45 protein-coding genes and 1 tRNA gene (1 of these 46 running past the window's edge) are annotated in these 57,671 nt (G+C 63.3%); 30 read left to right on the top strand and 16 right to left on the bottom strand.

Going from position 1 to position 57,671, the window contains the following annotated elements; translation table 11 throughout:
* Together ABLE71_RS19610 and ABLE71_RS19615 are read left to right on the top strand one after the other, a co-directional pair.
* Positions 1-1,785: AAA family ATPase (locus ABLE71_RS19610; protein ID WP_348785172.1), on the top strand; the 1,785-nt coding region annotated here is incomplete at its 5' end.
* Positions 1,782-3,050, top strand: a complete 1,269-nt coding sequence (locus tag ABLE71_RS19615) for an ATP-dependent helicase (protein ID WP_348785173.1) — start codon at positions 1,782-1,784, stop codon at positions 3,048-3,050. The genes ABLE71_RS19610 and ABLE71_RS19615, both read left to right, overlap by 4 nt.
* A gap of 158 nt (positions 3,051-3,208) precedes the next feature.
* Here the strand turns inward: ABLE71_RS19615 and ABLE71_RS19620 are convergent, their stop codons facing one another.
* Positions 3,209-7,381: a DUF3883 domain-containing protein gene (locus ABLE71_RS19620; protein ID WP_348785174.1), complete on the bottom strand. Its 4,173-nt coding sequence runs from the start codon at positions 7,379-7,381 to the stop codon at positions 3,209-3,211.
* Positions 7,382-7,953: 572 nt separating this feature from the next.
* Between ABLE71_RS19620 and ABLE71_RS19625 the strand changes: the two genes are divergently transcribed.
* From ABLE71_RS19625 to ABLE71_RS19640, 4 genes are all read left to right on the top strand, one after another.
* On the top strand, positions 7,954-8,196 hold the full coding sequence (locus tag ABLE71_RS19625) for a hypothetical protein (protein WP_348785175.1): 243 nt from the start codon (positions 7,954-7,956) through the stop codon (positions 8,194-8,196).
* A 166-nt stretch (positions 8,197-8,362) separates the two neighbouring features.
* Entirely contained in the window at positions 8,363-8,803 is a 441-nt protein-coding gene (locus tag ABLE71_RS19630; RefSeq protein WP_348785176.1) for a DUF3489 domain-containing protein, read from the top strand.
* A gap of 5 nt (positions 8,804-8,808) precedes the next feature.
* Positions 8,809-9,324 carry a DUF2924 domain-containing protein gene (locus ABLE71_RS19635; RefSeq protein WP_348785177.1) on the top strand — a complete coding sequence of 172 codons (516 nt, stop codon included), beginning with the start codon at positions 8,809-8,811 and terminating at the stop codon, positions 9,322-9,324.
* Complete coding sequence (locus ABLE71_RS19640) at positions 9,321-11,018, top strand: recombinase family protein (protein ID WP_348785178.1); 1,698 nt, start codon at positions 9,321-9,323, stop codon at positions 11,016-11,018. The genes ABLE71_RS19635 and ABLE71_RS19640 overlap by 4 nt, the downstream gene beginning before the upstream one ends.
* A gap of 693 nt (positions 11,019-11,711) precedes the next feature.
* Here the strand turns inward: ABLE71_RS19640 and ABLE71_RS19645 are convergent.
* Complete coding sequence (locus ABLE71_RS19645; RefSeq protein WP_348785179.1) at positions 11,712-12,731, bottom strand: Gfo/Idh/MocA family oxidoreductase; 1,020 nt, start codon at positions 12,729-12,731, stop codon at positions 11,712-11,714.
* Between the two features lie 137 nt (positions 12,732-12,868).
* Here ABLE71_RS19645 and ABLE71_RS19650 point away from each other — a divergent pair, with 137 nt between their 5' ends.
* The 6 genes from ABLE71_RS19650 to ABLE71_RS19675 all read left to right on the top strand — a co-directional run bounded on the left by ABLE71_RS19650 (position 12,869) and on the right by ABLE71_RS19675 (position 20,786).
* Positions 12,869-13,930, top strand: a complete 1,062-nt coding sequence (locus tag ABLE71_RS19650) for a LacI family DNA-binding transcriptional regulator (RefSeq protein ID WP_348785577.1) — start codon at positions 12,869-12,871, stop codon at positions 13,928-13,930.
* 179 nt (positions 13,931-14,109) lie between these two features.
* A complete protein-coding gene (locus tag ABLE71_RS19655; RefSeq protein WP_348785180.1) occupies positions 14,110-16,176 on the top strand; it encodes an FAD-dependent oxidoreductase in 2,067 nt (688 codons plus the stop codon).
* Between the two features lie 40 nt (positions 16,177-16,216).
* Positions 16,217-17,101, top strand: coding sequence for a sugar phosphate isomerase/epimerase (locus tag ABLE71_RS19660; protein ID WP_348785181.1), 885 nt, complete (start codon positions 16,217-16,219; stop codon positions 17,099-17,101).
* Positions 17,098-18,615: a sugar ABC transporter ATP-binding protein gene (locus ABLE71_RS19665; protein ID WP_348785182.1), complete on the top strand. Its 1,518-nt coding sequence runs from the start codon at positions 17,098-17,100 to the stop codon at positions 18,613-18,615. The genes ABLE71_RS19660 and ABLE71_RS19665 overlap by 4 nt, the downstream gene beginning before the upstream one ends.
* Before the next feature lie 81 nt (positions 18,616-18,696).
* Positions 18,697-19,683: an ABC transporter permease gene (locus ABLE71_RS19670; protein WP_348785578.1), complete on the top strand. Its 987-nt coding sequence runs from the start codon at positions 18,697-18,699 to the stop codon at positions 19,681-19,683.
* Positions 19,684-19,793: 110 nt separating this feature from the next.
* The gene (locus ABLE71_RS19675; protein WP_348785183.1) at positions 19,794-20,786 is read left to right on the top strand and encodes a sugar ABC transporter substrate-binding protein; all 993 of its coding nucleotides are present in this window, start codon (positions 19,794-19,796) and stop codon (positions 20,784-20,786) included.
* Between the two features lie 528 nt (positions 20,787-21,314).
* On the opposite strand, the gene ABLE71_RS19680 is transcribed toward ABLE71_RS19675, so the two are convergent.
* The 6 genes from ABLE71_RS19680 to ABLE71_RS19705 form a co-directional block, all read right to left on the bottom strand.
* Positions 21,315-21,390, bottom strand: a tRNA-Ile gene (locus ABLE71_RS19680).
* Between the two features lie 56 nt (positions 21,391-21,446).
* Entirely contained in the window at positions 21,447-21,611 is a 165-nt protein-coding gene (locus ABLE71_RS19685; RefSeq protein WP_348785184.1) for a hypothetical protein, read from the bottom strand.
* Positions 21,608-22,663 carry an ABC transporter ATP-binding protein gene (locus tag ABLE71_RS19690; RefSeq protein ID WP_348785185.1) on the bottom strand — a complete coding sequence of 352 codons (1,056 nt, stop codon included), beginning with the start codon at positions 22,661-22,663 and terminating at the stop codon, positions 21,608-21,610. The genes ABLE71_RS19685 and ABLE71_RS19690 overlap by 4 nt, the downstream gene beginning before the upstream one ends.
* An 18-nt stretch (positions 22,664-22,681) precedes the next feature.
* A complete protein-coding gene (locus ABLE71_RS19695; protein ID WP_348785186.1) occupies positions 22,682-23,515 on the bottom strand; it encodes a carbohydrate ABC transporter permease in 834 nt (277 codons plus the stop codon).
* Entirely contained in the window at positions 23,512-24,474 is a 963-nt protein-coding gene (locus tag ABLE71_RS19700) for a sugar ABC transporter permease (protein ID WP_348785187.1), read from the bottom strand. The genes ABLE71_RS19695 and ABLE71_RS19700 overlap by 4 nt, the downstream gene beginning before the upstream one ends.
* A 70-nt stretch (positions 24,475-24,544) precedes the next feature.
* A complete protein-coding gene (locus ABLE71_RS19705) occupies positions 24,545-25,918 on the bottom strand; it encodes a sugar ABC transporter substrate-binding protein (RefSeq protein WP_348785188.1) in 1,374 nt (457 codons plus the stop codon).
* A 189-nt stretch (positions 25,919-26,107) separates the two neighbouring features.
* On the opposite strand from ABLE71_RS19705, the gene ABLE71_RS19710 reads away from it, so the two are divergent.
* From ABLE71_RS19710 to ABLE71_RS19745, 8 genes are all read left to right on the top strand, one after another.
* The gene (locus tag ABLE71_RS19710) at positions 26,108-26,785 is read left to right on the top strand and encodes a 4-hydroxythreonine-4-phosphate dehydrogenase (protein ID WP_348785189.1); all 678 of its coding nucleotides are present in this window, start codon (positions 26,108-26,110) and stop codon (positions 26,783-26,785) included.
* A gap of 3 nt (positions 26,786-26,788) precedes the next feature.
* Positions 26,789-28,246: an FGGY family carbohydrate kinase gene (locus tag ABLE71_RS19715; protein ID WP_348785190.1), complete on the top strand. Its 1,458-nt coding sequence runs from the start codon at positions 26,789-26,791 to the stop codon at positions 28,244-28,246.
* A gap of 13 nt (positions 28,247-28,259) precedes the next feature.
* Positions 28,260-29,552, top strand: a complete 1,293-nt coding sequence (locus tag ABLE71_RS19720; RefSeq protein ID WP_348785191.1) for an iron-containing alcohol dehydrogenase — start codon at positions 28,260-28,262, stop codon at positions 29,550-29,552.
* 2 nt (positions 29,553-29,554) lie between these two features.
* Complete coding sequence (locus ABLE71_RS19725; protein ID WP_348785579.1) at positions 29,555-30,352, top strand: HAD-IIB family hydrolase; 798 nt, start codon at positions 29,555-29,557, stop codon at positions 30,350-30,352.
* Complete coding sequence (locus ABLE71_RS19730; protein WP_348785192.1) at positions 30,353-31,138, top strand: DeoR/GlpR family DNA-binding transcription regulator; 786 nt, start codon at positions 30,353-30,355, stop codon at positions 31,136-31,138. It begins immediately after the preceding gene.
* 94 nt (positions 31,139-31,232) lie between these two features.
* Entirely contained in the window at positions 31,233-32,009 is a 777-nt protein-coding gene (locus ABLE71_RS19735) for a FadR/GntR family transcriptional regulator (RefSeq protein WP_348785193.1), read from the top strand.
* Positions 32,010-32,028: 19 nt separating this feature from the next.
* Positions 32,029-33,285 carry a 3-oxo-tetronate kinase gene (gene otnK / locus ABLE71_RS19740; protein ID WP_348785194.1) on the top strand — a complete coding sequence of 419 codons (1,257 nt, stop codon included), beginning with the start codon at positions 32,029-32,031 and terminating at the stop codon, positions 33,283-33,285.
* A complete protein-coding gene (locus ABLE71_RS19745; RefSeq protein ID WP_348785195.1) occupies positions 33,282-33,917 on the top strand; it encodes an aldolase in 636 nt (211 codons plus the stop codon). The genes otnK and ABLE71_RS19745 overlap by 4 nt, the downstream gene beginning before the upstream one ends.
* 85 nt (positions 33,918-34,002) lie before the next feature.
* Here the strand turns inward: ABLE71_RS19745 and ABLE71_RS19750 are convergent, their stop codons facing one another.
* On the bottom strand, positions 34,003-37,155 hold the full coding sequence (locus ABLE71_RS19750; RefSeq protein ID WP_348785196.1) for a multidrug efflux RND transporter permease subunit: 3,153 nt from the start codon (positions 37,153-37,155) through the stop codon (positions 34,003-34,005).
* 3 nt (positions 37,156-37,158) lie between these two features.
* Positions 37,159-38,319, bottom strand: coding sequence for an efflux RND transporter periplasmic adaptor subunit (locus tag ABLE71_RS19755; protein WP_348785197.1), 1,161 nt, complete (start codon positions 38,317-38,319; stop codon positions 37,159-37,161).
* 170 nt (positions 38,320-38,489) lie between these two features.
* Here ABLE71_RS19755 and ABLE71_RS19760 point away from each other — a divergent pair, with 170 nt between their 5' ends.
* Complete coding sequence (locus tag ABLE71_RS19760) at positions 38,490-39,200, top strand: SIMPL domain-containing protein (protein ID WP_348785198.1); 711 nt, start codon at positions 38,490-38,492, stop codon at positions 39,198-39,200.
* A 104-nt stretch (positions 39,201-39,304) separates the two neighbouring features.
* Here the strand turns inward: ABLE71_RS19760 and ABLE71_RS19765 are convergent, their stop codons facing one another.
* Positions 39,305-39,676 carry a hypothetical protein gene (locus tag ABLE71_RS19765; RefSeq protein WP_348785199.1) on the bottom strand — a complete coding sequence of 124 codons (372 nt, stop codon included), beginning with the start codon at positions 39,674-39,676 and terminating at the stop codon, positions 39,305-39,307.
* 134 nt (positions 39,677-39,810) lie between these two features.
* The gene (locus ABLE71_RS19770) at positions 39,811-40,257 is read right to left on the bottom strand and encodes a YcgN family cysteine cluster protein (protein ID WP_348785580.1); all 447 of its coding nucleotides are present in this window, start codon (positions 40,255-40,257) and stop codon (positions 39,811-39,813) included.
* A 189-nt stretch (positions 40,258-40,446) separates the two neighbouring features.
* On the opposite strand from ABLE71_RS19770, the gene ABLE71_RS19775 reads away from it, so the two are divergent.
* Positions 40,447-42,243 (top strand): OmpA family protein, encoded by a 1,797-nt coding sequence (locus ABLE71_RS19775; RefSeq protein ID WP_348785200.1) that lies wholly within the window; start codon positions 40,447-40,449, stop codon positions 42,241-42,243.
* 278 nt (positions 42,244-42,521) lie between these two features.
* Here ABLE71_RS19775 and ABLE71_RS19780 read toward each other — a convergent pair whose 3' ends face one another.
* A complete protein-coding gene (locus tag ABLE71_RS19780; protein ID WP_348785201.1) occupies positions 42,522-46,742 on the bottom strand; it encodes a TIR domain-containing protein in 4,221 nt (1,406 codons plus the stop codon).
* A gap of 269 nt (positions 46,743-47,011) precedes the next feature.
* Here ABLE71_RS19780 and ABLE71_RS19785 point away from each other — a divergent pair, with 269 nt between their 5' ends.
* Positions 47,012-49,105 (top strand): DUF294 nucleotidyltransferase-like domain-containing protein, encoded by a 2,094-nt coding sequence (locus ABLE71_RS19785; protein WP_348785202.1) that lies wholly within the window; start codon positions 47,012-47,014, stop codon positions 49,103-49,105.
* 6 nt (positions 49,106-49,111) lie between these two features.
* On the opposite strand, the gene ABLE71_RS19790 is transcribed toward ABLE71_RS19785, so the two are convergent.
* Positions 49,112-49,981, bottom strand: coding sequence for an NAD(P)-dependent oxidoreductase (locus ABLE71_RS19790; RefSeq protein ID WP_348785203.1), 870 nt, complete (start codon positions 49,979-49,981; stop codon positions 49,112-49,114).
* Positions 49,982-50,136: 155 nt separating this feature from the next.
* Between ABLE71_RS19790 and ABLE71_RS19795 the strand changes: the two genes are divergently transcribed.
* From ABLE71_RS19795 to ABLE71_RS19820, 6 genes are all read left to right on the top strand, one after another.
* Positions 50,137-51,363 (top strand): SLC13 family permease, encoded by a 1,227-nt coding sequence (locus ABLE71_RS19795; protein ID WP_348785204.1) that lies wholly within the window; start codon positions 50,137-50,139, stop codon positions 51,361-51,363.
* A 61-nt stretch (positions 51,364-51,424) separates the two neighbouring features.
* A complete protein-coding gene (locus tag ABLE71_RS19800; RefSeq protein ID WP_348785205.1) occupies positions 51,425-51,862 on the top strand; it encodes a DUF3775 domain-containing protein in 438 nt (145 codons plus the stop codon).
* 61 nt (positions 51,863-51,923) lie between these two features.
* Positions 51,924-53,168, top strand: coding sequence for an extensin family protein (locus ABLE71_RS19805; protein ID WP_348785206.1), 1,245 nt, complete (start codon positions 51,924-51,926; stop codon positions 53,166-53,168).
* A 163-nt stretch (positions 53,169-53,331) separates the two neighbouring features.
* The gene (locus ABLE71_RS19810) at positions 53,332-54,210 is read left to right on the top strand and encodes an extensin family protein (protein ID WP_348785207.1); all 879 of its coding nucleotides are present in this window, start codon (positions 53,332-53,334) and stop codon (positions 54,208-54,210) included.
* A gap of 66 nt (positions 54,211-54,276) precedes the next feature.
* Entirely contained in the window at positions 54,277-55,008 is a 732-nt protein-coding gene (locus tag ABLE71_RS19815; protein WP_348785208.1) for an LssY C-terminal domain-containing protein, read from the top strand.
* A gap of 84 nt (positions 55,009-55,092) precedes the next feature.
* Positions 55,093-56,400, top strand: a complete 1,308-nt coding sequence (locus tag ABLE71_RS19820; RefSeq protein ID WP_348785209.1) for a hemolysin family protein — start codon at positions 55,093-55,095, stop codon at positions 56,398-56,400.
* 70 nt (positions 56,401-56,470) lie between these two features.
* Here the strand turns inward: ABLE71_RS19820 and ABLE71_RS19825 are convergent, their stop codons facing one another.
* Positions 56,471-57,073, bottom strand: a complete 603-nt coding sequence (locus ABLE71_RS19825) for an NADPH-dependent FMN reductase (RefSeq protein WP_348785210.1) — start codon at positions 57,071-57,073, stop codon at positions 56,471-56,473.
* An 85-nt stretch (positions 57,074-57,158) separates the two neighbouring features.
* Between ABLE71_RS19825 and ABLE71_RS19830 the strand changes: the two genes are divergently transcribed.
* The gene (locus tag ABLE71_RS19830; protein WP_348785211.1) at positions 57,159-57,542 is read left to right on the top strand and encodes a helix-turn-helix domain-containing protein; all 384 of its coding nucleotides are present in this window, start codon (positions 57,159-57,161) and stop codon (positions 57,540-57,542) included.
* Between the two features lie 3 nt (positions 57,543-57,545).
* Here the strand turns inward: ABLE71_RS19830 and ABLE71_RS19835 are convergent, their stop codons facing one another.
* Positions 57,546-57,671, bottom strand: partial view of an acyl-CoA thioesterase gene (locus tag ABLE71_RS19835; RefSeq protein ID WP_348785212.1) — the final stretch only. 273 nt of this gene lie beyond the right edge of the window; the window shows 126 of its 399 coding nt (coding positions 274-399); the start codon falls outside the window, past its right edge — the gene reads right to left on this strand; its stop codon occupies positions 57,546-57,548.

Raw genomic sequence — 57,671 nt, forward strand, 5'->3', positions numbered from 1 at the left:
AAAGACAATCCAGCTCCGACGCTTGCAGCACCGCAAGCTCGCCGCTTAACATCAATCCAAAATCGAGGCCAACACTCCGCTAAATCAAGCAGCCATCAGCGCCAAATGTTCAGACGACGGACAATCCGCCAACTGACCGAGCATGACTTCTACGGCAGCGATCCCCAGCCAGCGGACCGCATTCGCCTTGTCGCGACGGTGATCGGCTTTGATGGCGACGATCCGGCTCAGCATATGGACTGGTTTAGGGACGATCGAGGGATCGTCAAATGGTGGAATCCGGTCGATGGCACGGTGATGCCGGCGCGCGCAGACCAATCGTGGAAGCTTGCTTGCCAGGTCGCTTTCGCCGCTCGATTTCACAGGCCGTCACTCGAAGTGGAGACGCTCCGGTACTTCCATGATGACGATGCGGTGGGCGATGTCTTTGCCGATGAAAGCGCCACCGCCTTTTCCGCTCGTCTGATCCGCGACATCGGCTTCTTCCTCGTGCCGGCCGCTCGTACATGGGACCGGACGGTGTCGTTCGGGTCGGAGTTGTTTCGCAGGGTCATTGCGGCTGGCGAAGGCCAGCCCTCGGAGTCCGTCCTTAGCGAGCGGGACAGATTGCGCGCGCCGGAAGCCCGACTTGAGGAGGACGAGCGCCTGGCGCCGATCGTCAGCCGCCTGAATCAGGAACTGCGCGGCTTTTTCCGGACGGCGCCCACGCTCCATTTGCGCGTGACCGCTACCGACAGCGACGGCCTGCTCGAATCCGTCGTCTCGCACTATGCACACGAGGGAGGCGGTCTTCCCTTGCCAGCGAGGCGACATGGGAGCGGCCTTCTTTCCCTGCAGCATCTGCTTCTGCTGTTGCAGTTCGGCCGGATGCGCGCTGAGGCCCATGAAGGCTTTTGGATGGCCCTTGAGGAGCCAGAGCTTCACGTGCCGCCGGCCCTGCAGCGCCGACTGGTTCATAGAATCCAGGCTCTTTCCCGACAGACATTCGTCTCGACGCACTCGCCGATGGTGGCGGCGCTCGCAGACCCGAAGGGTGTGGCGGTTCTCCGTAATGACGGCGGAGTGCTGACAGCAGTTCCTTTGCTGACGTCCACGCTGCCTGCTGAGACGCCGAACAGTGTGCGGAAGCTGTTTCAGGTCAACCGCGTTGAGACGATCGCCGCCGTTATGCACGAGTTTGTCTTGGTCCCCGAAGGCCGCACGGACTACGAGTGGCTCGGGCTGCTGGTTCGTGCTGTCGATCTGCATCAAAGCTGGGCGGCGGCCGATGAGTGCCGGTTCGATGCTTTTGTCGGCGTGATCCCAACGCATGATGGTGCGGTCGTCAGGACGGTTGAGACCATGGCGCCGTTGCACCCGCGCATCGTAGCAATGGTCGACGGGGATGCGGAGGGCGTCGGATACGCCGGGGCGCTTGTGGCGGCCGGATCTCCGAACTCGGGCGTGATCCTTCGGTGGGCGAATGGCGAGATGCTGGAGGACATCATTGGCTGGATCATCGATGCGGATGCGAACGCCTGTCTTCCGGCGATCCAGATCGACCAACCGGCAACCACAGTGGCAGAGCTGGTCGCGCGCCTGAAGAGCGACAATCGCGCTGCCGGAGGGCTGAAGAAGGACACGTCCACCTACGAGATCATCGCGGGCGCGATTGGTGCTAGTGAAGCCTGCTGCGCGCGAGCGCGGTCGCTGCTCAACGCGATCACCGATGTGGTGAAGGGAGAGAACAACCCGCTGTTTGCCGCGGATGCGGCCAATCCGGCGATCAGGGTGTTTCAACCGTGAACGTTCGGGCGGTCGAGGGAGTTGCCGGATGCGGAAAGACGTATCGTCTCATGGAGATGCTCTCTGAGACGCTTGCTGGCCATCCTTTGATCGAAGGGCAGCGCGTCCTTGCGCTGACCTTCATGCATGGAGCCAGGCGCCGCTTGTCGGACCGGCTTCGGACCGTTGCCGGTCTCATGGGCCGGGTGGAATGCTGCACGGTCGACGCCTTCGCATGGCGCATCTACCGGCGCTGGCGCGGCCTTGCGGCGGCGCTCGGCATCGCGCCTGCCGCGGAAGGCGAGTTCGATGCGGTCTGCGATGCTGCTGGACTGCTTCTTGAGCAGCCGCAGGTCCGGGCCTGGACGGCCGCGAGCTTCCCGATCGTGCTGGTGGATGAGGGACAGGATCTGAGGCCGCAGCGACTGCGGATGTTGGTCGCGCTTTCTGGCGCCACCAACGCATTGATCGCGGCAGATGAGTTTCAATGTCTCGACCAAGCGCTGCGTCCAAATCCGCTGGTGACTTGGTTACAGGGTGCGGCAGAGCCCGAAACGCTGGTCCAGGTACGTCGGACGAATATTGGGGGCCTTCTGGCGGCCGCGACGGCGATCCGGAACGGCCAGGCGCCGGTGAATGGACAGGGCTTCCGCATTTTGCAACCGGGCGTAAGCGTTCCTCTGGCCGCGACTTTGCTCGCCAACGCCATCGCGTGGCGCCAAGGGGGCAATGTCGCGGTGATCACGCCGGCGCTGCAAGGCGGATTTGTACAGTCTGTCGTAACGCGTGTTGGGGAAGGCCCCTGCGGACAGCAGCAAAATGGACCGTATTCGATCCAGTGGGAGGGCACTGATCGAGACGAGACGCAGGTCATCCTCGGGGGGCTTTTACTCCCTGCCAACGCGACCGCCGTGGGGACATGCGCCGCGCTGCGCTCGCTGCCGCCGTCGGGGCCTGTGCGCGCTGCAATCCTGTGGGTGGAAAATCAAATCCATGCTATCGGGCGGACGGAATTTACCCGTGTGGAGATCGAGGCCGTGATCGCTCGAAACGTGGCGTTGCGGAGGCAGTACGGCTGTGGCGCAGCGCATCTCTTCACCGCGATGACGGTGCAACAGGCCAAGAACCGCGAGTTCGACGGCGTCGTGGTCATATGGCCGTATCAGGTCGGCGGCGATGTCGAGCACAAACGCAGGCTGCTCTACAACGCCGTGACGCGGGCCAGGCGTTGGTGCAATATCATCGTCCAGGGCCAGAACATCCTCGCCGCGGCGCCGTTCGTATAGATTGCTAAAGCGGGGGCGCGGCAGTATAGCCGCGGCACCTGTTGCGAGCGGAAACTGGAAACACATCGATCCTCAATCGCCCAATTCGGAAAATGCTCCGGGGCAGCGCCACTTGCGTCTAGGCTCACGTGTGGAACGCGAATTGCAAAATGTGGCGCTCAGCCGATATCCTCGATCTTGGCGCGCAGCAAACCGAGCTCGAGCAATATCTGACGCGCCCCCAACATCTTTGCCGGATTGGGAAAGCACTTCGCCACCGGCATCTTATCCGCCACGCGATAGACGCGCCACAACTCGTATCGGTCGCGCTCGCGAAACGCTTTCTCGAATTCTTTACGCGGCCAGTCGAATCGGCCATCGCTCCCCGTGGTGGCCTTGACCTCGAGCCATCGTGGGCGCCCCTCTGCATCGATCGAGCGAATATCATGATCCGCGCCGGGCTCATCGCGCGACGTCCAGATGACATAGCGCTCCGGCTCCTCGTAGCCTAGCTCACTGACCCTTTTCAGCTCCATGCGGTAGATCAGTTCCTCGCCGCGCTGGCCGAGCAGTCCGGCGCGCTCGACCTCCGCCAGCGTTGGCGGCAGCCATGTGCCAGAACCGCCGCCGCCGCCCGACGATTGCTGCGGCTCGATCTGGAGTCCCTTGGCAGCCGCGACCGTCAGATCGACATCATCGATGTTGGGAAGCTTGAACGGTGATGGCGCGGGCGGTGGCGTAGGTGGCGGTGGGGGATTAGGGGGTGGCGGCGGCGCGGGCTCGACCGGTGGCGGCTCGGAGTCGCTCCTGTCCCGGTCGGTGTCGAGATTGTCGAAAACCTGGCGGAGCGCGATCTCCTCCGCGTCCTCGTCACCATCCTCCTCCTCCCCGAGATCGCTATCGACATCGTCATCCAATTCCCATTCCCGCCCGCGCGGGATTCCCATGCGATCGAGATAGTCGGTAAGCTCTTCGAACGTCGCTGCGAGGACCAGTGGAAGGAAGGCATTGGCGAGGCTGCGCATCGTCCCCACGCTAGTCGCGCCTGCAATCTCAGCTAGTGCCTCGGCCAGCAACAGCTGGAAGCTGCCCTTGGTTTTTGGCGCCACAAGATCGATATGCTGCTCGCTGACGGCAACTTGTGCTGGCACCAGCACGCTGGCGCCGCCGACCGAATAGCGTCGTCCCATCGACTGAAAGAACGCAATCTCGGTGATCGCCGCCAAGCGCGTGGCGATCGCGCTGCGGCTTGCCGGAACGAACCCCGCATGCCCGTGGCGATTGCGGAACGCGACCTCATAGAGCGCACGGGCAAACAGCGGCCGATGCAACATCGCAAGGACGCGCTCGCTATGCTTTGGCTTGTACCAGAGATACGGTCGTCCGGGTGCCCCAAGCTCTGGCTGGCCAGTTCCGGCAATGGCCGACAGCGGTCGAATACCGAGTGCGGTAAAGAAAACTCGCGATCGCTCCGAGCGCTCGATGATGCCGATCTTGCTGTCGGTCGCGCGCAATTCCTGTTCGAGCGCCACAAAGTCGGGCTCGACCAACTGCCCCGCTCGGAGCTGGGCGAGCGAGAACAGGCGAGAACGATCGTCGAGCAAACAGCTGAAGTTCTCCAAGCCGGCCGGCAATCCCAGCGGACCGCGAAGGTTATATGCTTCGAGCAATATGCGACGTTGGCGCTGTTCGACCGGTCCCTCGATGCCCCACTCGATATCGACGAATTGAAAGAAGCGCGTCCAATGCTCGTCCGTTGGCGACGCCGGCGCGCCGAGCGCCTGATAGGCCTGTGCGACATCGTCGGCGTGCCGAAAGACCGGGATCGCTTCGGCCAACAGCGCGGGGATCCGCAGACCGACCAGGATGTCCGACGGGGCGTGATAGTCGTCCTGTACCCAGCAGATGCTTTGGTCCGCGAATTCGGCCTTTGCGCGTCGCTCGCGTCCGATCGCTGCGACAAGGGCAGAATAAACGAGGTCCGGCCGCGGCAGCGGCTCGGTCCGGTCGCGATGCGCCTCGATGATCTCGAGCAGCGTGTCGCTGTCCGGCGCGGCTTTCAGCTTGAGCTTGTGATGAAGAAGCTCGTTCGTGCCCGCGACGATCAAGTCATCGTCGCCAATGCAGAGCCGGTTGGTCGCGGTATCGAGGTGGAGAGTCTCTGGTGCGGCGAGTCGTCCGGACTTGGTCCTAAGCCAGGTAATCTCGCGCAGTTCTTCGACGACCGCGGTGCTCAGCAGTTTGAGATTGTCGGTGAGCAGTTTCTCGAAGCGCTCGGCGGTCTTAGGCTGGTCCTCGACAAGGCGGGCAAAGCGAACGAGATCGGTACTGCTCAGGTTCTCACGGATCCGCAGGCGCGCTATCAGGTTCGGCGCTGCAAGCAAGTCTATGGACGGTCCGTCGATTGCAGGATCGAGGAAACGGGCGAGCGCCTTCTTAAGATTGACCATCTCCACCGGGGCGACCCAGTCGCCACGCTGGTTCTTCACCACGGGGTTGCTGCGCAATGCCGACAGGGCAGCTCGGCTGATCGGCGCTTCACGTGCGAGAAGCTTTCGGTAGAGCGTCTCGCGCTCCCGGTCGTCCGGCGCCGCATCTGCAGCGCGCTTCGCGGCGTCGATTAGCCATTGCTCTTCGTCGAAGACGCGGCAGTGCCCGGAAATCGCCTTGAACGGCACAAGGTCGGGGTGAAGTCGGTTCGCTTCCGGTTCTGGGCAATCAGCCCAAAGGTCCGGGTCGACGATCATCAGCTCAATGGCTGGTCTCAGGTCGCCCGTTGCGCTGAGCGTCGAGGCCGTGTTGCCGAGATCGGATCGCATCTGCTTTGAGAGCCGTCGCGGGAATGCCGAAAGCGCCGATGCTTGGCGCTTTTGCATGTCCAGCCCGCGCGTCGACTCGTCATAGCTGGTGAAATAATATTTCGCCGCAGCTTCGACCGTGGTTTTCAGGCTCTTCTCATCTTCACCCGCGCAGCGTAGCCGAACGAGCGATGCGACGGTAAACGGCTTCGCCCCGCATTTTTCCGCAAGCTCGCGCAGATTCTCGTCAGCGCTGAGCGCGGGATCGAGATAGCGGGCGTCGCCAAGAAAGCCGCCGTAGAGATCGTCGCTCGGCAGCACGATCGCATCCGCTTTAGCAAATCGCTTGTCGCCCCTTGCGAGCGTTGGCCAACATGCATCTCCTCTGAGCCGTTCCGCCAACCTCGTCGCGAACCGGTCGGGTGTGGCGACGCCGTCACCCGCGAGCGTCGTGAAGGCATCGGCGCCGTATCGCACGAACCAGTCGGAAACGAGCAGGTCCATCACGAGTTCGACCGCCTGATCGATCAGCCAGTCGTTCCACTGGAGATCATTGAGGCCACTACGATCCTGGTTGAGTTCGAACGGAGCACTCACGCTCACCGGGCAACCGGTTCGCGAGGCTGGCGCCTTCAAGGGATAATAAAAACGGCCGTTCTGGCCGAGATCGATCTTGCGTCGCGCGATCGGCACCGAGACCGCGATCTTCACCCTGCCGCCGGCGGCCCTATAGTAAGAGGGGAACCGCCGAGCCGAATACTCCGCCGGCAATTCGACAATTCGCGAGAACTCCTCTTCCTGGAAGGAGACGACGCGCGCGTCGCCGTCACTCATCCGGCCGCGCCGGGAGGTCATCGATACACCGGACATCCGACAGCGAGCTGGTGACGCCTCTTGTCGCCAGCGCAGTATGCGCCCGGTTCGAATCGAGCGAACGTTGACCTCGCGAAGGCCTGACTTCTTCCCGCCATGCGCGAGCTTGAGCAGTGTGTCGGGCATGCTCGCCGCCATCAGTTCCAGCGCGTGCGCTTCGCGCTCGACAGTGAACGCCTCCAGGGTTTCGGTCGATCGCGTGCGATAGGGCACGAACAGGCGGACACCCTTCGCGCCCCGAGATTGCGGATCGGGCGCGCGACCGGTCTCCTGCGTCTGAAGGTCGAGGAGCGCCACCTGCCCGGCGGATCGGACGTGGATTTCGTCCCCGAAGCGGAAGAGCGACCGCAGCCCGAAATTCTTCGAACCGATCCCATTCTCCTTCGGCGCGACGACTTCGGCGCCGCGAGTGCCCATGACATTGCCGGTGCCGACGATCACCGAGAGCCGCTCCCAGCCGCTGCGCTCGATATTGCGACCCGAACCGATCACCTCGACCGATTTGCTGCCGAACGTCAGCGCGAGCTTATCACCACCGCCGTCGTACTCGTTCTGAACGAGCTCGCGTAGGACGTCGCCGGCATCGTGACCGGCCACGAATTGTTCGATGACGCTCGAACCAATGCGCGTGCGCCGGCTGGCACCATAATCGGGCGGCACATAGTCGGGTTCGTCAATCACGACATCCGGCGAAGATGTAACCCTAGCTGTTCTCTCCGACGGAGAGGCTGTGCCGCTCGCGATCTTCGACGCCGAACTTGCCAGTTCTTCCCTCCTGGTCGCCACGATTTAGCCCCGTATTGCTCGCCATGCTCCATGCGTCGAGCGAACGTAGTTGGTCACTGTAGGCCAAGCAATATTCTATCCAAACCAGAGCGGCTTGTTCGCTAAAGCTTCATACGACGATGATCTCACAGTCATTTTTCTCGATACGAGGGCGACGTTATCGCTGGCGGCGGCTTCGGTACTGCGCTTGCTCGCCCATATCCGGCTGCGCTAGGCCACCTCAGATTGGAATCGGACGAGCCGCAAGGGGCCCAACCCACACCATCTCGCTTATGCAGAGAGGGTCGGTGGTTGAACGTCCGCTTTTGCAGTTGCGCCTCCTAAGAGCTGTCGGGCAGCAATCGGCCCCATCTCGGTCGTTCAATGATACGCATTGCGACGGCTGCTTCTGGCGCAAATTCGCCTTTGCACATTCCACTCGACTTCCTCTGCAAAGGAAGCGTTGGTGCTCCAAAAGGAGCATGGCTATGGCGAAGGGGCAGGTAGCGGCTGACCGAATGACGGTGGGCTCGGCGCTTGGCGCACTGGACGAGATGGAGTCGGATCTGCGCCATCTCATTGGCCTGATAGCTGCCTTCCGGATTCTCGGTGAGGCCGACGACTCCATAGAGCCGGTTGCGGTTTCCTCGCTTGCGCGATGCGCGCACGAGACGCTGGAGGAACTTGAGCGAAACTGGCGCACGGCCATCGGCGCGTTGCGAGAACGCTGATCGTGGCAACCCGGTGCGACTTTCGACTGGACTTCACCTGCGAAGGAAGCGTTGCTGTTTGTCAGAAACCAGACCGCGACTGAACAGGCTGCACTAAGACAGCCGATGTCAAGCCAACCTCTCCGCCCGCCCCCTTGCGCGGGCTTCGGTCAGTACAGGCGCCCCGATGTTGCGGCGCCTGCAACCGACGGAGAGAACGATGGCACAGACGAACGAAACTTCCACCAATGAGGCCGATGCAGTTGCTGGCGGAGCGGCACCCGCCGCCAATAAAAAAAACGGGCCCGACCGCAAGGGCAAGTCGGAGACGAAGCGCGCTCTGAAAACGACGGATGGCGCGGGCAAAGCTGCCGAAGGCAAAATCAAACCCAAGACGAAACTGGTCGCAACTGCCGAGACAAAGGCATCGGTGGTGTTGAAGAAGCTGAAGTCGCCGAAAGGTGTGACGATCGAGGCTCTCAAGGAGGCGACCGGCTGGCAAGCCCATTCAGTGCGCGGCTTTCTCTCGGCGGTGGTGAAGAAAAAACTCGGGCTCAACCTCGTCAATGAGGTCGGCAAGGACGGCGTGCGCCGCTACCGCATCGAAGACGCCGCCAAGGCGAAGTGACGATCATGACCTCGCTGGATGAGCGTATCGAGCAGGAGGTCGCCGCTCTCGGCGACCTCACTCGTGAAGAGCTGGCCGCCCGCTGGGCGAAGGCTTATGGGTGCCCTCCGCCAAAGGGCGTAAAGCGAGGCCTGCTCGAACGTGCGGCTGCCTGGCATCTGCAGACACGGCACTTCGGCGGGCTGTCTCCTGCGACACGGAAAGCAATCCGTGATGCGGTGAAGCTTGGCCGAGGCGCCAACCCCGGAACCGGTCATCCTTCCTACGCTGCTGGCGCTGCGCAGACCGATCGAGACACCAATACGCAGCGCCGCGTTGCCCGGCGCAGCTTGCCTGTGGTTCCTGCCCAGATCCTCAGGTCTGGCACGCGGCTGGTGCGTGAGTGGAATGGTAGAACCCATGTCGTTGATGTGAGTGAGGATGGCTTTGTCTTCGACGGCCGGACCTATGGCTCGCTTTCGGCCATCGCCAAACGCATCACTGGCGCGCACTGGTCTGGTCCGAGGTTCTTCGGCCTATGAGCACCTCCTCTCGCCTGCGCTGCGCGATCTACACCCGCAAGTCCACCGAGGAAGGGCTGGACCAAGAATTCAACTCACTCGATGCCCAGCGCGAAGCCTGCACTGCCTTCGTTGCTTCGCAGGTCGGGCTTGGCTGGAAGCTCGCGTCAGACCGGTATGATGATCCCGGCTTCTCGGGCGGCAGCATGGAGCGTCCTGCCCTGCAGCGGCTGTTGCAAGATATTCGTGAGAAGAAAATCGACGTGGTCGTCGTCTACAAGATCGACAGGCTGACACGATCGCTGACCGACTTCTCCAGGATCGTCGAGGTGTTCGATCAAGCGGGTGTTTCCTTCGTCTCCGTTACGCAGCAGTTCAACACCACGACATCGATGGGCAGGCTGACGTTGAACGTGCTTCTCTCCTTTGCCCAGTTCGAACGAGAAGTCACAGCCGAGCGTATTCGCGACAAGATCGCCGCCTCGAAGAAGAAGGGCATGTGGATGGGCGGTGTCGTGCCGCTCGGCTATCGGGTGGAGAACCGGAAGCTCGTCGTGCACCCGGAGGAAGCCAAGATCGTCCGCTGGCTGTTTGAACAATATCTCGACTTGAAGTCGGTCCGCGCTCTCGTCGAGGAGGCAGCATCACATGGTCATTCGGGACGAACGACCTTGAGGAAGGACGGATCGAGGGTGACGACGCGACCCTTCGGCCGCGGCAATCTATATCATCTGCTGTCGAACCAGATCTATATCGGCAGCATCCGTCACAAGGACAGGATCTATGACGGCGAGCATCAGCCCATCATCGATCGCGAAATATTCGAAGAAGTGCAGCGCCTGCTGAAGGACCAGACGCCCATTCGAAAGAGTTCCTCCAACCAAAACGACGGCCATCTGCTGACCGGCATTCTCTATGACGAGGCCGGAGAGAAGCTCAGAGCCGTCCACGCCAACAAAAAGGGTGTGCGCTATCGCTACTACGTGTCCAGGCAACTCGTGGAGGGCCGAAAGAAGGATACCGACGGCTGGCGCTTGCCGGCAAATGAAGTTGATTCACTTGTCGAGCATCGGCTGACTCAAATCCTTCACGATCGAACCCAACTCTCTAATTGGATTCAGAAGTCTCACCCGACGGCAAATCTCGCTGCGGCACTTGAGCGGAGCACAACGCTGAACAGCAACTTGAATGACACCGCGACCGAAGGCAGACGGGAACTTGTTCGTGGACTTGTCCGTCGTGTCACCTTGACGCCGGGTTCGCTCACAATCGAGATCGACCGAGCAGCGGTCGTCGCCGCGCTGCTTCCTAACCTGTCACGATCTGACCTGGAGCATGACGGTGCAGCCGTCAGAGTCGAATGTCCCATCTCGCTGAGGCGCCGTGGTGTCGAAATGCGGATGGTCGTAACCAACTCCGCCGAACGGCATCGCGAGCCCGATGCCGGCCTCGTTCTGCTCATCATGAGGGCTCATCAATATCTCGTCCTGCTCGTCGAGGGTCAGGGCAGGAAACTCTCGGACATCGCAGTAACCGAGAGGGTCGAGCTGTCGGAAGTGAGTCGTGTCCTCCCCCTTGCCTTTCTCTCACCATCGATTGTCGACAGCATCTTCGCCGGCACCCAGCCCGTCAGCCTGACAGCGCAGCGACTGTCTCGACTTGCCGACCTTCCGGCATCGTGGCGGCAACAGTCAGAGCTGCTAGCCCGCGCCTGAGCGCATCAGCCGACCATCGCAGCGATGCACCCACCCAAACGTTTGGAAACGAAAACAGGCCGGTAGAGACCGACGCCCAAAAACGCGTCTCAGCGGCGGAAATCAGAGACTTTCTGCCAAGTGTTGCGGGCGTCGGCCTCGTAAGCCTCGGAAAAGACAACGCTTTCTAGAGACGGTCAGAGAACCCGGGAAATGCCTGGACTGAATGGTGGTTCCCAAGGGACTCGAACTGGCAACCAAACGGCAAAACTAAGCCTCGGAAATGTCGACACTATTCGGGCCGGTTTTCACGAAAGTCGCGGACAGAGACATTTCGGGCGAAAATTGCAGACGTTTGGACAGAGACGACTTCGCTGCATCGAGGTGCATCCCAGCGATCATGTGGTGATGCAAGCAACAAAAATCTCTACTAAGTCATTGATATTGCAGACTGTTTGGTGGTTCCCAAGGGACTCGAACTGGCAACCAAATGGCAAAACTAAGCCTCGGAAATGTCGACGCTATTCCGGCCCATTTTCAGGAAAGTCGCAGACAGAGACGTTTGGGGCGACAACAGTAAACATTTGTACAGAGACGATTTTGCTGCATCGATTTGCATTCCAGCGATCATTTGATGCTTCAGGCGGCAAGTCAGAAATTGTGCCCTTCGATCTGCTTGATCAAGATTGCGAGAATCTCCTTGACGCCGCGCTCTCAGCCCGTAAGCGCAGCAACAGTGTTGGATCTGGCTGATCGGGCAAAGGCATCGAGGACCCGCATATTCTTGACCGAATCCTCAATCGGTGGGATGGCCGAGAGGTCCCCGCGAACGGCGTCTGCGAAAGCCTCAATCATCAACTGATAGTGATCCACCGCAGGCAATTCTTCCTGGCGTCGGCGGCCGTTCTCGTCAACGACGATCACTAATGTCTCGGAGATGCGCGATCCCAGCCCTGGAATGATGCCGCGCGGCACCTCGATCTGGCCGCGCCTCCCGATCACCCGATAGAAGCCCTGAGCGTTGCCCATGAAGGAGCAACTCACCATTGCGACGCGGCCCGCCGAAAATTCGAGGACGGCGGCGCACGCAACGTCGACCCCGTATCGATCGTCGATTGACCAGCGCCCCAAAACGCTGAGCGGCTCCTCTGCGAATATGCTGCGGGCGATGTGGACGACATAACAGCCCATGTCGAGGAGGGCCCCACCGCCGAGTTTCTTGTCAAATCGCACATTTGCCGGGTCCACTGGGCTCATGAGATCCACCGAAAGATGAGCGTGGACTTCGACGACTTCGCCGATCTCCCCCGACGCGATGATATCCCGCACGCGGTCATGTTGCGGATGGAAGCGATACATGAAGCCCTCCATCAGCAGCACCTTGTAGTCGGCACAGGCTCGCACCACAGTCTCGGCCGCGGCGGCGTTCATCGCGATAGGCTTCTCGCAGAGGATCGCCTTGCCAGCATGAGCAGCGGCGACTGCCCAGTGCGCGTGCTCGGAATTGGGTAGAGGTATGTAGACTGCCTCGACATCCGGATCGGCCAGCAGCTCCTCGTAGGAGCCAAGCACGCGCTCTATGCCAGCCTCCCGAGCCCAGTCTGAAGCAACCTCAGGGCGTCGGGTCGCGACTGCGACAACCCTGGCATTGCGGGCTTTGGTGATGGCAGGCACCACCGCTGTCTTGGCTATTCCGGCAGCGCCCAGCACGCCGAATCTCACTGGATTTTGCATGGTGCCTGAGTCCGATCTTTATTGCTTTGGGCCACAACATCGTTGAACCTTCAAAATGAAGAAGGTAAACGATTACGTCAACAGATTCGACACGCGTTCGTTGGTTGTTTAGTCCTTTGGACTTCAAGGAATGGTGCATGGCTAACATTCGAGATGTGGCGAGCCGCGCGGGGGTATCTGTGGCGACGGTGTCGCATGTCATCAACGAGTCGCGTTTTGTTGCGGATGAAACCAAAGCGCGCGTGCTCTCAGCCATATCCGAGCTCAACTATCGCCGTGACGGCATAGCTCGCAGTCTGAGGCGCAGCCACACCGGAACCATCGGAGCGATTATCTCGGACGTCACCAACCCGTTCTTCTCCGACCTGGTGAAGGGGATCGACAATGTCGTCCACAACCTTCCTAACCGGGTGAACGTCATGCTGTGCAATACTGAGGAGGATCCGGCCAAAGAAAGGGCCTATCTCGACGTGCTGATGGAAAAGCGCGTCGACGGCCTCATCGTGGCGCCCGCTGGCGACAACAGGGCATACTTCCAGTCGCTCATCGAGCAGTCGTTTCCGCTAGTCTTCGTCGACCGCACGCTTTCGGGCATCGACGTCGAGTCGGTTGAGGTCGACAACCTCGCCGCATCCGCTAGCGTTATCCGGCATCTGATCGATCAGGGGCATCGACGCATCGCAGTGCTCAAGGCTACGCTACAAGCCAATTCCATAGGCAACCGGTTGAGCGGCTATGAGCAGGAGATGGCAGTCGCAGGCTTGTCGACTTCGCGGGAACTGGTGGTCGAATGCGCCTCCGATATTGTGTCGGCGCAAGTGGGAGGCAGCAGGCTTCTTGATCTAGATCCGCTTCCGGACGCAGTGTTCTGCACAAACAATTTCATGACGCTCGGCATGGTGCGCGCAATCAACGCGCGGGGCTTGCGCTGTCCAGAGGATATCGCCATTGCCGGTTTCGACGACTTTCTATGGGCGGACGCCTTTCGGCCACGCATCACTGCTGTGGCGCAGCCGAGCATAGAAATGGGCGAGGAGGCGGCGCGGCTCCTAATGTCGCGCATCGCCAAGACGCGCAGCGGTCAGCCCGTCCATCGGCTTCTCGACACCTCGCTTATCGTTCGCGAATCGTCAGGTCCAAGGCAGCTTTCGCGATCTTTGACGAGTGCGCCCGGCACCGGCGATCGCGCGCCCGCCTGAGAGAGCGCAAGTAGTTCCCATTTAGACGCAGCGGTTGCCCCAGCATCGTGCCGCTTGGCGGAACGGCGGTCCTGGATCAGTTCGGCCCGCCACTTCCACAAAAACAGCCACAGTTGACGACTGATATGTAATCGTTTACGTAATCGATTACGTCATTGATTTCTGCGTGTGGTGATCCAATGAAGGCCGACACATCGCACTATCCGCATCTGCTGAGCAGTTTTGCTCTGCGGGGCGTCGCGCTGAGAAACCGCTTGGTGTTCCAGCCGCACTTCACTGCGCTCGGCCATCTCGACGGCATGCCCTCGGACGATCTTCGCGCGTATCATGAGGAACGGGCCCGCGGCGGTGTCGGCCTCATCATACTCGAGAGCCAGGCGGTCCATCCGACCGGCAAGATGTCGCGTCGTTTCATCAACGCCTGGGACCCAGCGGTTGTGCCGGGCCTCGCCAAAGTGGCCGACGCGGTGCACTGCCATGGCGCGAAGATTTTCGGCCAGCTAACCCATGGCGGACACACGTCGCTCGAACACCCGCCGCATATCATGTGGGCGCCAACCCAGATGCCAGAACCTTCGAGCCACCACTCGACCAAGGCGATGGATGACGACGACATTCGCGCGGTGGTCGAAGGCTTCGCCCTAAGCGCCCGGAACCTGATTGACGCCGGCATCGACGGCATCGAGATCAAGATCGCACATGACGGGCTGTTGCGTTCCTTCGCCTCGCCCTACTTCAACCGCCGGACTGATGCCTATGGCGGCAATTTCGAGAACCGCATGCGGCTCTCCTGCGAGGTGCTGGTTGCGATCCGCGACGCTATCGGCAACGCGCCGCTTGGTATTCGGTTATGCGTGAACGAGTTCACCCCGTTCGGCTACGACACGGAATACGGACTGGAGATGGCGGCCGCGCTAGAGAGCACCGGCGCCGTCGACTACTTCAATTCAGACGCCGGCTCATTCTCCAGCTACTGGATGGAGATTCCGCCGGCAGCCGTTGCCCGCGACGACTTCCGCAAAATCAACGCGGCCCTGAAGGCCGCCACCAAGCTGCCCGTCGTAGCCTTCGGCCGCATCACTCCGCAGGCCGGCGAAGCGCTGGTTCGCGACGGCGAAGCCGACCTCGTTGGCATGGCGCGCCAGTTGATCGCAGATCCGGAAACGGCAAACAAGCTTAAGGCAGGCCGCGGCGACCTCGTGCGCATGTGTATCTCATGCAACGACGCCTGCATTTACCAAGTTGGCCAGGAGAAGGGTGTGCGCTGCGTCCACAATCCGGGCGCCGGGCGCGAGCTGACGCACAGCGAGCGCTTCGTCTCCGTCGCGCCGAAACGGTTGCGCGTGGTCGTAGCGGGCGGCGGTCCAGCCGGGCTGAAGACGGCGGAGCTCGCATTACGTCGAGGTCACAGTGTAACATTGTTCGAGCGCGATAAGCGGCTCGGCGGCCTCGTCAACCTGGCCGCCACGCAGCCCGAACATGCCGCAATTGGCGAGGTGACATCCTATCTGGAAGCCGCCGTGCGCGAGCACGCCGTCACCGTTCGGCTTGGCGAGGAGGCGACGCTCGACAACATCAAAGCCTGCAATCCCGACATCGTCGTCGTGGCGACCGGCTCGGATCCCAACTTGCCCGACAAGACGGACACCGACTCCGTCCTGTCGAGGCAGCTTGGACGACAAATTCTGCCCGAAATTGCCGGGCTCGACGGCGACAATGTTGTCTCCCCGGACAAGGTCTTGTCAGGAGAGGCTCGCCTTTCGGGGCACGTCGTGGTGATCGACAACAACGGCCACTGGGAAGCCGCCGGCACCGCTGAATTCTTGGCTGACAACGGCTGTCGGGTGACGATTGTCGCCGGACACACCTTGGTCGGCGAGGACATCGAATCGGGAAATCGCACTCTCTTCTACCGGCGCGCTGCCATCAAAGGTATCTCCATGCGGACCGCCACGCACGTTACCGCGATCGAGACAGGAAAAGTGCGCATCTCGGCCGTTTTTAGTGCCTCCGACGCCATCGGCTGGGCGAAATACATCCTGATGCCGGGCGATGAAGAAACCATCGACGGGGTCGACTGGGTAGTGCCGGTTATAGGTAGGCGGTCGCGCGAGGATCTCTACCTCAAGCTCAAAGATTCCCCGGATTTTGCCGGCGTCCGCGTTGAGCGGGTGGGCGACTGCGTTGTGCCGCGACTGATCCAGAGCACCATTTTGGAGGCGTTTGAACTCGGCCGCGAGTTGTGAGTTCCGACAGCCAGTCGACCAAGACATTTGGGAGGAGCACGTGAAGCTAGCATTCAACACCTGGGTCTATTCCAGCTTTCCGGTCTGGGTCCCTTCATATCCGCTGACCGACACGATCGAGCGCATCGCCCGCATCGGCTACGAGGGCATTGAGATCGGCGCGGCCAGCCCGCATGCCTATCCCGACTACTTGGACGTGGCGCAGCGGCGCGATATCAAGGCATGCCTTGATGCCAATGGGCTGGCATTGGCAAGCATGCTGCCGGCACCTGGCGGCGGCCCGGGTTTCAATGCCGCTTCGCCGCTCGAGGCGGAGCGCGCAAACACGCTCGACCAGTATCGCAAAGTCATCGACCTCTGCGCCGATCTCGGCGGCAAACAGGTGCTTTATGTCGCCGGCTGGCAGATATTCGGCACCCAGCGCGAGCAGGCGTGGGAATGGAGCCGTTCGGCTCTTGCTGAACTCGCCGGACATGCCGCCACTCGCGACGTATCGATGATCATCGAGCCGACGTCGGCCGACAGCAATCTCGTGGATTCCTGTGACGACGCCATGCGCATGAAGCGTGAGGTCGGTGCAAGCAATGTCGGGCTAATGTTCGACACCTACCACACGATCTACCGCAACGAAGTCGCTACCGACTACGTGCTGCGCATGGGCAAGGATCTGCGACACATCCACCTCGCTGATGCCAACCGCGCCGCGCCCAGCGACGCGGGCCGCGCGGACTACCGGGGTCTAGTTGCCGCGCTGGCCGAGCAGGGTTTTGGCGGCTACGTCACCATGGAGATCGGCTTCGACCGTCGCGCTGTCGAGCCCGACCGCATCGCCCGCGAAGCCTACACCTATGTCAAATCGCTGGTCGACGGACTGCCAAAGGCCAGCGCCCGCGAGGCTGCAAGCAGGTTGGGGGAAAGTTCATGAGCGCCGTTCCATCCGCTGCGCTGCCAATGCCCAGGCAGGGCGAAACCCTGCTGATCGCCGACAACGTCTCCAAGACGTTTCCCGGCGTCATCGCGCTTGACGAGGTGACCTTCGAGGTGCGCGCCGGCGAGGTAAACGCGCTGGTCGGCGAGAACGGTGCAGGAAAGTCGACCCTGATAAAGATCATGTCGGGAAACTACGCGCCAGACGGCGGCGAGGTCCGCGTCGAGGGAAGCCGGCTGGAGGCGACACCGGCTGCGGCGCACCGTGCTCGCGTCGCGACGATCCACCAGGACAGCCATCTCGTCCCCAACATGACCGTCGCAGAGAACATCATGCTCGGTCACTGGCCGGTCCGCTTCGGCTTCATCTCGCGTCGCGAGCAGTATCGCCGTGCGCAGCAGGCCATTTCCCTAGTGGCCCCGTCGCTCTCCCCCAACATGCTCGCGCATCGCCTGTCGCCCGCCGAGGGACAACTGGTCGAGATCGCGCGTGCCATTTCGGAGAATTCGCGCGTGCTCATAATGGATGAGCCGACAACATCGCTCTCCGGTCGCGAGATCGACCAGCTGTTCCGCGTCGTCGACGGGCTCAAGGCCCAGGGTATGGGCATTGTCTTCGTCTCGCATTGGCTGGAGGAAGTCTTCCGCATCGCTGACCGTGTAACAGTGCTGCGCGACGGACGCCTGGTTGGCACCCAGCCGGCCGACACGCTCGATGCCGATGGTGTCATCCGCATGATGGTCGGCCGCGACGTAGCACATGTCACGGCGCAGCCGCGCCCGATCGGCGACACGGTGCTGAGAGTCCGCAATTTGACGCGCGTCGGCGTTGTCGACGACATTTCGTTCGAAGTGCGCGCCGGTGAGATCGTGACACTCGCCGGCTTGGTGGGAGCCGGCCGCACGGAGCTGGCAAGTTGCATCTTCGGCGCTGACCCCTATGAGAGCGGCAGCGTCGAACTGGGAGGACAGACTGTGTCCCCAGGCAGCCCACATCCCGCAATCCAGGCAGGAATCGGCTTGGTCCCCGAAGACCGTCGCCATCAGGGGTTGGTCGCGAATCTCAGCGTCTCAACCAACGCAACGCTGGCCGTGCTCGACCGCATTGCGCCGAACGGATTCCTTTCAAGGCGGCTCGAGGACGAGGCGGTGGCTACCGCCACCCGTTCCGTCGCAGTCAAGATGGCGTCGACAAGCGTCCCCATATCAACGCTGTCCGGCGGCAACCAGCAGAAGGTTATAATCGGCCGGTGGCTGGCGCGACAGCCGAAGCTGCTCATTCTCGACGAGCCCACGAAGGGCATCGACGTCGGCTCCAAAGCAGAGATCAGCGAGCTCATCATTCGACTTGCCACGGCCGGCACGGCGATCCTGTTGATCAGCTCCGAAATGCCTGAGGTGCTGTCGTTAAGCGACCGCGTCCTCGTCATGCGCTCGGGCCGTATTGTCGGCGAGCTCAATCGATCAAACCTCACTCCGGAGGCGGTGATCGCCTTGGCCACAACTGGTTGAAAGGCTAATCAGATGTCAGAAACGAATTCAGCGCCAACACTCGCCGCCCCAGTTCAGGAGAGCACGCGTCTGCTCGACTTGGTGCAGAGCCTCGGCCTCCTAATCGTGATCCTTGTTGGCGGGGTAATGCTGAGTTTTGGCTCGCCGGTATTCTTAACCCGTATCAACATAGAGAACCTCCTGTTCTCCTCTACCATCATCGCGGTGATGGCGATTGGCCAGGCCTTCGTAATCCTTGTTGCCGGCATCGACCTGTCGGTCGGCGCTGTCCTGGCGCTCTCGTCGGTGCTGGGTGTGGTGCTCGCAACCCAGTTTGGGCTTCCGGTCATTATCGCGGCGTTGCTGGCGCTCGGCGTCGGCGCCGGTATCGGGCTGCTCAACGGTCTCGCCGTCACCAAGCTAAGGCTGCCTGCCTTGATCGCAACGTTGGCGATGATGAGCGTCACCCGCGGCGTTGCCTATCTCATCTCGGACGGACGCAACATCGCGCCGGTGCCCTCGATCTATATTGAGATCCAGTCGCTGCGGATTTTCGGCATTCCCTTCGTCATTATCTTTACTGCGATGGTGGCCCTCTTGGCTCACTTCGTGCTGACGCGCACCCGGTTCGGGCGCGAGATATTTGCTACCGGCGGTAACGCAGTCGCGGCTAGACTGGCCGGTATCAAGACTGACCGGGTGGTCCTGATCGCCTACGTCATTTCTGGCGCGGCAGCGGCACTTGGTGGCCTGATGATCACTGCGCGCCTCGAGGCCGGCGCCGCTACGGCCGGCTTCGGCTACGAACTTATTGTCATCTCGGCAGTGGTCATCGGCGGCGTCAGCCTGTTCGGTGGCGAAGGGAAGATCACTGGAGTGCTGCTCGGCGTCATTCTGCTCGGCCTCGTGCAGAACGCCGTCAACCTGCTCAACGTGCCGCCGAACTACGATTACATCGTTAGTGGCGCGGTCATCGCCGCCGCGGCCGCACTCGACGTCTATCGACGCTCATATGTCGAGACGGGCTTACGCAAGCGGACCATGCTTATCCGTCGCGAAAAATCGCAGAACCGGACTGCTCGCGAGTAGACAAGCGGGCGGGCAACCGAAGCCTGTAATCGCTCACCCCATCGAAAGTCGGCCCGCAGGCTTCGTCAGACAGATAACGCGGGACAGAAAAGAAGCACAAGGAGGATAAAATGAGACTGAAAACAGTAACACGGCGAACGCTGCTTGCAGCCACTGTCGCAGCCATGGTCGGCACGTCCGCGCTGGCGCCCATGGCATTCAGCGCCGAAGGGGATGCCAAAGGCAAGACTGTCGAATACATCACCTTCGGCCTTCAGTTTGAATATCAAGTCGCGATGGTCGAAGGCATGAAAAAGCGCGCCGAAGAAGCCGGCATCGTGCTCAACGTTATCGACGGCAAGGGCGATCCGAACAACCAGGTCACGCAGGCACTCGACGCGGTCACAAAGCAGCCTGACGCTATCGTCATCAACCCGATCGACGCGACCTTGCTCGTGGCAGGCGTAAAGCGCGCTAACGAGGCCAAAATTCCCGTGTTCATCATGGAGAATGCTCCACCGGAAGGAGAGTATCTCGGCTTCGTCGATTTCGACAACGAGGCGGGCGGAGCGCTCGGCGCAGACGCTCTGGCGAAGGCGATTGGCGAGAAGGGCGTCGTGCTTGAGACCCGCGGCTCGGTAGGCTCCGCGCAGGCGCAGGCCCGCCATAAGGGCTTTACCGAGCGAATGGCCGCCAACTATCCGAACATTGAGGTGCGCTCATTGAACACTGAGTGGGCGGCTGACAACGCCAACAAGATGGTGTTGGACGCCTTTACACAAGATCCGAACATTGTTGGCGTTTTCAGTCACAATGACGAGATGGTGCGCGGCATTGTCTCAGCGCTGCGCCAGATTGGAAAGCTTGTTCCTCCCGGCGAAGCGGGACACGTCACAGTCATAGGACTTGACGGCACTCCGTTGGCGCTGGATCGCATCCGTGAGGGCACGCAGCACGCCACCGTTGCGCAGGATCCCTACGCTATGGGCGGCGGCGGCATTCTCGAGCAGGTCATCGCCTATTTCGAGGGACGTGACTACGACAAAAACATGCAGACCAAGCCTTACCTCATCGATAAGGCCAACGTCGACGACGCCCGCAACTGGGGCAATCTAAAGAAATAGCTTGGTTCGCGAACCTGGAACGGCCTCGCGAAAGCCGGGCCGTTCCAGCACTATACTCGGCGCAACCTCTTACCGAGCTTGCAGTCGGGGTGGCGCATCGTTGCGATGCTCTTTTCCAAACGTTTGGACACAAAAAGTGGCCAACAGAGACGAATGCCTTATTTCGACGGAGAGACGCCCGAAAAGAGAGACGAATCTCCTAACGTTTTCACGGCCGACCTGCTAAGCCTCGGATAACTCGGAGCTATTCGCGTGACTGCTTGAAAAGGCAAAAAGTACTGTATTATCAGATAGTTAACTGGTGGTCCCCAAGGGACTCGAACTGGCAACCAAATGGCAAAACTAAGCCTCGGAAATGTCGACGCTATTCGGGCCCATTTTCAGGAAAGTCGCAGACAGAGACGTTTCGGGGGAAAACAGCAAACGTTTGGACAGAGACGATTCTGCTGCATCAAAATGCATCACAGCGATCATGTGGTGATGCACGCAGCAAAAATCTCTGCTAAGTCATTGATATTGCAGACTGTTTGGTGGGCCCGGAGGGACTCGAACCCCCAACCAAGCGGTTATGAGCCGCCGGCTCTAACCATTGAGCTACAGGCCCCACGCCGGCTGCATTAGTGGCTTTTGGCGCGCTGCACAAGCACCGTGCCGAAGCGATCAGAACCATATCAGCCAGACGAGCTGGAGAAGGATCAGCACGATCACATCCCAGAAGATCAGCTCGCCGGTGGTGAACCAGCCGCGCGGTCTGTTGAAGCGCCAGAAGCACCCGCCGAACAGGATCGCCGCGGCGAGCGGGACGAAGAGTATCGGCCAGGTCATGTTAGCCGCGCGCCGGTGACGGCGTCGAAGGCGTGCAGCGCAGCCGGCGGGAAGCGCAGGAAGAGAGGTTCGCCATGAGCGAACGTCCGATCGTCGTTCGGCGTGCGTACGATCATGCTCGACGTGCCGCTGCGTACGAAGACCAGCACGTCAGGCTCGACCAGTTCCATCACGTCGACCTCGAAGCGGACTGCATCGGCAGCGGAAGAATCGACGATCTCGACCTGCTCCGGGCGGATACCGAGCACGACAGGTCCGTCAGGGATGCCAGGCGCCGCGCAGGCGATGTCGCCTGCCCTGAACATCCCTGCGTACAGCATGCCCTCGAATGTGTTCATCGCAGGGCGGCCCATGAACTCGGCGACGAAGCGGCTCGCCGGCCGGCGGTAGACCGTCTTCGGCTCGTCGAACTGTACGAGCCTGCCATCGCGCAGCACAGCAACCCGAGTGGCCAGCGTCATCGCCTCCTCCTGGTCGTGAGTGACGAAGACGAAGGTCTTCTTCAACTCGCGGTGCAGACGCTTCAACTCGGTGCGCATATGGAGCCTGAGCAACGCATCGAGATTGGAGAGCGGCTCATCCATCAGGCAGATGTCGGGCTGCCAAACCAGCGCACGGGCGACGGCGACGCGCTGCGCCTGCCCCCCCGACAGTTGGCTCGGCTTGCGCGCGAGATAGCGGCCGATCTGCAGGAGGTCCGCCATATTGCGGACGCTGCGGTCTATCTCTGTCCCGGCCATTTTGCGCACGCGCAGCGGATAGGCGATGTTTTCGTAGACGCTCTTGTGGCTGTAGAGCGCGTAGTTCTGAAACACCATACCCATGCCGCGAAAACGCGGCGGCAGGTCGGTGACGTCCTTGCCGTCTACCAAGATGCGGCCGCCGGTCGGGTGTTCAAGGCCAGCAAGTACGCGGCAGGCAGTCGTCTTGCCCGAGCCTGATGGCCCGAGCAGCACGATGAACTCGCCTGTGTCGAATGCGAGATCGAGACCGTGCAGCGCGGCGGTGCCGTCCGGAAAGACCTTGGATATGCCGTCGAAGACTATGCCCATGAGGTCTCCCGGTTTCCGTCAGCCCTTGACCGCGCCGAAGGTCAGCCCGCGCACCAGCTGGCGCTGGACAAGGAATGTGAAGATCAGGATCGGCAGCGTGGCGACGACGGCGACAGCTGCCACCTGCCCCCACAAAGTGCCGTGCGGCGTCACCAGCCCGGGAATGCCCACTGTCAGCGGCCGGCCCTCGAAGGCGACCAGAATGAAAGCGTAGAGGAATTCGTTCCACGACAGGATGAAACAGAGGACGGCGGTCGCGGCGATTCCGGGAGCCGCGAGCGGCGCGATGATGAAGACGAAGGCGCCGAGCCGCGAGCGCCCGTCCATAACCGCCGCCTCGTCGATCTCCTTCGGAATCTCGGCGAAGAAGCCCCGCATCATCCACACCACCAGCGACAGGTTGAACGAAGTGTGCGCAATGACCACGGCGTAGATCGTGTCGATCAGGCCAAGCGAGGTGAAGAACAGAAAGAGCGGCACGGCGATCGAAATCGGCGGCGCCATGCGCGTCGTCAGGAAAAAGAAGAAGAGGTCTTCCTTGCCGGGGAAATCCGCTCGCGCAAACACATAGGCAGCCGGCGCGCCGATCAGGATGCAGAGCGCGGTCGATGACAGCGAGATAATCAGCGAGTTGATCGCGAGCGGCCAGTATTCCTTGCCGATGAAGACGGCGGGATAGTTGGCGAAAGTCGGAGAGAACAACCATTTCGGAGCCGACGAGAACAGGTCCACGCGAGTCTTGAACGAGGCGAGCACGATCCAGAGATAGGGTGTCAGCGCGACGACCACCGCGACAAGGAGCACCGCCCAGGCGAAGGCCGTCCACGGGCGGCTGGCGGCGCGATCGATCATGGCTTCGCCCCCGCTGGCAGGCCGGACGAAGGCTTGGCCGACCAGTAGACGGCCTTGTAGAAGACCGAGCACAGGATGAGCACCACGAGATAGACCATGAAGGCCACCGCGGCGCCGTAACCGAGATCCCAGTTCCGGAAATTCACGCGGTAAGCGTAGATCGACACGAGTTCGGTGAGCGTGCCCGGCCCGCCACCGGTCATGATGAAGACCTTGTCGAATTCCTTGAAGGCGTCGATGCCACGCAGCAGGAGCACCAGCGCAATGATGGGACGCAGCAGAGGCAACATCACGTCGAGGAAGATGCGCAGCGGCCCGGCGCCGTCCATCATCGCCGCCTCGAAGGGCGAGCGCGGCAGGCTCATCAGGCCGGCGAGCATGACCAGCGTGACGAAGGGCGTCCATTGCCAGATGTCGATCGCAACGATTGCCGGAAAGACCAGATCGGGCTGCGACAGAACCGCGGCGTTCTGCGCGAGCAGACCGACCGCGCGCAGATAGTAGATGACCATGCCGAAATCGCCTTGCAGCAGCAGCCGCCAGATCAGCCCGACCGCGACGGGAGCGAGCATCATAGGGATGAGAAGCAGCGTGGTGAGCAACCGCTGCCGTACGACATATTTGAAGATCAGGAGTGCGAGTGCGAAGCCGATGACGAACTCCATCGCCACCGCGACAACGACGAATTTCAGTGTCAGCAGGAAGGAATTCCAGAACAGCGGATCGTCCCGCATCAACCTGCGGAAATTGTCGAAGCCGACGAAGGCTCCCTTGCGCGTCGCGTCCGCGAAACTGAGATCTGTCAGCGCCGTATAGACCATGTAGTAGAACGGCCCGACCAGAAAGATGACTACCAGGATCGTCGCCGGCAGCACGAGCAGCGGCCCGACGCCCCGGTCGAGCAGAAACGCTCCCCGCGTCTTGCCGCTCGTGTTGCTGGTGACAGGCAGGCTGGTCACGGGCGATCCGGCGTCCACTTCCAAGGAGGGGGACGGTCGCGCGAAGCGACCGTCACGCAGCGCTATGAGCTTACTGTGCCGGATAGCTCATCGGCGCGCAGGAACCAAGCAGAGTCGAAATTTCCTTGGCCGATGCATCGAGCGCCTCCTTGGACGATTTCTCGCCAGCTAGGGAGGATGACAGCTCGCGCACGAGTATGTCGGTCATCTCCGCCGATTGCGGCAGGGTCGCCTTCGGCTTGCCGTACTCGTTGGACGCCATCGAGGCCTTGGCATAGGGCAGCTTCTGAACATCCGCCGATTCATAGACGTCCGGACGGCCCGACGCTCCGCCGTTCAGATGCTGCTCGAGCTGGCGGTCGTAGCCCATCATCCACTGGATGAAGAGGAAAGCGGCCTGCGGGTTCTTAGAATAGGTCGGGATGAGATAGGTCCAGCCTTCGAGCTGGCCTATCTTGCCGCCCTCACCTTGCGGCACGATGTCGAAACCGACCTTGCCCACCACGGTGGAGGCGGTCTCATCGACGGCGACGGCGTAAGTGGCGTCGTTCCACATGATCAGTTCGGCAACCTTGGCCTGCTGCATCAGCGCCATCACGTCATCCCAGAAATAGTTCAGGCTGTCCGGCGGCGAGAAGGCGAGCAGGCTCTTGTAATAGTCGAGCGAAGCGATGGCTTGCGGACTGTTGACGACGACCGGCCCGCATTGGGAGCCGCTCTGCACGTCGAGCACGTCGCCGCCGAAGGAATAGAGGAAATTCAGCCACTCGTACCACAACGCCTCGTGGCGCTTGCCCTGCAGCGCGGTTCCGTAGAGCCCCTGGTCGGGGCGGTTGAACCACTCGGCTATGTCGCGATACTGGTCCCAGTTCTGCGCCGGCGCGAGATCGTAGCCGTATTTCGCCTTGAAGCCATCCTTCTCCTTGGCATCGGCGAGCAGGTCGGACCGGTACCACATGAACATGTTGAGCACGGTGAAGGGGAAGCCGTACATCTTGCCGTCGTACCAGGAGATCTCCTTCCAGGCCCCTTGATAGAGCTGCTCCTCGGGTTTGAAGCTCGGATCGCGCAGCGCCGCGTCCGCCATGAATGGCGCTATCTCGAGCAGATGGCCGTTGGTCGCGAACTTTCCCATCTCGCGATGCGGCTGGATGATGACGTCGTAGCGGCCGCGCTGGGAGTTGAGGTCGAGCTGGACCTTGTTGACGGCCTCGGAATGCTCGTACATTTCCACTTCGACCTTGATGCCGGTCGCTTGCTCGAATTGTGGCGCGAGTTTCGACAACGCTTCGAGCGGCGGTAGCGCTTCCCCCACCATCCGGATCGTCGTGCCGCTGTAGGGCTTGGCCGCCTCTTCCAGTGTCCAGGCCGCAGCATGTGCAACCTGCAACATTGCTGCGGCAATCATTCCCGCGATGAGCTGACCTCTAGTGTGCTTGAGCATCAACGTTCTCCCGATTGAAATGCGCTTTATTCCCCTGGGTCATTTTTCTGACACGGAATGTGGAGTATTGCAAACATAAATGTTGTAGCTTGCAACTTTTCGCTCGTCGATGTTATGTGGCTCGGCAGGCGAAAATTCGGAGACCGGCCATCCGCTGCGACTCCCGGTCTTGCCAAGCGAGGACATCCGATGGATTTCATCTTCATGCTGACTCGCGACGACCGCACGGTCGAGGACTGCCTCGAACTGATCGACCTGATCCGGCCCGTCGGGCTGAAGCATGTCGGATTCAAGGATGTGGGAGTATCGCCCGAGGTGCTGAAGGCATTGACAAGGGCAATTCACGCCTCAGGCGCCACCTCGTACATGGAAGTCGTCTCGACTTCGCCGGAGGCTTGTCTTGCCTCGGCTCGCGTAGCGCGCGATTTAGGCGTCGACCGGCTGCTCGGCGGCACCCAGGTGGACGAGATCATAAACATTCTCGCCGGCAGCGGCACCGAATACTACCCCTTCCCCGGCACGCCGGTCGGCCATCCGACAAAACTCGGCGGCACGCCGGCCGAGGTCGAGGCGCAGTGCAAGAACTTCGTCGCCAAGGGCTGCGCCGGTTGCGACATCCTTGCCTATCGGGCAACCGATTCCGACCCGATCGATCTCGTAAAGGCCTCAAGGCGCGGGCTCGGGCCGGACAAATACCTCATCGTCGCCGGTGCGGTAACTTCCTCCGAGCGCATCAGGGCCGTCGAGGCCGCGGGCGCCGACGCCTTCACCATCGGTACGGCCGTTTTCAACGGTTCCTACTCGCCGACCAAGGGCTCGATCCTCTCGCAGCTCCGGGATGTGCTTGCCGATTGTGAGATGGCCTAGTCCATGCCGGTCATCGGCATCGACATCGGCACGCAGAGCCTGAAGGCGGTTGTCGTGGATTCCGATCTCGTCCTGCGTGGCGAGGCAAGCGTGCCTTACCAGCCGTACTTTCCCGCGCCGGGCTGGGCCGAACAGGACCCCGCCCTGTGGCTCAGGGCGCTGAAACCAGCAATTGCCGGCGCAATAGCCGCGAGCGGCCTGGCGCCGGCCGACATCAAGGGTATCGCGGTATCCGGGCAACTCGACGGCTGCGTGCCCGTCGGCACTGACGGCAACGCGCTGGCGCCATGCGTCATCTGGATGGATCGCCGCGCCGTGACCGAGGTTGTTGGCATCGATCCGGACATGATCCGCGAGCGCACGGGCCTGGTCCTCGACGCAACGCACATGGCGGCCAAGATCCGCTGGATGCGCAGGCATGTGGTCGAGGCACAAAAGGCCGCGATCTGGCATCAGCCGGTCTCCTTCGTCGTTGCGGCGCTCTGTGGCCGCTCCGTCATGGATCATGCGCTCGCTTCCACCACCATGCTCTACGGGCTCGATGAGCGAGCATACGCTGACGACCTGCTCGCCCTGTTCGATATCGACCGCGGCAGTCTTCCCGAAATCGGCGATGCGACGGCAACCGCCGGCACGCTCGGCAGGGCGGGCGCAGACCTTACCGGCCTGCCCGCCGGTACGCCGGTCGCCGTCGGCACGGGCGACGATTTCGCCAACCCGATCGGCGCAGGCATCGTCGCTCCCGGCACGGTGGCGTGCAGCCTCGGCACCGCGGAAGTCGTCGGCGCCGTCAGCGATAGCTTGCGCATCGACGAGCAAAGCCTAGTGGAAACGCATGGCTTCCTCGGCAATCGTTTCCTAGTCAGCAATCCGGGCTGGCTGTCCGGCGGAGCGGTGACGTGGTTCCTCTCCACCTTCGGCGTCTCCACGCCGGGGGAACTCTCCGCGCTCGCGGGCCAGGTGCCGGCCGGTTGCGACGGCCTGACCTTCCTGCCGGCGCTTTCCGGCGCGATGGCGCCGCGCTGGGAACCAGGCGCGCGGGGCGCTTTCTATGGGCTGACAGCCGCCCACGGCAAGGCCGCCTGCGCTCGCGCGCTGCTTGAAGGCTGCGCCTTCGCGATGCGCGATGTCGTCGACCGAATGCAGGCTATGGACATCGACACTGGCCGAATCAGGCTCTGCGGCGGCGGGGCAAGAAGCCGCGTCTGGGCGCAGATGCGCGCCGACCTCTGCCAGCGCCCGGTGGAGATCGCGAAGGTAACCGACGCCTCGCCGCTTGGCGCGGCGCTTCTCGCCTGCGTCGCCGCACGGGCCGCCGATTCGATCGACGAGGCTGTGAGCCGCATGCCGCTCCGGGTCACGGCGATCGATCCTGATCCGGCGAAGGCGGAGAAATACGAAACCGCCTATCGCCGTTACCGCACCCTGTTCGACGCGCTCGTCCCCCTCTACGCAGGCTGACCGGAGCCAAACCATGTCAAAGGAAATGCTCGACAATCTGCTTGCGGGAAAGGTGCGCGATCCGGATGGCGGCGGGATGCTCGTCCCACCTTTGAAAGACATCGTTGTTGCGCGCCGTCTCGGCGAAGGGGCGGCTTCGCTGGTCGCGCGACTGTCCTTCGGCAAATCGCTCGCCATCATCATGGACCCGGACACGCGCGCAGCGCTGGGCGCAAAGGTAGCCGTTGCGCTTGCAGCTGCCTTCGCGGTCGAGGAGGTCGTGTTGCCGCGCCACCCGCATCCGGACATGGATGCGGTGAATGGCGTGATCGCGCGGACCACGAGTGCGGACGCACTCGTCGCGGTCGGCTCCGGCTCCATCAACGACATCACCAAATACGCGGCGCACCTGACCGGCAGGCCCTTCGCGGTCTTCGGCACAGCGCCGTCGATGAACGGCTACACGTCCATCTCCGCGGCGATTACGGAGAGCGGGCTGAAGAAATCGCTACCGGCGACGTTGCCCAAAGGCGTCTTCCTCGACCTCGACGTCATGGCGGCGGCGCCACGGCGGCTGATCGCGTCCGGGTTCGGCGATTCTCTGGCGCGCGCCACAGCGCAGACCGACTGGCTGATGGCGCATCTCCTGCTCGGCAAGCCGTACCGCGAGACGCCGTTCATGTTGCTTGCAGACGACGAGGACGCGATGATCTCATCTGCGGCGGCGCTCAGAGCCGGCGACGTGGCGGCCGTCGAGCTCCTGGTGCGCACGCTTGTCATGTCGGGGCTGGGCATGACGCTTTGCGGCGGTTCCTATCCTGCAAGTCAGGGCGAGCATCTCATTGCCCACTACATCGACATGCGCGGGCAGAACCTGCCGCAGGCCTATCATGGCGAGCATATCTCGGTGACGACGCTCACCATGGCGCGGCTGCAGGAGCGCATGCTGGCAATGCCGGTGCTGCAACTCGCGCCGACAAGGGACACCGAAGCGTCGATGATCGAGACATTCGGACCTGAAGTCGGTCGCGCATGCTGGGCGGTTTTCCGGCCCAAAGTCTTCGACAAGGGCGCGACCGATCAGCTGAATAGGAAGCTCGCACAGGAATGGCCCGAAATGCGAGGACGATTGCGCTCCGTTGCGCGACCCGAGGCGCAACTGAGTGATGCTCTGCTTGCCGTCGGCGCACCGACGGCGCCTGAGGATGTTGGACTGCCCCTGCCCTTCTACCGCGAAGCGGTTTCCAACGCGCGGTTGATCCGCGACCGCTTCACGATGCTTGACCTCGCCGCCATGTCTGCGAAGCCCATTGAGGCCGGCATCTGATGCTGCGGCCTTTGGAAGAAATGCCGGCCGAGGTCCGCCGCAACATTGCCGTCGTGCTCACCGACATAGACGACACGCTGACCGACCGCGGCCGGCTGCCCGCCAAGGCATACTCCGCGCTGGAGCGGCTGAAGCTTGCGGGCTTCATCGTCGCGCCGATCACCGGCCGGCCGGCCGGCTGGTGCGATCTCATCGCGCGGCAATGGCCGGTCGACGGCGTTGTCGGCGAGAACGGCGCGTTTTATTTCCGCCACGATGACCGGAAGCGGCAGCTATCCCGCTATTTCGCAAAAAATGTCCGCGAACGAGCCCGGGACGCCACCCGTCTGGACGCGATTCGCCGCGCGGTGATTGCCGAAGTTCCGGGCACTGCCGTAGCTGCCGACCAGAATTATCGCGAGGCCGATCTCGCCATCGATTTCTGCGAAGACGTCCCGCCGCTGCCGCGGTCCGAGGTGCTGAAGATCGTCGCCATTTTTGAACGTTTCGGTGCGACGGCCAAGATTTCCTCGATCCATGTCAACGGCTGGTTCGGCGGCTACGACAAGCTCTCCACGACGCGCCGCTTCCTGTCGGATTGTTTCTGTATAGACATCGACCGGGACCGGAGCTGCATCCTCTTTGCCGGCGACAGCCCCAACGATTCGCCGATGTTCGGCTTCTTCCCCAACAGCGTCGGCGTCGCCAACGTGCTCGATTTCAAGGAAGACCTGCCGGCGGCGCCCGCCTATGTTGCAAAGGGTCGCAATGCCGACGGATTTGTCGCGCTTGCCGATATTCTGATTGCCGCGAGGAGATAGATGGATACCGGCAAGCTCACCAAGAAGGAACGCCACGAGCTCATTCTCTCCGAGGTGCGCAAGTCCGCCGCGATCCGCATCTCGAAACTCGCCAAGCGCATCGGCGTCGCCGGCGAGACGATAAGGCGCGACCTGATCGAGCTCGGCGACGCCGGCCTGATAAACCGCACCTATGGCGGCGCGACGATCTCATTGGTCACTTCCGAGCCGGTGATCTCCGAGCGCGGGCTGACGCTGGTCGAGGAGCGCGCGCGCATCGGCAAGGGCGCGGCCGGCCTGATCGAAAACAGACAGGTGGTGATGATCGACGGTGGCTCCACCACCTACGAAGTGGCGCGCAACCTCGCGCAGCTGAAGCGCGACCTCGTCATCATCACCAACTCCACGGGCGTCGCCGCTGTCGCCGGCGGCAACCCGACATTCCGGGTGATCCTCTGCCCCGGGACCTACGACAATCGCGAGGGCAGCGTTCTTGGCGAGGATACCGTTGAGTTCATAGGCCGCTACAATGCGGATGCCGCGATCATCGGAGCTTCCGGCGTCACCGGGGACGGCCCGAACGACATGATCTCCGGCGCGGCTGCGGTGAAGCGCGCCATGATCAGCCGTTCGCTGTCGATCATCCTTGTCGTCACCCATGATAAGTTCGGCCGCGCCAGCCTTGAGCGCGTCTGCCGTCTCACCCAGATTTCCGACATCGTTACCGACCGGCAGGTCTCATCCGAATTTCGCGCCGCGGTGGAAGTCTCCGGGTCCGAACTGCATGTGTTCGAGGAGCGGGAATAGCCGTCTGAAAATCCACAATCGTGCGCAGGCGCGTGACATGAGCGGTGGGATGCGATAACTGGACTACTTAACAGTCCAGTTAGCGGTGAAATGAATGATGGTCCCACTCTCGCCGCTGCACGAAGCGATCCACAAACAGACGGCGAAGCAGATGATTCGCGACAAGATCGTCTCTCTGATCGCGTCCGGCATTCTGCAAGTCGGCGACGAGTTGCCTAGCGAACGTGAGCTTGCGACGATGTTGATGGTCAGTCGCGAGACCGTGCGGGGCGCCGTGCAGCGGCTGGCGGGCGAAGGCATCGTCCAGGTCTCGCAGGGCGCGCGTACCCGCATCACCAACGTCGATGTCGATGTCGGCACGCAGCGCATCGGCGTCACCAATCCGACCTCGATCAACGGCTATTCGCTGAATGAGGTTCATGCGGCCAGACTGCTTGTCGAAACATCGGTCGTGGCCGAAGCGGCGCGCAATCTCAGCACCGAGGACATCGGAAGGCTCGACGATTCGATCGTCGCCCAAGAGGCGGCCTGCGACGATCCTGTCCGCTTTCTGATTTGTGATCGGGAGTTCCACCTGACAATCTACTACGCATCCAACAACCGGTTGCTCGCCGACTTCGTGGTCGACCTCTACACCTACATGCTCGACCATCGCCGCATCGCCATGGGCGGGCCGGGCGCGATCCAAAAAAGCCTGGAGGACCACCGCCTCATCGTCGATGCGCTGAAGATGCGCAACCCGGAGGCCGTATCGGCGGCTTTTGCAAATCACATACTGCGCATCCACGACACGAGCCGCGCCGTCGATGCTGCCGGAGACACCTTCAGCCTGCACGTCGAAAGCGAGCTCGGCAACGCCCTGCACGCGTAGACCAACCAGAGACGACCGTATGCTTCTTGGTGCGATAGCCGACGATTTCACCGGCGCCAGCGACCTCGCCAACACGCTCGCTAAGGGCGGCATGGCGACGACGCAGTTCGTCGGCGTTCCAGCGACCGAAGCTGCCGCCGGCTGCGAGGCGGGAGTGGTCGCGCTGAAGACCCGTTCCATCGCACCTGAAGACGCGGTCACGCAGTCGCTGGAGGCCGCCGACTGGCTAAAGGCGCAGGGTTGCGAGCAGTTCCTGTTCAAATATTGCTCGACCTTCGATTCGACGCCGCAGGGCAATATCGGACCCGTGGCGGAAGCCCTGCTCGACCGGCTCGGCGCGGATCTCGCCGTCATCTGTCCGGTCTTTCCGGCGACCGGCCGGCGGCTGTTCATGGGCCACCTCTTCGTCGGCGAAAAACTGCTGTCGGAATCAGGCATGGAGAAACATCCGCTGACCCCGATGACCGACCCGAACATCCGCCGCTGGCTGCGCCTGCAGACCAGAGGCGAGGTCGGGTTGATCACCCTGGATACCGTTCGCGCCGGACCTGCGGCCCTGACCGAGGCCTTCGAGGCCGAGCGCAAGAAGGGCGTGCGCCTCGTCGTAACCGACGCGGTCGCCGACAGCGACCTGATGACCCTCGGCGTGGCAATCACTGGCCACAGGCTGGTGACCGGTGGCTCGGGCATCGCGCTCGGCCTGCCGCAAAATTTCCGCCGCGCCGGCAAGCTTGTGGGCAAATCCAATGCGAAGGCCGCCGCCAAAGGCCCGGCCGTGGTGCTCTGCGGCTCCTGCTCGACTGCCTCGCAGCGGCAGGTCGCGGCATATCTGAAGGCGCATCCGGGGCTGGCGCTCGATCCAGCGAAGCTCATGGATGGCTCGATGAGCGTGGACAAGGCGGCGGCATGGGTCGCCGCGCAGGACGGCGCGGCGCCGATCGTGTATTCGACCGCCGATCCCGTTTCCGTCGCGGGCGCGCAGCAGAGTTTCGGCCGCGAGGAGATCGCCGCCAAGGTCGAACATTTCTTCGCCGGCCTCGTGCGCCGGCTGGTGGATAGCGGCGTGCGCCGCGTCGTGGTCGGCGGCGGCGAGACCTCCGGCGCGGTCGTCGAGGCGCTCGGGATCACGAACATGAGCATCGGCGAGGAGATCGACCCCGGCGTGCCGGTTCTGGTCGCCGAACGCAACGGCCCGCTGGGTCTGGCGCTGAAGAGCGGCAATTTCGGCGCCGACGATTTTTTTGAGAAGGCGGTGGAACGGATCGGTACGGCATGAGCGAACAGGACATCCGCAACAACCTCGTGAAATGGGGCAAGTCGCTGTTCGAGCGCGGCCTGACCGCCGGCTCGTCCGGCAACATGTCGGTGAGGCTGGACGACGGCTTCCTGTTCACGCCGACCAATTCGTGCCTGGGTTTCCTGGATGCCGACCGGCTGTCCAAGCTCGACCTCGCGGGAAAGCATGTTTCGGGCGATGCGCCGACCAAAGAACTGCCGTTGCATTTCGGCTTCTACGATCAGCGCCCCGGCTCGCGCGCGGTCGTCCACCTGCACTCCACCTACGCGACGGCGCTCTCCTGCCTGCCCGACGTCGATCCGAAAGATGCCATCCCGCCGATCACGCCCTATGTGGTCATGCGCGTCGGCCAGGTACCGGTCGTGCCCTACACCCGGCCGGGCTCGGCCGAGGTCAAGCCGATGATCGATGTGCTGGCCGCGGATCACCCGGCCGTGCTCCTCGAGAACCACGGACCTGTCGTCGCCGGCGCATCGCTTGACGCGGCCGTCTTCGCCATCGAGGAACTCGAAGAGGCGGCCAAGCTCGCCATCATCCTGCGCGGCATGAAGATTCGGCATCTCGCGCCCGAGGCGATCGCTGACCTGAACCAGCACTTCAAGCTGAAATAACGTCGAATTTCGGCCGGTCTATGCCGGCAAATATTTCTCGGCGCGCAATTCGCATGTCTAACTCAGAATGATCGTATTCGGCCGGTTACGCCGAAGGATGCTCCGCTGGAGCGGCGGCTTCCATCTTGCGCCTCGGCTTGCCGAAGAGGTCTCCCATCTTCTCAAACAGGACGAACAGCGCAGGGATCAGCAGAATGCCGATCACCGTCGCCGCCAGCATGCCGCCCACAACCGTCGCGCCGATGGACACGCGGCTCGCCGCTCCGGCACCCGTGCTGAGCACAAGTGGCACGGAGCCCAGGATGAAGGCGATGGCCGTCATGAGCACGGCGCGGAAACGCATGTGGCCGCCTTCGACGGCGGCCTCTTGCAGGCTCTTTCCGGCCTCGTAGCTCTCCTTTGCGAACTCCACGATCAGAATGGCGTTTTTCGCCGCGAGGCCGATCAGCAGCACAAGGCCGATCTGGGCGTAGATGTTCAGTCCGAGCTTCACCAACTGGATGCCGAGGATCGCGCCGAGCACCGCCACGATCACCGACGTCATCACCGCGAAGGGGATCGTCCAGCTCTCATATTGAGCGACGAGGAAAAGATAACCGAAGACGATCGCCAGCGCGAAGACCACAATGGTCGAGCTGCTCGCCAGCGCCTCCTGGTAGGAGAGGCCCGACCATTCGAAGGCGTAGCCTTGCGGCAATGATGTCTGCGCCAGCTTCGTCAGGGCAGCCATGGCCTGACCGGACGATCCGCCGGCAGATGGCGTGCCATTGATCGTCGCGGCGGTGAACTGGTTGTAGCGGGCAAGCAGCGTCGGCTGCAAGTCGGTCCGGACGGTCGCAACCGCCCTCAGCGGCACCATGGCGCCTGTCGTGCTGCGCACATAGACCTTCAATATGTCGTCAGGCGTCCGGCGATATTGCTGATCCGCCTGCACGTTGACTTGGTAGACCTGGCCGAGGATCGTGAAGTTGTTGACGTAAGACGAGCCGAGCTGCGTCTGCAGGGTGCTGAAGATCGTCGAGACCGACACGTTGAGACGCTGGGCGCTCACGCGGTCGATGTCGAGAAAGAGGCCGGGCACTTCGGCGGAGAAGGTCGAATATGCCGTGCCGATCGCCGGATCGGAATTCGCCGCCACGATGAAGGAGCGCATCACTTGCGCGAGTTCGACCGGTGACTGGCCACCAAGAGCCTCCAGCCTGAAGTCGAAGCCCTCGGCATTGCCGACGCCGGGGATCGCCGGCGGCGGGAAGACGATGATGTTGGCGGCGCCGAGCGCCGCGAAGTCCTGATTCAGTTTGGCATAGATACCCCGCAGACCTGTTTGCGGCGTGGTGCGCTCGTCCCAGGGCTTCATGACGATCAGGCCAAGGCCGCTGTTGGGCTGCACGGCGCCGGTAAGCAGGCTGTAGCCGGACACGGTGACGACGTTGGCCACGCCGTCGGTCCCGCGCGCGATCTCCTCGACCTTGGAGAGCACTTGCTGCGTCCTCGGCAGGGCGGCTGCGTCCGGCAGTTGCACGTTGACGAAGAGAACGCCCTGGTCCTCGGTCGGGATGAAGGCCGTCGGCGTGCGCGTGAACTGCCAATAGGCGACGCCGGCAAATGCCAGCACGATCAGACCGGCGACGAAAGAGCGGCGAGCGAGGAACCTGTTGACGCTCGAATAGCCGTTACGCGTCTTGTCGAGACCCCGGTTGAAATAGCGGAACGGACCCCTGCCCTCGCGCGGCGGCCTGAGAAGCACCGCGCAAAGCGCGGGGCTCAGCGTCAGCGCGTTGAGCGCGGAGATCGCGACCGAAGCGGTAATGGTGATGGCGAACTGCCGGTAAAGCTGGCCGGTGATGCCGGGCAAGAACGCCACGGGCACGAACACCGCGAACAGGACCAGCGTGGTCGAGACGATCGGGCCCGTCACCTGCGCCATCGCTTTGTGCGCGGCTTCGGCCGGATGGATGCCGGGCTCTTCCTCCATGACGCGCTGGACGTTCTCGACCACGACAATCGCGTCGTCCACCACGAGACCGATCGCCAGGATCAGCGCGAACAGCGTCACCGTGTTGGCCGAGAAGCCGAAGGCAAGCAGCACCGCGAAAACGCCGATCAGCGACACCGGGATCGTCAGCGCCGGAATGAGCGTCGCGCGCCAGTCCTGCAGGAAGATGAACACCACCACGAGCACGATTATGCCGGTCAGAATAAGCGTGTAGACGATCTCGTGCACCGTGGCGCGCACGAAGTCCGTCGAGTCGTAGATCACCTCATAGGAGACGTCGTCGGGAAAGCGGTCCTTCAGGATTTCGAGCTGCGCCTTCACCGCTCCCGCCACGCCAAGCGCATTCGACCCTGGCGACTGGTATATTGCCATCGTCGCCGCCGGCTTGCCGTTGAGCTGGGCCTCGGAAGAATAGGTCTGCGCACCAAGTTCAACGCGTCCGATGTCGCGGACGCGCACGATGCCGCCGGTCGAGCCGGTGCGCAGGATGATGTCGGCGAACTGGTCGACACTGTCGAGCCGCCCCAACGCAGTGATCGAATACTGCAGCACCTGGTCGTTCGGGATGGGCGGTGCGCCGATCAGGCCGGCGCCCGCCTGCACGTTCTGCTGCTGGACTGCGTTGGTAACGTCGTCGGCGGTGATGCCGAGCGCCGCCATGCGCTGTGGATCGAGCCAGATTCGCATCGAATAGCTTAGACCGCCCATAAGCGTGGCCGAGCCGACGCCGGACACGCGCGAGATCGGATTCACCACGTTGATCTGAGCGTAGTTCGACAGAAACAGCCCATCATGCGTCCCCTTCGGCGAGAAGATGTTCGCAATCATCAGGAAGTTAGGCTGCTGCGCGCGCACATTGACGCCGAGCCGTGTCACCGCGTCCGGCAGCTGTGGGGTGGCGAGCGCCACGCGGTTCTGCACGTTGACCTGCGCGATGTCGGGGTCGGTACCCACCGCAAACGTCACCGTCAGCGTATAGAGGCCACTCGAACTGGTGGTCGAGGACATGTAGATCATGCCTTCGACGCCGTTCACCTGCTGCTCGATGGGTGCTGCGACCGTATCGGCCAGCGTCTGGGCGTCAGCGCCCGGATAGCTTGCGCTGACCTGGACGGTTGGCGGGGTGATGTCGGGGTATTGCGCGACCGGAATGTTGAGCAGCGCGATCGTGCCGGCAAGCGTGATGATGATGGCGATCACCATCGCCAGTCGAGGACGGTGGATGAAGATATCGGCGAACATCGCTCAGTTCACCGCAGCCTGCGGCGTCACGACGATCCCCGGTCGGACTTTCTGGATGCCCGACACGATGACGATCTCGCCGTTCGCCAGGCCTGCCGTGATCGCCCAATCGGTGCCGACGCGCTGGCCGAGCGTCACGCGACGTATCTGCGCGCGGTTTTGGTCGTCGAGGCCAAACACATAGGCTCCTTCCTGATCCTGCAGGATGGCGGACGCCGGCACCACCGGAAGCTCGACGCTCTCGCCGGCCTGAACACTCACCTCGACGAACTGACCGGGCACGAGCTTCAGTTGCGGGTTGGCGAACTCGGCGTAGACGGCGATGGTTCCGGTCGATGGATCGATTGCATTGTCGAGGAAGGCGATCTTGCCAGGCTGGTCGTACTCGGTCCCGTCGGGGAGCTCCAGCTTCGGCTGATATGCGGCGGCATCAGCAGCCAGGCTGGAATTGTCAGGCTTCAGCACCTTGACCACGTCGAGATACTCACGGTCCGAGATCGAGAACACGACGCGGATCGGGTCGGTCTGCACCACGGTGGCAAGCGGCCCGCTCTGCGGCGAGACGAGATTGCCTTCCGTAATGTTTGCCTTGCCGATGCGGCCTGCGATCGGTGATTTGACATCGGTGTAGGACAGGTTGAGCTGCGCGGTCTTCAGTTGCGACTGCGCGAGCGAGATCTGGGCCTTGGCCTGGTCGACCTGCGCTTGCGCGCCGTCTCGTGTCGCCTGCGCCTGGTCGACCACCGATTGCGACACGGCGTTGGTCTTGAGGAGTTCCTGCTGCCGAACCAATGTCAGGTCCTGCAGCTTCAGATTGGCTTCGGCGCTTGCCTCGGCCGCAATCGCCGACTCTAGCTGCGCCTGCGCGCCATCGACAGCAGCCTGATAGGTATCCTTTTCGATCACGAAGGCAACGCTGTCCGCCTGCACGAAGCTGCCCTCGGTGAAATTCACTTCATCCAGAAAACCTTCGACACGGGCGGCGAGCGCCACCTGCTGGGCTGCGACGACGGAGCCGACGAATTCGGCGTGCGTGGTGACCGAGGCGAGCTTGACAGCCGCTGTTTCGACGATCGGCGCCGCGGGCGTCTGGGCGGTTGCGCCCTGGGCGGCGAGCTGAAACAGGCCTGCGACAAAGAAGCTGCGACGTCCGACTGACCACACGATTCCCGTCTCCCCACATGAACAGGTGCTATTCCGGTCGAAACCCTTCTTCTTTAGAGAATCTCCGGGCCGTCGGCCAGACTCCCTGAACGTCTTTTGCAGCATCGCCGCAATGCATCCATAATCGCGGCATACGTCCCGCTTGGTCAGTAACGCTACGAGGGAACTTCATGAACAGACGAATGATCGCGCTCGGGCTCGCGGCGGCGATTGCCCTGCCCGTGGCCGCGTCCGCTGCCGAAACGCCGGTCCAGCCACGCATCGTTGTGACGGGCGAGGGCGAAGCAGCCATAGCGCCCGACATGGCGCTTCTTTCCCTCAGCGTGATGCGCGAGGCTAAGACCGCGCGCGAGGCGCTCGACGCCAACAACGCCGCGATGGCGGAAGTGATCGAGGCGATCAAGCTGTTCGGCATCGCCGACCGCGATTTGCAGACCGCGGGTCTTCAAATCATGCCACGCTACAACTACACCAACAAGCCGGACGGCACGCAGGAGGCGGAACTTATTGCCTACCAGGTGACGAACACCCTGTCGGTGCGCGTGCGAGATCTCGTCAAGACCGGCGAGATCCTCGACAAGGCCGTGGCGCTTGGCGTCAACCAGGGCGGCAACATCGTCTTCGCCAACGACGATCCGTCGGCCACCATAACAGAGGCGCGCAAAGACGCCGTCGCCGAGGCGACCGCCAAGGCGAAGACGCTGGCCGAAGCCGCGGGCGTGACGCTCGGGCGCGTCCTGGAGATATCGGACCAGTCTTTCGGCGCGCAGCCGATGCCGATCGAGGCCAAGGCATTTGACAGGGCGCTGGCTGCCGTACCGATACAGGCCGGAGAAAATTCCTACCGCGTCCAGGTCAACATGACCTTCGAGCTGAAATAGCCGGAACTCATCGGCGGAAACAAAAGCCCCGGAGGCCGAGCCCCCGGGGCTTTTTTCGAACCGGCCTGTCAGCGACGGCGGCTCTTGCTACTGTTGGCGCTGATCTACCAGCGCACGATCGGGCAATTCGGCGCGCGGGCGAAGGTGATGCGAACGCGCTCGCCATGTTTGCGCCCGGCAACCTCAATGGTGCGGCGGTTGACGTCAATCACACGCGCGCGGCGCACTCCGTAACGTTCCGCTTTGTTCAGCGCGCGCTCCGGCGAGCAACCACGGAAGTAGCGGCGGTCGCGACGATATTCGCGATAGTCGTGGCGATCATAGTCGCCGATCTGAACGCCGATGCCGACGCCGCTGTGATGGCCGGTTCCATAGTTGAGGTAGACGCCTTCGGCCTGGGCTGCGGCCGGCATCGCCGTTATGGTGCCGAGTCCGATCAAGGCGGAAAGGGCGGCGGTCTTGAGCTTGTTGATCATTGTTCTTCTCCTTGTCTTCTCGCCTAAGCGATGACGGGAGATTGCACGAGCTAGGCTGAACGGCGCGGGAACCGGCCGTTCATTAACGGTTCATGTGTCGGGAACCTGATTTTGAACGGAAATTTCAGGCGGGCCTACGGCTCGCCTTCCAACATATGATCGAAATAATCCTCGGCATCCTGCATCTCCGTCTCCGAGGCGGTGACGCGGCCGCGGACCGAAGCGCCGGCCTTGTGCACGCTGTTCTTGTCGCCCGAAATCAGCGGATGCCAGAAATAGAGATCGCGACCTTCCGCAACCAAGCGGTAGGCGCATGTGCTCGGCAGCCATTTGATCGTACGCACGTTCTCCGGCGTCAGACGGACGCAGTCCGAAACCTGCGCCTGCCGGTTCTCGTAGTCTTTGCAGCGGCACGTCTTCGCGTTGAACAACTGGCAGCCGACACTGGTGAAATAGATCTCGCCGGTGTCCTCGTCCTCAAGCTTGGACAAGCAGCATTTCCCGCAGCCATCGCAGAGCGATTCCCACTCGCCGGCGCTCATCTCTTCGAGCGTCTTCTCTTTCCAGAACTGCCGAGTCATGGGGCGCATGTGATGCCTTGTAGGCCGAAGGTCAAGCAATGAGCCGCCTTATCGCGAACACGATATTGCCACGAAGCCGTCCGGCTGTCGCCCGATCCGGATGCGAAGGCCCCTCCCGGCGGAACCAAAACCGGTATCGGAGGTTTCGGCTGGGATAGGGACATCCAGAGATTTTCAGGAGATACTACGATGAAACGCCAACCACGGATTCTGGCAGGCACCGCTTTGGGCCTGCTTATGGCATCCGCGCCGTTGGGCGCGTACCCGCTGCAGAGCGGCGAGGCACTCGACTTTTCGCAACGTGTCAAGAATGCGCCGCTGACTTTGGCTCAGGCCGAGTGCGCGGAAGGGGAAAGCGCCGAGGCCTGCGCCCAGCGCCTGCAATCGGAACAACCGGCGCCTCAGGCCGAAGAGCCTCGTCCCGCACCGGAACCGGAAGCCGCCCCCGAACCTGCACCCGAGCCCGAGGCCGCTCCCGAGCCAGCACCGGAGCCGGAGGCTGCTCCTGAACCCGCACCCGAGCCCGAGGCTGCGCCGGCTCCCGCCGACGAAGCTCCGGCGCCCGAAAAACCGGCGTCGGAAGCAGAACCTTCGCCTCAGCCGGAAGCCGCACCCGCCCCTGCCGAGCAGCCCGTGGCACCGGCCCCCGAAAAACCAGCGGCTGAACAGCCAGCCCCGGAAGCGCCTGCCGCAGAGCCGGCACCGCGCGAGGCTCCCGCCGAACAGCCGGCCACTCAGCAACCGGCCCCCGAAGCTCCTGCGACTGAGCCTGTCCAGCCGGCACCGGAAGCTCCGGCCACTGGCGAGCAGCCTGCCCAGTCGGGCGAGGCTCCGGTCGACCCGAATGCGCCGGCGCTAGATCCCAACGCAGCGCCGATCCTTGACAGCCAGAAGGAAGCGCCACCTGCCGGCGCGGCGCAGCCCGGCGAACAGGCCGCCCGGCCGGCCCCCGCTCCGGTCGATCAGGGTCCGCCGCCAGAAAGCGACGCAGCTTCCCAAGTCGCGCCGATCGCCCCCGACCAGATCCAGTCGGTCACGACCGAGCAAGGTGAGCGGTTGGAAGTCGGAACGACGCGAGAGGAGCGCCAGCGCAATCGCCGCGAACGTCGCGAGCGTCGCGATGACGTTCAGGTCGTCGAGGAGTTCAACGACAACCGGGTGATCATCGAGATCAACAACCAGACTTACATCGAGAGCCCGGACTACGAACGGATGATCAGGGACCGCGACGAAGTCTATTACGAGGAGTTGCCCCGCGGACGCGTCCGGGAAGTCATTACCAGACCCAACGGCGTCCGTATCGTCACCATCAGGGATCGCTACGGCGACGTGATCCGCCGCTCGCGCATCGAGCCCGACAACCGCGAGGTCATCCTCGTCTATGTCGAGGACCGGTACTACGACGACGCGAGGGAATGGCGCGACCCCGGCCTCGATCTGCCACCCATGCGCCTCAGCATTCCGCGCGAGGAATACATCCTCGAAGCTGAATTCGTTGAGGACGAAGACAGCTACTACGAGTTCCTCGAACAACCGCCGGTGGAAAGGGTCGAACGCACCTACTCGTTGAACGACGTAAAGCGGTCAGCCCGCATCCGCGACAAGGTGCGCCGCATCGATCTCGATACGCTGACCTTCGAGTTCGGCTCGGCGTCAATCCCGGAAAGCGAGGTTCCAAAGCTAGAGGGCGTCGCCGATGCGATGGCGAAGCTTCTGGCAAAGAACCCGGCCGAGACCTTCCTGCTTGAGGGTCACACCGATGCCGTCGGCTCCGATCTCGCCAATCTGGCGTTGTCGGACAAGCGCGCGGAAGCGGTCGCCGAAGCATTGACCAACGTATTCGGCATTCCCCCGGAAAACCTCGCCACCCAAGGCTATGGCGAGCAATATCTGAAGGTGAAGACCGAGGAGCGCGAGCGGGAAAACCGCCGTGTGGCCATCCGCCGCGTGACGGCGCTGGTGTCCCCGGTAGCGAGCGCCAACTGACGCCTTATCTCCCGCGATTCGATGGCAAACCATCGAATCGCGGGGGATCGACACCCGATTCAGGTCAGGGCTTCCCTGTCCAGTCCCGTCTTCGCGCATCGCCGCAAGCGGGATTGAAGCCCGGCACGATCCCCCTACCCGGCAGGGTTTTATGTGGCTGACCATCATGCATATGGCATTCGTCGTATCGGCGCTGCTGCTCGCCTACATAGAAAGGCTGACGGGTTGGAGGGCAGAAGACCAGCAACGAGGCGGACACCTGACGGCAGGCCGCAGATCTAGTGCGGTGCCGGCGCACGCCAGTCCCGCGCCTGCCGGTAGAGCGCGACGAGTTCAGCCGGCGGCATGGTCTCGCCCATGTCGCGCACGAAGGAAAGCACCCAGTCAAGCGTATGCGGGTCGTTGAACGGCTCCGGGTCCGCATGATTGTCGTAGAGATCGAGGCCGAGCAGCGCGTAGAAGCGAGAGCGCTCGGCCGCACCCGGCTTGTCGCCGAGTTGCGCCAGCCGCCAGGACAAGACGATTGCCGCCTGCGCCCGGTTCGGGCTGCCGGCGGAGGCCAGCATGGCAAGCGCCTCGGCCGAGGCTTGCCCCGCCGGCGCAATGCGCGCCATCTCCGTCGCCCCGGTCCAGAGCGACCACGGGTCGCCGGCGGCAGCCGCCTTGTCCATCCATTCCGCCACCGTGCCGACCGGCGGCAGCTCACCCTTCTTATCGACCTCGATCAGCCGGGCGATGCCGCGCATGGCGATGGCGTAGCCCTTGTCGGCGGCAACGCGGTAGCCCTCATAAGCCTTGCGCAGATGGCCAAGCCGGTCGTGCATGCGCGCCACCTGGTAGATGGTCTGCGGGTCGTCGGGCGCACCCGTCAGAGCCTTCTCGCAGACGGGCAGCGCGGATGGCGCGTCGAGAGTCTCGAACATGATGCCGGCGGTGCGCCTGTCGCGGTCGTAGGGATTGGCGGCGAGCGCGTCGCATTGCCCGGCGTCGGGCGTCGGCGCCGGATTCTCGCGGCGCGGCGGAATGATGAACGGCTTGATCGCCGCGAGGTCCGGGCGCTCGCGCCGTCCTGTGCCGGTCAGCCCGAACCGGCTGCGGTCCACCGACGACACGATGCCGTGCCGCTTGGCGCGCAGCCATTCGACGAAGGCCGGTCCGTCGGGTAGGATGTCGGCTCCCGGCAGGCGGGGCAGGATGGTGATTCCGCCGGCCTGGTCGACGATGACGATGCGCCCGTCCGGCAGGAAACGCATGGCCAGGAAGTCGTCCTGCAGCGGACGGCTATGCAGGACCTTGCCATCCGCAACCGAGGCGATGGTGACGACGCCTCCGACATCCACGACGGCGACGATCTCGCCATCCGGCGAGATCTCGGCATGGACGGGGTCGACGAAGTCGAGGCGGAGCGTCCGCGCGCCTTGCCCTTCGACGGGAAACAGGACGACGGTGCCGTCGGCCCTCGCCTCGACAAGCTGGCTGCCATCGTCGCTGACGGCCCGCACGGCGCCGATCGTCCCGAAACCGGGTACGTGCACCACTTCGGCTCCGGCGTCGCCCACCTTCACCGTCACGACCCTTGATCCTGCGTCGAACACGACAATGCGACCGTCGCGCGAGGCGTAGGCATTCGAGCTGCTCGAATAGCCTTCGATCGCCGGCAGGAAGGCGCGGAGAGCGCCGGTGACGGCGTCCCATACCGCCAGGCCTTCCTCTCCTCCTGGCTCCTGCGCCTCGAAGCCCGCGAAGACGAGACGGCTGTCGCGGGAAAAGAACTGCCCCAGATACGACGCCTGGCGACCGTCGATCGCAAGCGCCGCCACCTGCTTTCCGGTCGCGGTATCGATGAGGGTCATCGGCTTGTCGGCTCGATCGGTGTAGTCCCCGGTCAAGAGAACCCGTGTGCCGTCGCGGCTGATCGGATCGGACCAGTAGTAGCTGGACCCCTCGGCACGACCGCGTTTCTCGCCAAAGGAGAAGAATTCGGTCGGCGTCCTGAACAGGCGCGCCTTGCTTTCGGGTCCTTCCGGCGCCACCGCCTCGATATCTTCCAATCGCGTTGCCGCGCCGCTCCCCATGTCGACCGCAGTGATGGCATCGACCTGGCCGTCGGAAACGAAAAGCGTCTTGCCGTCCGCGCTGACGACGATCTCGCGCTCAAGCACCCCAACACCGCGATTGCTTTCTGGAACCCAGTCGGGAACGGTGTAGGTCGGCGCGGGAAGGCGCCACGCGCGCAAGCGCCCGTCTTGAGCGGTCGTGTAAAAGGCAAGGCCATCCGGGGCGAACGCGCCATACTGTACGGTGCTGCCATGTCCGGCGAACACCGAAAGCGGCTTCATCTGCCCGACGACGTCGAGCGTCTCTGCCGTATTCACGGGAAGACAGACCTTGTCGCTGGCGGGCAGACGCCACAGCTTGGCGGTGCCGTCTTCGGAGAGCGTCGCCATGCGCGCCCGCTCCGTGTCGAGCACGATGCCCTGGACGCCGCCGGTATGAGCGGGAAGCGTCACCGACTCCGTCATGCCTTCAAGACAGCGCAGCGTCAGCGAGCCGTCATTGTGCCCGCTGATCGCGACCCGGCCGTCCGCCGTCAGCGCGATCGTGTTGATGTCGCGCGACATTGTCTCGCTGGTCAGCGCGCCTTCAGCGACCGACCAGGCCTTGATCGTGAGCTGGGTCGGAGCGGCGACGACCCTGCTGCCGTCTTCGGAGATGGCGATCGTCTTCGTCAACGGCATGGCGGCGCCCAAGCGGTTTGAAGCCCCGCCGGTAAGCCTCTGGCGCAGCGCGCCGGTGCGCGCATCAAACAGCTTGACCGAACCGTCCCTGGCCTGCGGTCCGGTTATTGCTATGGTGCCGGAATCCGGCGTTATCACGAATTCAGAGGCTGCGCCCGAGATCTGGAAACTCGCTGCCGCGACCGCCTCGACGATCGGATCGGCGCCCCCCTCGGTAAGCGGCATGCGCGCTGCGATCTCCTCGAACGTATCCCCTTCCAGAACGTGCAGCAGCGCGCCGGTCGCCGCGTCGTAGAGAAGCACCATGTTAGCGTTCGTGCTGAGCGCGATGTAGCTGCCGTCCGGCGCGTATTCGACCCACTTCGTGTAGGCCGCCCGCTTGTCGGGCAAGGTCAGAGGGAAGCGCTGCCTGCCCGACTCGGCGTCCCAGACGGCCGGCGTCTTGCCGCCGGCGGCCGCGATCGACTTGCCGTCGGCGCTGAAGTCGAGCCCCGAGACCACATCGTCCATCACCTTGACCCGGAAGCGTTCGGCCAGCGTGCCGGCGTCGAAGACGTGCAGCATGCCCTGGCTTTCGCTTTCGGCGTCGCCGGCCGTGCCAACGGCGATCAGGCGGCCATCCGGGCTGACCGCGACCCGGAAGGCATTGTCGAGCACCTTGCGCTCGCGCGCTGCCGGCATCTGCTCATGGGCTCGCCTCAGCACGAGTTCGAGTTCGTCGGACAGCGGCGCCTCGTCCTCGCGGTCGCGTGGCGCAACGTCGAGGCCGAAGCCCATCGCGATGTCGGGACGGCCCGACGACAGGTAGGGCTTGGCGACGCTCGCCACCCGGCTGACCTCGCTTGCCAGCGCCGCGTTGCGCTCCTGCTTGGCCCGCGTCTCATTTGCTTGGGCCACCGTGCGCTGCCGCTTCGCCTCGGCTTCCTGCGTCAGCGCCCGTTCCTCGTTGGTCTGCGCCGCCTGGCGCTGTCGTTGCGCCTCGGCCGCCTGCTCGTTGGCGCTGATGCCGAACCAGATAGCGGCGGCCGCCAGCGCCACGGCCACCAGCGCCGCCGCAACCGAGCCTGCAACGACGCGCCGCTGGCCGCTGCGCTGCGCTGCCCTGCTGGCCAGGATCAGTTCGAGAATCTCCGAGGCGGGGGCAGGCGCGCCGCGCGGCGCCCGCACGGACCATGCCTCGGCCTCCGACAGCGCCCGTCCGCGCAGCAAGAGCGCGTGGTCGCGCCCCTTGGCGGCCCATTCGCGGGCGTCCTCGCCGAGGCTCGTCGACTTCTTCAACCACTCCCGATCGGTGTTCAGCGCCTTGACGAGATCGGCCTCGTGCGTCGCGGCCTCATAGGCGCCCTGCGCCGGCAGCAGATGGATCTTTCCCAGAGCTTCAGGCAGCGAAGCGGGCGGGGTGGCACGCACCACCACCGGCACCAGGCGCTTCGACAGCCGGGTGACTTCGCCGAGCTCCCAGTTGCACCATTTCGATTTCACCGAATCTGGCGACACCAGCCAAACGACCGTGTCGCTGGCGGCGATGAAACCGGCCAGTTCCTTCTGCCACTCCTCGCCATAGGGCAGATCGCGCCGGTCGATGGTGACGGCAAAGCCCTGGCGCTCAAGCGCTTCGACGAGCGCGTCGGCCGCCGCCATGTCGGCGCGGGAGTACGAAAGAAAGATCTTTAGCGCGTTGGTGGAAACCGTCGCCGGCGCAGCTTCCTGCTCGGCGGGATCCGCCTGTCCCGACTGCCGTTGCGTCCGAAACGCCGCCAAGGATGCCCCCAACCTCGGCGCCACTCTACTCGCCAAAGATTGTGGCAGCAATGGCACGCCCGCATGCGCTTGGGCTCGAACTCTCCGGCCTGTCATGGCAGGGGCGCTAGGCGATCCCCATATCGCTCGCGATTCGATGGCAAACAACTGAATCACAGCATCCTCCTCCCCGGCCGGGCTTCTACTTTCTCCCGATGACGAAACCCTCGGTCGGTGCCAAAGTAGGCATCGTGAAGAAAGGGACTCGGATACGGGCCATAGGCGGTGCGATGCCGCTCAAGGCGCTGGAGGCCGTGGCGGTGGACACCGAAACCACCGGCCTCGACACCTCCGTCGCGCGCATCGTCCAACTCGCCGGAGTGGCCATCACGCTGGGCGTCGTGCACACCGAAGAGGCCTTTCAGACACTCGTCCACCCTGGCGGACGGATTCCGCCCTCCTCGACGGCCATCCACGGCATAACGGACGATGCGGTGCGAGACGCGCCGCATTTCCTCGATGCCTACCGGCAGTTCGAACTGTTCTGCGCCGGCCGAGTTGTGGTCGGCCACTCGATCGGCTTCGACCTTGCTGTGCTGGAACGGGAAGCCGCGCGGGCGGGCGTACCATGGCGGAAGCCGCGCACGCTGTGCGTGCGGCTGCTCGGGCTTGTCGTCAACCCACGCTTACCCGAGGAGTCGCTCGATGCACTCGCCGGATGGCTCGGCGTCGCCGTCCACAACCGCCATACCGCTCCCGGCGATGCGATAGCCACAGCCGAAATATTCACTGCGCTGGTGCCCCATTTGGCGGGACGCGGCATCGAAACGCTGGCGCAGGCTGAACTCGCGTGCCTTGACCTGTCGAACAAGCTCGAAAGCGCCCATCGCGCCGGCTGGTCCGATGCGATCTCGCCCCCGGAACTGTCGGCCGTCGGCGCCGTCGATCCTTATGCCTACGCCCATCGGGTACACGAGTTGATGAACCGGCCTGTCGTGGCCGTTGCCGAGGAAACCACGGCAAAGGAGGCGATCGATCTAATGGTCGCCCGCCGCATCAGTTCGGTTTTCGTTTCGCGCAACGGCGAGCCGGGCGGGCCGGCAGCCGACTACGGCATCGTCACCGAACGCGACATGATGCGGCTCATCGCCGCCGGAGGCGCGGAAGCGCTTTCCAGACCGGTTAGGGAATTCGCATCGCGCCCGCTCGCCACCATAGCCGGCGGAGCGTTTGTCTATCGCGCCATCGCGCGCATGGACCGCCTAAAAATACGCCACCTAGCCGTGCGCGACGAGCGCGAGCGACTGGCGGGGGTTATCTCGGCGCGAGACCTGTTGCGCCTGCGGGCGGGTGTGGCCCTCGGTCTCGACGATGCCATAGGCTTCGCCGGGAACGCCCGGGCGTTGGCGCAGGCATGGGCAACGCTGCCGGCGGTGGCGCGCGCGCTGGCGGCGGAGGACATCGATGCTCGTCTCATCGCCGGCGTCGCTAGTGAAGAAATCCGCGTCATGACCCGGCGCGCCGCCGAACTGGCCGAGATCGCCATGAACGAAGCGGGGCGCGGTGGGCCACCCTGCGGCTACGCGCTCATGGTTCTGGGCTCCGGCGGTCGAGGGGAGAGTCTCCTCGCCCCCGACCAGGACAACGCCATCGTCTTCGAGCGCGGCGAGCCTGACGGGCCGGAGGATCGCTGGTTCGCAGAGCTTGGCACGCGCGTGTCGGATACGCTCCATGCCGCCGGCATCCCGTATTGCACGGGTGGGGTCATGGCGAGGAATCCGGCATGGCGCGGTTCCGTTGCCAGCTGGAGCGACCGCATCGGCCACTGGGTCGAGCGCGCACGCGGTGAGGATCTGCTCAACGTCGACATCTTTTTCGATCAGCGGCCGGTCCATGGCGAGCTATCGCTGGGGGCGGATCTCTTCGACCGCGCCTTCGCCGCTGCCGCTGGCAGACCACCCTTCGCCAAGCTGCTGGGCGAGCAGCTCTTCGACCGGCCGAGCCCGTTCACCTTGCTGGGCGGCATTCGGACCGACGGCGGGCGCATCGACCTCAAGCTGCACGGACTGTTCCCGGTGGTCACGGCGGCGCGCGTGCTGGCGATCCGCCACGATATCCGACGCCGGTCGACCAAAGGGCGCTTTGAAGGCCTGGTGGAGCGCGGCCTCGGCAACCCTTCGGAAATCGCCGGTCTCTTGGCGGCCCACCACCTGTTCGTCGCGCTGATGCTGGAGCAGCAGGGCCATGACGTCGAAACCGGCATTGCCGTCTCCAACAAGGTTGCGACCGCCGCGCTGCCACGGTCTCGTCAGGCTGAGCTGAAATCCGCTCTCAAGGCTGTCCAGGCCGTGCCTGATCTTGTGCGGGACCTGATGTTCGGGTGACGAAATTCAGCCGAAGGTCCTCGCCACCTTCGTCTCGCTGCGCGCAAACACTTCATCCGGCACGAAGAAATCGCCGGCCAGCGGACCCTTCGCGTTCGGCGCGTAGACAGAAAAGTCGGTGATGCCCTCTTCGCGCAGCACCTCCTCGTCGATGAAAAAATTGCCTGATGTCTCGCGCGCCGTGCGCAGGAAGATCGCATGCGCCGCGTCGGCCAGTATCTCCGGCACCCGGCTCATCGCCGCCACGCTTTCGCCGCCGAGCAGATTGCGCACCGCCGCCGTGTCGATGGCCGTCAGCGGCCATAGGGAATTCACCGCGATCCCGTCCTTGGCGAACTCGGCGCTCATGCCGAGCGTGCACATCGACATGCCGAACTTCGCCATCGTGTAGGCGACGTGGTTCCTGAACCATTTCGCTTTCATGTCGAGCGGCGGCGCGAGGTTCAGGATGTGAGGGTTCGCCGCCTGCTTCAGGTGCGGGATGCACAGCTTCGATACTAGGAACGTGCCGCGCGTGTTGATCTGGTGCATCAGGTCGTAGCGCTTCATGTCGGTCTGAAGCGTGCCTGTCAGGCTGATGGCGCTGGCATTGTTGACGCAGATGTCGATGCCGCCGAATTTCTCCACCGTCTTGGCGACTGCCTCGGCGACCTGCGCCTCCTCGCGTATGTCGCAGAGCGCCGGCAGCGCCTTGCCGCCGGCCTTCTCGATTTCTTCGGCGGCCGTGTAGATCGTGCCCGGCAGCTTGGGATGCGGCTCGGCGGTCTTTGCCGCGATCGTGACATTGGCGCCGTCGCGCGCGGCGCGCAGCGCAATAGCCAGCCCGATCCCGCGCGACCCGCCGGAAATGAACAGCGTCTTGCCCTTCAGCGACATCGTTTCCTCCTCAATCCGCGCCGATCCTATCGCGGATAGGCCCACTTACACTGCCGGCGTCAACTGCCGCATCAGGAAAAATTGTTGCAGCCCCCGCGCGTCGGACGCCTGTTTCCGCTATCTCAGGGTCCCCTTGGGGATTCGGCGCACACCGCATGACCACGCTCGCAGTTATCGTCTTCGTCCTGACTTACCTGGGCATGGCGCTGGGTCGCGTCCCCGGCCTCGCCATCGACCGGACCGGCGTCGCGCTCCTGGGGCTGATCATCCTTCTCGCTTCGGGCGACCTGACGCTGGATGATGCAGGCGCGGCGGTAGACATGCCGACGATCGCTCTGCTCTTTTCATTGATGATCCTGTCGGCCCAGTTCGAGCACTCGGGCTTTTACGGCTGGGCCGCGAACCGCATTATCCACGCGGCCCGCAGCCCCAAGGTTCTGCTTGCCGTCTTGATAGCGGTCACCGGCGCCCTTTCGGCCGTCTTCACCAATGATGTCGTGGTTTTCGCCCTGACGCCGCTGATCGCCACCGGGCTGCTGTCGCAAAAGCTCGACCCGCGGCCGTATCTGATCGGACTTGCCGGGGCGGCCAATGCCGGTTCCGCCGCCACGCTCATCGGCAATCCGCAGAACATCCTGATCGGCCAGGCCGGTGGGCTCGACTTCTGGACCTATTTCCTCTTCGCGCTACCGCCGACGCTCGCCTGCCTCGCCATCACCTTCGTCGCCGTGGCGGCCACCTGGCGGCTTGTTCCGAGCCACGAAACGATGCCCGTTGACGCCGTCACCGCGCAAATCGACCGTTTCCAGATGGCGAAGGGTCTTCTTGCGGTGGCCGCCCTTGTAGGGCTCTTCCTGACTCCGCTGCCGCGCGAGCTTTCCGCGCTCGCCGTCGCCGGTATGCTGCTGATGTCGCGCCGGATGTCGTCGCGCGCTATGATCGGCGCCGTCGACTGGCACCTTCTCCTGCTGTTTGCTTGCCTCTTCGGCGTCACCGCCGCCTTCGCCAAGACCGGTCTGTCGCAGGACGGGCTGGCCTGGCTGGCGGCGCAAGGGCTTCTCCCCGACCGCCTCTCCGTATTGACGCCGCTGACGCTCGCCGCCTCCAATACGATCGGCAACGTGCCGGCGGTCATCCTGCTCATCAAACTCTTGCCCGACCTGTCGGATGGCGTGCTGACCGCGCTCGCCCTCCTGTCCACCTTAGCCGGAAACCTGCTGCTCACGGGATCGCTATGCAACATCATCGTGGCCGAGCGGGCCGCAGCCTCCGGCGTCAGGCTTGGTTTCGTCGATTTCGCAAGGTCGGGCGTTCCGATGACCATTGCGAGTCTGGCGGCAACCGTTGCCTGGCTGTGGGCCGCTGGGCTGGTCCGCATCTGAGAACAGCGCTTACATCCGGTACTGCAATTTGCTTATTATCCCGGAAACACGGGAGTGCCGCGTGCAAAAACCTGTCGAACAGGTCTGGGACCTGACGATCGCGCCGGATACGGTTCGCCTTATCATCGAGAAGGCACGTACGATCAGCGCGGCCGTCAACGAGGATTATGACGATGGCGCCGAGCATGAGGTCGAGTTCGGCGAAGGCGCCCGCGACAACCATCATCACGACGGGCTCGCCGAGGAAGAGACCGGGGACCAGACGGAAGGGGAACTGCGCCAAATCATCCACGAGTTGAACGTCGACGAAAAGGCCGAGTTGATCGCCCTCACCTGGATCGGCCGCGGCGACTACGAGCCCGCGGAATTCGCCGATGCCGTGAATGAGGCGAGACAGCGCAACTACAGGAGCACCGCGCGATATCTGCTCGGCATGCCCATGCTGGGCGACTGGCTCGATGAGGGCCTGGAGGCGATCGGCGTGTCGGCCGCGCAATGATTTGCGAGCGGGCCGATCGCAACCGGCATGCAACCCGCGCGTGAGGCGGGCGTTGACTGCCATGGGCAAGCTATCGATCCCCCGACTGGCTTTAGCCATGACGATCTTCGGAATCTTTCTTTTCCCCCCGACAGACTCGTTCGCGGCAAAAAGCTGGCTGGAGAAGCTGTTCGCTCCGCCGCAACAAAAAGTGTCGAAACGCCGCAAGCCTCGTCCCGCGGCAAGAATTGTCACACCTCTGACAGCACCGGTGCCTGCGGCAAAGCCCGAAAACGAGCCGTCAGCCGACGATGAAGAGCTGCCGCAATCGTCCGACGTCGTTCCGCTGCCCAACGACAGTCCGCAAGCCGCCGCGCCGGTGACGAAGCCCGCGGGCCCTGTACAGGGCCCACCGTTGCCGCAACCCAAGCCGGCGCTTCCTTCAGACGACGTTCCAGACGATGCGGGCGCAACGCTGCCCGAAAACGTCGATTCCGTGCCCATTCCTGAACCGAACCCACGCGCGACGTCGGAAGACAAGCAGCCCCAGCAAAACCCGGCTGGCCCCGTCCAGGGACCGCCCATGCCGCCGCCTGCATTCGAAGCATCCCCACAGAACCAGACGCCACCGGAAACCGTCCCCATCCCTGAACCGAACCCGCGGACGGGCACCGAAAAGCCGGATGAGACGGTGCCAGCCAAGGAGGCGGAACCCACCGACGCTCTTCCCGAACCGATGCTCACCGACCCCCGCATGGCCGACCGCCCAGACCCGTCGGGCCAGTTGCCGGCCGAAGAGATTGCCTGCCGCCAGCGCCTCAAGGAACTAGGCGCGGAATTCGAGGACCGAGCCGCGGCGAGCGATGCCGCCGGCTGCTCCATGCCCTACCCGGTGACGTTGAAGTCGCTCGGGACCGGAATCGGCCTGCTCCCGGTGGCCGAGATGAACTGCGCCATGGCCGAGGCCGCCGCACGCTTCGCCCGGGATGTCGTGTCGCCGGCCGCGGAGCAGAAGTACGGCGAGAAGCTGAAATCGATCACCCACGCCTCCGCCTATGTCTGCCGCCCGCGCAACGGCACGCGGAAGCTGTCGGAGCATGCCTTCGGCAATGCGCTCGACATTGCCTCCTTCACGCTCACCGGCGGCACTACGATCGCAGTTCGGATAGAGCCCGACGAGAAGGCCGCGGCCTTCCTCGGTGATCTGCGCAGGGCGGCCTGCGGCCCATTCAAGACCGTCCTCGGCCCTGGCAGCGACCCCGATCATGCCGAGCACATGCATTTCGACCTTGCACCGCGGCGCAACGGCGGCACCTTCTGCCAATAGTGCGTGTCACGCCCGCGCCCCGCCGCAATTCGGCCGCACCGGTAAACGGCACCGCTGAGTTTTCCTTTACACTTGTTGCCTAAGCTTGGTCTTCTCCAGAGCATGATCCCGACAGGCACGCCGTTTCGGGGCTCTCATATGTATTGAGTTCGGAGCAAACCCGATGGCGACTGAAGGCCGCGACCGCCTGCAAGTCTGCGCGAAAACGGCATCCTTGCGCCTTGTATTCGTTGGTGGGCTCATCCTGCTCGCAGCTTCAGTTGCCGCCTGCACCACCGGAAGCGTGCTGTCGCTCGAGCCTGCCGTCGACGTCGGCTCCTCGACCGCCGCCGTACCTCGCATGGCTTCACCGGCCCCTCCCCGCGTCGAGATGGCGGCCATCGCCCCGCCGACCGCCGGCTTGCAAACTCTCGTTCCTTCCGACCCCTATCTTGTCGGCTATCCGCGCATAGACCCGCCAATGGCGTCGCCCCAGATGGACGGCCAGACCGACTATTTGCCGCCGGAAGAGGTCGATTGTCGGCGCGAGCTTAAACGGCTCAAGGTGGAATTCTCCGATCTCGCACCGATCCGCGAAGGCCAATGCGGCATCGACCATCCGGTCAAGGTCGCGGCCATCGGCAGCGTCGGCATGAAGCCCGCCGCGACGCTCTCCTGCGCCATGGCGCTCACCTTCGCGCAGTGGACGAAGAACGAACTCGTGCCGTCGGCCCGACGCCGCTACTTCACCGGCGTGCGGACCATCCACCAAGGCTCCAGCTATTCCTGCCGCAAGATCGCCGACAGCCGCGGCGTGCTCTCCGAGCACGGCAAGGGCAACGCCCTCGACATCATGCGCATCGAACTCAACAACGGCAAGGACATCGACGTGAAGAAGCCAGGCCTCTTCGCCTTCCGCCAGCGCGGTTTCCTGAACAATGTGCGCGCCGACGGCTGCCAGTATTTCAACACGGTGCTCGGCCCAGGCTACAATTACGACCACCGCAACCACTTCCACTTCGACATCAAGCAGCGCCGCAGCAACCACGTCGCCTGCCGCTGACGCAGGCACTTGGGCCCTGACCGGCTTTCGCTTGGCACCGGGCAGCCCGCTCGTTAGACTAACCGGATGACGGCAACGCCACCGGATCCGACGAAGCACCACCCGCGACGGTCCCGCCGGGCCGCGACGGTGAGCCTGGCGGCTCTGCTCGCCTATCTCGCGGTAGCCTATGTCGCCGCGCCGGAATTCTGGTGGTTCCACGACGGCGGTCTCGATCGTCTCGACATGCGTACCACGACGACGGACGGCATCCCCGGCGATCCGATCAACATCGGGCTCGTCGGCGTAAAGGAGGAGGTGCTGAAGGCTTTCTCGGCCGCCGGCTGGAAGCCTGCCGACGCCATCACCCTGAAGACAAGCATCGAAATCGGCATCAGCGTTGCGCTCAGGCTGCCCGATCCGGACGCGCCGGTCAGCACCCTGGTGTATGACGGCAGGCGGCAGGATTTGGCTTTCGAGAAGCCCGTCGGCGGAAGCGCCGACCAGCGCAATCATGTCCGTCTATGGCACAGCGACCCACTGGCTCCCGGCGGGGACGGCCCGCTCTGGCTCGGGTCGGCAAGCTTCGACCGAGGCGTCGGCTTCAGTCACGATACCGGGCAGATCACCCACCACATCGGTCCGGATCTCGACGCCGAACGCGATCTGGTCATCCGTGATTTGAGCGAGGCCGGCTGGCTTCGCTCGACCTATGAGATTCCGGGCTCGGGCGCGACGGATTCGGGACGCAATGGCGGCGGCGATCCCTACTTCACCGACGGCAAGGTCATGGTTGGGGTACTCGGAACCGAGGATTGAACTCTCAAACGCCGGCCACACTCCATTGCCTAAATCCGCCAAAGGCTATTTTGTGCAGTGCCGTTGGGATGCTATTGAGCCCTGATGGTTTATCTGGAAATTGCGATTGTCGCCGTTCTTGTCTGCGTGAACGGCCTCCTGGCCATGTCGGAACTGGCGATCGTTTCGGCCCGTCCCGCCCGACTCAAGGCAATGATCGACCGTGAGGTGAAGGGCGCGGGCCGCGCCTTGGCGCTCGGCGCCAACCCCGGCCGCTTCCTGTCGACCGTCCAGATCGGCATCACGCTGGTCGGCGTGTTGTCGGGTGCTTTCTCGGGGGCCACGCTCGGCGAAAGGCTTACCGATATGCTGATCGCGTGGGGCATGTCGCCGGGAGTCGCCACCCCTCTCGGCGTCGGCGCGGTCGTCGCGGCCATCACCTATGGTTCCTTGATCGTCGGCGAGCTCGTGCCCAAGCAGATCGCGCTAAAGGATCCGGAAGGGATCGCGGTCATGGTCGCGCCGGCCATGACCATCCTGTCCAAGGTCTCTATGCCGCTGGTCTTCCTGCTCGATTTTTCCGGCCGCGCCGTTCTCTGGCTGCTCGGCCAGTCGGGCGAGAGCGAGGAGAAGGTTACCGACGAGGAGATCAAGATGCTCGTCGCAGAGGCCGAGCATCACGGCACGATCGAATCCGACGAGCGCCGCATGATCGCCGGCGTCATGCGGCTCGGCGACCGCGCGGTGCGCGCCGTCATGACCCCGCGCACCGAGATCGACTGGCTGAACCTCGAATGGGACGAGGCTGCCGCGAAAAAAATGCTGATGGAGACACAGCATTCCCGCCTTCCGGCCGGTGAAGGCGTGGTCGACAACATGATCGGCGTCGTCCAGACCCGCGACCTGCTTGCGGCGATGCTTGAAGGAAAACCGTTCGAGCCCCGTAAGCATATCCGTACCGCGCCGATTGCGCACGACCAGGCCGACGCTCTCGACGTGCTGACCATCTTGCGCGAATCCGAGGTCCCCGTGGCGCTGGTTCATGATGAATACGGCCATTTCGAAGGCATCGTCACGCCCGCCGACATTCTCGAGGCGATCACCGGTGTTTTCCGGTCCGACCTCGACGAGCAGGACGAGCCGCCGTCGGTGAAACGCGAGGACGGCTCATGGCTGCTGGCCGGCTACATGCAGGCCGACGAGATGGCCGATCAGCTCGGCATCGATCTGCCGGAGAACCGCGACTACGAAACTGTCGCCGGCTACATCCTGTCGCATCTTCACCGCCTGCCGGCGACCGGCGAATGCGTCGACGCCCAGGGATGGCGTTTCGAGGTGGTCGACCTGGACGGCCGCCGCATCGACAAGGTCATAGCCTCGCGCCTGCCCGGAGTGCATCGCGCGAAGAAGTAGCCGCCAGGCTGGAGAATTTGAAAGGGGCAGCTTTCGCCACCCCTCGCTGCCGTCCGGGGGTGGATCGGGCCTACGCTGCGACTTGCTCAGTCTGGAGCTCGTCGGCGCGCGCCTTCTTCAACACGTTCGCCCACCAGGCAAGGTCGTTGAGCGCGGTTGCCGCCGCCTGGTTCAGATGCTCGAATTCCTCGATCTTCTTGCCCTGCTGCAGGATCTGGATGAAGTCGCCCCACACGATGTGGACGGCGTAGCGGCTGGGCGCCATCTGCAGCTCGACCGCATGCAGGCGCAGCTGCTCGATCGCGCGCGCGCCGCCGACGCCGCCATACCCCACGAAGGTGATCGGCTTCCGATTCCATTCGGTGTAGGCGTAGTCGAGCGCGTTTTTCAGCACCGCGGTCGGCCCGCGATTGTATTCCGCAGCGATCACGATGAAGCCGTCGAACTCGGCGACCTTCTTCTGCCAGCGCAGCGCGACCTCGTTCTTCGACGGCGCCCAGAGCGACGAAGCAGCCTCGTCGAAGAAAGGCATCGGGTAGTCGCGCAGGTCGACGACCTCGATATCGAAATCGCCGCGTGCTTTTGCTATGTTGGCGATCCATTCCGCCGGCTTGTCGGCGAAACGGGTGGCGCGTGTCGAGCCGACGATCACGCCGATCTTGGGTTTGGACATATCAGTCTCCTATGAAGCCCTAGTATCTGGTGGATACCTGAAATACATAGGATACTGACAAGAGGCCCCACAAGGAGGCACTTTTTTGAAACCAAGGCACGTGCACCGCACCGAGGATTGTCGCGCAGTCAGCGATATCCTCCAGCGCGTCGGCGACAAGTGGACGGTGCTGGTTGTCGGCAAGCTCGGCGACGGGCCCCTGCGCTTCAACGAACTGCGCTCGGCCGTCGGAGGCATATCGCAGAAGATGCTGACGACGACTCTACGCGGGCTCGAACGCGATGGCTTCGTCACCCGCACCGTCTTCCCGACCATCCCGCCGCGCGTGGACTACGAGCTGACCGAACTCGGCTGCGAACTGCTCAAGCCGGTCACCGCGCTTGGCGATTGGGCGCGCAAGAACACCGGGCGCGTCAACGCCGCCCGCGCGAGATTTGACGCGGCAATGGCCGGAATTGCCGCGAAATAATGGCTATTCGTCAGGCACCGGGCTCGGCTTGCCCTCGCCGTCGAGCGCCACCATGATGAACTCAGCGTGCGTGACTTTCTCCATGACATGCGTCAGGTAGCGTTGCGCCCAGGCCTCGACCTTGAGCGT

The sequence above is a fragment of the Mesorhizobium sp. KR9-304 genome (assembly GCF_040049215.1).
Lineage (GTDB): Bacteria > Pseudomonadota > Alphaproteobacteria > Rhizobiales > Rhizobiaceae > Mesorhizobium_K.

Bases quoted from the DNA above. Each gene is read 5' to 3' on its own strand.
- ABLE71_RS19820 (WP_348785209.1), top strand. From the start codon at position 55,093: ATGGTTTATCTGGAAATTGCGATTGTCGCCGTTCTTGTCTGCGTGAAC.
- ABLE71_RS19750 (WP_348785196.1), bottom strand. From the start codon at position 37,155: ATGTTCGCCGATATCTTCATCCACCGTCCTCGACTGGCGATGGTGATC.
- ABLE71_RS19730 (WP_348785192.1), top strand. From the start codon at position 30,353: ATGGATACCGGCAAGCTCACCAAGAAGGAACGCCACGAGCTCATTCTC.
- ABLE71_RS19795 (WP_348785204.1), top strand. From the start codon at position 50,137: ATGACCACGCTCGCAGTTATCGTCTTCGTCCTGACTTACCTGGGCATG.
- ABLE71_RS19630 (WP_348785176.1), top strand. From the start codon at position 8,363: ATGTTGCGGCGCCTGCAACCGACGGAGAGAACGATGGCACAGACGAAC.
- ABLE71_RS19765 (WP_348785199.1), bottom strand. From the start codon at position 39,676: ATGATCAACAAGCTCAAGACCGCCGCCCTTTCCGCCTTGATCGGACTC.
- ABLE71_RS19770 (WP_348785580.1), bottom strand. From the start codon at position 40,257: ATGACTCGGCAGTTCTGGAAAGAGAAGACGCTCGAAGAGATGAGCGCC.
- ABLE71_RS19805 (WP_348785206.1), top strand. From the start codon at position 51,924: ATGGGCAAGCTATCGATCCCCCGACTGGCTTTAGCCATGACGATCTTC.
- ABLE71_RS19645 (WP_348785179.1), bottom strand. From the start codon at position 12,731: ATGCAAAATCCAGTGAGATTCGGCGTGCTGGGCGCTGCCGGAATAGCC.
- ABLE71_RS19710 (WP_348785189.1), top strand. From the start codon at position 26,108: ATGGATTTCATCTTCATGCTGACTCGCGACGACCGCACGGTCGAGGAC.
- ABLE71_RS19785 (WP_348785202.1), top strand. From the start codon at position 47,012: ATGCCGCTCAAGGCGCTGGAGGCCGTGGCGGTGGACACCGAAACCACC.
- ABLE71_RS19690 (WP_348785185.1), bottom strand. From the start codon at position 22,663: ATGGGCATAGTCTTCGACGGCATATCCAAGGTCTTTCCGGACGGCACC.
- ABLE71_RS19640 (WP_348785178.1), top strand. From the start codon at position 9,321: ATGAGCACCTCCTCTCGCCTGCGCTGCGCGATCTACACCCGCAAGTCC.
- ABLE71_RS19625 (WP_348785175.1), top strand. From the start codon at position 7,954: ATGGCGAAGGGGCAGGTAGCGGCTGACCGAATGACGGTGGGCTCGGCG.
- ABLE71_RS19650 (WP_348785577.1), top strand. From the start codon at position 12,869: ATGGCTAACATTCGAGATGTGGCGAGCCGCGCGGGGGTATCTGTGGCG.
- ABLE71_RS19705 (WP_348785188.1), bottom strand. From the start codon at position 25,918: ATGCTCAAGCACACTAGAGGTCAGCTCATCGCGGGAATGATTGCCGCA.
- ABLE71_RS19745 (WP_348785195.1), top strand. From the start codon at position 33,282: ATGAGCGAACAGGACATCCGCAACAACCTCGTGAAATGGGGCAAGTCG.
- otnK (WP_348785194.1), top strand. From the start codon at position 32,029: ATGCTTCTTGGTGCGATAGCCGACGATTTCACCGGCGCCAGCGACCTC.
- ABLE71_RS19720 (WP_348785191.1), top strand. From the start codon at position 28,260: ATGTCAAAGGAAATGCTCGACAATCTGCTTGCGGGAAAGGTGCGCGAT.
- ABLE71_RS19715 (WP_348785190.1), top strand. From the start codon at position 26,789: ATGCCGGTCATCGGCATCGACATCGGCACGCAGAGCCTGAAGGCGGTT.
- ABLE71_RS19675 (WP_348785183.1), top strand. From the start codon at position 19,794: ATGAGACTGAAAACAGTAACACGGCGAACGCTGCTTGCAGCCACTGTC.
- ABLE71_RS19695 (WP_348785186.1), bottom strand. From the start codon at position 23,515: ATGATCGATCGCGCCGCCAGCCGCCCGTGGACGGCCTTCGCCTGGGCG.
- ABLE71_RS19810 (WP_348785207.1), top strand. From the start codon at position 53,332: ATGGCGACTGAAGGCCGCGACCGCCTGCAAGTCTGCGCGAAAACGGCA.
- ABLE71_RS19655 (WP_348785180.1), top strand. From the start codon at position 14,110: ATGAAGGCCGACACATCGCACTATCCGCATCTGCTGAGCAGTTTTGCT.
- ABLE71_RS19760 (WP_348785198.1), top strand. From the start codon at position 38,490: ATGAACAGACGAATGATCGCGCTCGGGCTCGCGGCGGCGATTGCCCTG.
- ABLE71_RS19635 (WP_348785177.1), top strand. From the start codon at position 8,809: ATGACCTCGCTGGATGAGCGTATCGAGCAGGAGGTCGCCGCTCTCGGC.
- ABLE71_RS19815 (WP_348785208.1), top strand. From the start codon at position 54,277: ATGACGGCAACGCCACCGGATCCGACGAAGCACCACCCGCGACGGTCC.
- ABLE71_RS19825 (WP_348785210.1), bottom strand. From the start codon at position 57,073: ATGTCCAAACCCAAGATCGGCGTGATCGTCGGCTCGACACGCGCCACC.
- ABLE71_RS19790 (WP_348785203.1), bottom strand. From the start codon at position 49,981: ATGTCGCTGAAGGGCAAGACGCTGTTCATTTCCGGCGGGTCGCGCGGG.
- ABLE71_RS19665 (WP_348785182.1), top strand. From the start codon at position 17,098: ATGAGCGCCGTTCCATCCGCTGCGCTGCCAATGCCCAGGCAGGGCGAA.
- ABLE71_RS19735 (WP_348785193.1), top strand. From the start codon at position 31,233: ATGATGGTCCCACTCTCGCCGCTGCACGAAGCGATCCACAAACAGACG.
- ABLE71_RS19685 (WP_348785184.1), bottom strand. From the start codon at position 21,611: ATGACCTGGCCGATACTCTTCGTCCCGCTCGCCGCGGCGATCCTGTTC.
- ABLE71_RS19775 (WP_348785200.1), top strand. From the start codon at position 40,447: ATGAAACGCCAACCACGGATTCTGGCAGGCACCGCTTTGGGCCTGCTT.